Here is a 57671-nt window from a genome sequence, read left to right as displayed (position 1 = left end):
GCCTGCGCAAACGCTTTCTGGACCCGCACGAGCGTAAGCGGATGGCCAAATCGGCGTAGCTGGGGCCAAAAAATCTCTGTTACGAATCGGTTACAATGCCCTCATTTTCGTTTGATTGTGTCTTTGCGGACTACAACTGGAGTGCGTTCGGACCGCAGGAACCGGCATTTAAGATGTCATTTTCTCAAGAGAAAAAGCGAATTGGGGTGAAGCTTTAAGAAATTTGAACCTTGCCCTCATGACAGGTTTAAGTTGAAAGGGTGCAATAAGTTTGACCACAATGTGGCAACCGAAGCTCGCACAAGATTCGGGCGAGTTGGTAAAGCGGTGATAACGGAGTGTAGGTAATGAGTGCGAAGTCGCGGTTTTTGTCCCTGGTGTTGGCGTCCACATCCATGACGCTGATTGCGTCCGGGAGCTACGCCGATGGTGAAAGATGTACCGTTGGCACGGCGCGCCAGTCGGTTTCGACGGAAACCCTTTGCGCCTGTAGCGTCGTTCAGGATCGGATGCTGCGTTATATCCAGCGGCGTTCGGACTTTGACGACATCCTCGAAAGAACCCAAAACGCCTGCCCGCAATTCGCGGCCCTGCTGAGCGACCTTCCGACCGGAACCATTCCTGGGATCGGCAACGAAGGTGGTGACGGCGGTCGCGACGGTCGTGTTGCCAGCGGCGGAAGCGGCGGCGGCAACGGTGGCGGAAGCGGCGGCGGAGATGTTGGCGGCGGAAGCGGCGGTGGCAATGGCGGCGGCAACGGCGGCGGGAACGGCGGCGGCAATGGTGGTGGCAACGGCGGCGGCAACGGCGGCGGCAACGGCGGCGGCAACGGCGGCGGCAACGGCGGCGGCAACGGCGGCGGCAATGGCGGCGGCAATGGCGGCGGCAATGGCGGCGGCAATGGCGGTGGCAACGGCGGCGGCAATGGCGGTGGCAACGGCGGCGGCAATGGCGGCGGCAATGGCGGCGGCAACGGCGGCGGCAACGGCGGCGGCAATGGCGGCGGCAACGGCGGCGGCAACGGCGGCGGAAACGGCGGCGGCAACGGCGGCGGCAACGGCGGCGGCAACGGCGGCGGCAACGGCGGCGGCAACGGCGGCGGCAACGGCGGCGGCAATGGCGGCGGCGGCGGCAACGGTGGTGGCAACGGCGGCGGCGGCAATGGCGGCGGCGGCGGCAACGGCGGTGGCAACGGCGGTGGCAACGGCGGCGGCAATGGCGGTTTCGGCGGCAAGTTCGGCGGCGGTGGCAGCGGCTACGGCGGCAAGTTCGGTGGTGGCCAGGGCAACAACGGCGGCGGCAATGGCAGCGAAGGTGCCAGCCCAGGCCGGGGCCACGGTGCCAATGACGACGAATCCGGCGACGGCGGTCATGGTCGGCACGGGCATGGCGGTAGCCATGGCAGCGGCGGGCACGGTGGCGGCCACGGCGGCGGCGCGAACGGTGCCGGCGAAGGCAGCCCCAACCACTGATTTGCCCGGTCTTTTGGACCGTCAATCAGAAATCAAACAGAAAAAAGCGCGCCTCGAGGCGCGCTTTTTTCTTCGGTCAATCTCGGTCAAAGCTTGTTTGAGACACCCACCCACCGTTTCGGTTGGCGCGGATCCTGCATTCTGAGGAACACGTAACCTGTCTTGCGCCACGGTTTGATCTGGTTGGTCAGGTTGTCGAGAACGAAGTCGCCCTTGCTCGATCGGTAGATGAGAACGGCATGTGCGCTCCGGCTCCGATCCAGTACCGTGGCCAGAAGCAGGCTCCTGGGATCAAGTCCCATATTGACCAGTTCCCGCTTCTTGAGCAGGGCGAAGTCCTCGCAATCGCCGCCCCGAGTGGTGGGCAAGGCCCATTTTTCCTGGGTTCGATACTGACGCTGGTCCGTGATCGAACGCGTGGTGGCATTCACGCGCCGGTTCACGGCGTGGACGAGGCTCATTTCCTGCGCCTCGGAAACGCGCCGGTTCGTCGCCGTGGCACAGGCCCAAGTGTAAGTCTGACAAAGACCCTTGGCGCCGCTGGGCGGCGGGAACGAGGCCGAGATCTTCAAATATGCGCCTTCTGAAGCTGCAGCGCCGTGCCCGAGACCCATCGCAGCGCAAGTGACCAAGGCCATCACGCACGACTTGAATACAAGAAAACGTTCTCTGGCCGGTCGGCGGGTCGAGGCAACGGTCATGGCAGCACCTTTTTTCAGCCCAACGCACGGGCTGCCTCGGAGACACGGATGCAGGAAACACGCCAAACGCGCCCCAGATGGTGTTTCAAAGCAGCCCCGCCTTAGTGGTGCGGCTCAAAAATGGCGGAAATCGGCAATGAAATGTGGCTGATCCAAGAACAATTCTGGCAACAATCTGGTCAAGGGCTCGTGTTTTGTATCGTTCCTCGGACGCTCGCGCAAAAAAAGCCCGGCATTTGCCGGGCCTCGATCACGACGATTCCGAGGGCGATCGGTTCAGTCCGTCGTTTCCACGACCAGCAGCTCCCGTTCGGACGCGCCGCGGGCATGGTCCAGGGCCGCCTGGTATTCAGGAGAGTTGTAGCACTCAACCGCGGCCTCCACCGAGGGGAACCGGGCGACGACGTTCCGCGGCCGGTCCTTGCCTTCGAGCTGGACATAGCGGCCGCCCCGCGCGATGAAACTGCCCCCGTGTTTCGCTATCGCCGGACCGGCCAGTTCGGCATATTTGCCATAGGCTTCTGCGTCGGTCACCGTTACATGTGCGATCCAGAGTGCGCCCATCTCAACCTCCAATCACTTGTTCCGCCGCGGATATCGCCGCAGCCGCATTGGCGGCATCCTTGCCGCCGCCCTGCGCCATGTCGGGCCGGCCACCGCCACCCTTGCCGCCCAGTTCGCTTACCGCCACCTTGACCAGATCGACGGCCGAAAGACGGTCGGTCAGATCGGGCGTGACGCCCGCCGCCACGGCGGCCTTGCCACCGGTGTCGGCGATCAGCAGCACCGCGCCCGACCGAAGGCGATCCTTGTGTTCGTCGATCAGGGACGGCAGATCCTTTCCCGACACGCCGGACAAGACCTGTGCCACGAACCGGATGCCGTTGATTTCGCGCGCTTCCGTCGCGCTGCCCTGGCCGGCTCCACCCGCCAGCGCCAGGTCGCGGCGGAGTTGGGCGACTTCGTTCTGCAACGTCTTCCGTTCGTCCATCAGCGCCTTGACCCGATCGACGACATCCTGCGGCTGCGCCTTCAGCAAACCGGACACTTCCGAAAGCCGTGCCGATTCCCGGGCCAGATGGTCGAGAGCCACCGCCCCGGTCAGCGCCTCGATCCGGCGCACACCCGCCGAGGAGGCGCTGTCGCCCAGCAGGACGAACGTCCCGATGTCGCCGGTCTGGCGCACGTGCGTACCACCGCAAAGCTCGATCGAGTAGGTCTGGCCGTCCTGCCCTTTGCCCGTGTCGGCCCGGCCCATCGAGACCACGCGCACCTCGTCGCCGTATTTCTCGCCAAACAGCGCCTGCGCGCCGATCGCGCGGGCATCGTCCGGCGTCATGATCCGGGTTTCCACCTTGCTGTTCTGGCGGATAAAACTGTTCACCTCGTCCGCGACCCTCGACAGTTCCTCCTCGGTCAGGGCCTTGGAATGGCTGAAATCGAAGCGCAGGCGGTCGGCGGCATTGAGCGATCCGCGCTGCACCACGTGATCGCCCAGCGTTTCGCGCAACGCCTCGTGCAGCAGGTGCGTCGCCGAGTGGTTGGCCCGGATCGCCGTTCGGCGGTCGTGATCGACCTCCAGTTCGACCGCATCCCCCGTCGAGATCGAACCCGCTTCGACCGTCACCAGATGGGCAAAGACCTTGCCGTCGGCAAACTTCTTCGTGTCCGCGACCGTGGCGGCGTGTTCGCGATCCTCGATCCTGCGAATGGTGCCGGAATCGCCGACCTGCCCCCCGGCTTCGGCATAGAATGGCGTCTGATTGGTGACGATCCAGCCCGTCTGCCCGGCCTCGATCCTGTCCACCATTGCGCCGTCCACGACCAGCGCCACCACCTGCCCTTCGGCAATCTCGGTTTCATACCCCAGAAAGTCGGTGGCCCCATGGGCATCGAGTATGTCAAACCAGACCGCGTTGTCCGCCGCCTCGCCCGATCCTGCCCAGGCCGCGCGCGCCTTGGCCTTCTGTTCGGCCATGGCTGCATCGAACCCGTCGGTATCCACGGTCCGGCCCTTTTCGCGCAAGGCGTCCTGCGTCAGATCCAGCGGGAACCCGTATGTGTCATACAGGCGGAAGGCCGCTTCGCCCGGCAGGGGTTCGCCCTCGGGAAGGGTGGCGAGTTCATCGTCCAGCAGCCGCAGGCCCCGATCCAGCGTCTGTTTGAACCGGGTTTCCTCCAGCAGCAGGGTTTCTTCGATCAGCATCTGCGCCCGACCGAGTTCGGGATAATGCCCGCCCATCAACTGCACCAGGGTCGGAACCAGTTGATGCATGACCGGATCCCTGGCGCCAAGCAGATGCGCGTGGCGCATCGCGCGGCGCATGATCCGGCGCAGCACGTAGCCGCGCCCATCGTTTGACGGCATCACCCCGTCCGCGATCAGAAACGAGGTCGAACGCAGGTGATCGGCGATAACCCGGTGATGCACGTTCTGATCGCCGTAGGGCTCGACATTGGTGACATTGGCCGAGGCTTCGATCAGCGTCCGGAACAGGTCGGTGTCGTAATTGTCGTGGCTGCCCTGGAGCAGCGCCCCGATCCGTTCCAGCCCCATGCCGGTGTCGATCGACTGCATGTCCAGTTCGACCATCGACCCGTCTTCGAACTGTTCGTTCTGCATGAAGACGATGTTCCAGATCTCGATGAACCGGTCGCCGTCCTCTTCGGCCGATCCCGGAGGACCGCCCCAGATATGCTCGCCGTGGTCGAAGAATATCTCGGTGCACGGTCCGCATGGGCCAGTGGGGCCCATCTGCCAGAAATTGTCGTTGGTGGCGATGCGCACGATCCGGTCTTCGGGCACGCCGACTTTCCGCCAGATGTCGAATGCCTCGTCATCGGTGTGATAGACCGTGGTCCAAAGCCGGTTCTTGTCGATGTCGAAATCGCGCGTGATCAGTTCCCAAGCAAACGGGATCGCCTCGGCCTTGAAATAGTCTCCGAAGGAAAAGTTGCCGAGCATCTCGAAAAAGGTGTGGTGACGCGCGGTGTAGCCGACATTGTCGAGGTCGTTGTGCTTGCCGCCGGCCCGCACGCATTTCTGGGCGGTGGTGGCGCGTTTGTAGTCACGGGTTTCCACGCCGGTGAACAGGTTCTTGAACTGAACCATGCCGGAATTGGTGAACATCAGAGTCGGGTCGTTGCGCGGAACCAGCGGGCTGGAGGCGACCACTTCGTGCCCCTGCTTGGCAAAGTAGTTCAGAAAGGTCGAGCGGATTTCGTTCAGCGTGGGCATAAGGCTCTCTCAACGCACAGTCGTAAGGTTCCGCGACGGTTTAGCCCCCCGCCCCGGGATAGTCCACAGAATTGGCGTGACCGAACGAAACAAGGCGGCCGGGATGGGCCGCCTTGTTCCGGGTATTCTCGGTTTCCCGCAAGAAACCGGGGGATTTCTGCTGTTCCCTTCAGCGTTCTTCAAGCTTCGAGGATGTCGTCCTCTTCGGACCCGGCGGCCATGTCGAAGTCCAGCCCGTGGGCGGCCCGAATCTTGTCTTCGATCTCCAGCGCCACGGTTGCGTTTTCGCGCAGGTACTGCTTGGCGTTTTCGCGGCCCTGCCCGATCCGTTCGTCGCCATAGCTGAACCAAGAGCCGGATTTCTCGACCACGCCGGCCTTGACGCCAAGATCCAGCAGCTCGCCGGTCTTCGAAATGCCCTCGCCATACATGATGTCGAATTCGACCTGCTTGAACGGCGGTGCAACCTTGTTCTTGACCACTTTGACACGGGTCTGGTTGCCGACCACTTCGTCGCGGTCCTTGATGGAGCCGATGCGGCGGATGTCGAGACGGACCGAACTGTAGAATTTCAGGGCATTGCCGCCCGTGGTGGTTTCGGGGCTGCCGAACATAACGCCGATCTTCATGCGGATCTGGTTGATGAAGATCACCATGCAGTTCGAGCGGCTGATCGAGCCCGTGAGCTTGCGCATGGCCTGGCTCATAAGCCGGGCCTGCACGCCGACGCTGCTGTCGCCCATGTCGCCCTCAAGCTCGGATTTCGGCGTCAGAGCCGCCACCGAGTCCACCACCACCATGTTCACCGCGCCCGAGCGCACCAGCGTATCGGTGATTTCCAGCGCCTGCTCGCCCGTATCGGGTTGCGAAATCAGCAGCTCGTCCAGGTCGACGCCCAGCTTGCGGGCATATTGCGGGTCCAGCGCATGTTCGGCATCGACGAAGGCGCAAACACCGCCGCGTTTCTGCTGTTCTGCAATGCAATGCAGGGTGAGCGTGGTCTTGCCCGAGCTTTCCGGCCCGTAGATTTCCACGATCCGACCCATCGGGAGCCCGCCGATCCCCAATGCGATGTCGAGCCCCAACGACCCCGTCGAACTGGCCTCGATTTCCGGCAGGACATTGTCGCCGCCCAGTTTCATGATCGAACCCTTGCCGAACTGGCGTTCGATCTGGGCCAGCGCGCTGTCGAGCGCCTTTTGCTTGTCCGCGTTCTGCTTGCTGCTCATCGTCAGAAGATCCGCCATTGTCCTGTCGCTTTCCTTTTGTCACACCCTTGGCCGGGCGGCAATCACTGCTTTGTTCGCCTCTTGTTCCTTATGAGACCAAAAAGAGAACATTTCAACTCAAAACTTCCAGACCGGAGTGTTCTGCAATTGAGTTAAGGAGTTCTTTACGGCAGTCTTCGACAGTGCGACTAGTTCAAATCCGGGGCCGAGATGCTTGTTTTCTTTAAGGAACGTCTTGTGATGCTGGCGGTCCCCAAAACCGGATCCACAGCCTATCAGACCGCTTTGCGCAGCCGCGCCGACATTGTGATCGCCGGCCCGCCCGAATTGAAACACGCAACGCTTTATCGCTATGACCGCTTTTTTCGCACCATGTTCTCACGCCTGTTCGATGCCGAGTTCGAAGTCCTGGCGGTGATCCGCGAACCGGTCGATTGGTTGGGCAGTTGGTACCGGTACCGGCAGCGCCCGTATCTGAACGGCAAGCCGACCTCGACACAAGGCATGAATTTCGATGACTTCGTGACCGCCTACATGCAGAAGGAGCCCCCGCCCTTTGCACGGGTCGGCAGCCAGGCCAGGTTTCTGACGCCCCGCCCCGGCGGCGTCCGCGCCACGCATGTGTTCAAATACGAGAACCAGGCCGGGGTTCTGGATTTCCTGCAGGATCGCCTGGGCACGACGATTGAACTGACACAGGAAAACGTCTCGCCCCAGATGCCCCTGTCGCTCTCGCCAGACGTGCAAACCCGCTATCGCGCCGAATGCGCGGCGGAGTTCGCATTGCACGAGGCCGCGCGATAGACCGGCACGGCGCGGCCAACGCGGGGGTCGCTCAGTTGAGCTGTTGGAACACGGTGTCGGTCAGTTGCACCAGGGAAAACGGTTTCGGCAGAAAGACCGAATTCGGAATGGCCGGCTCGGTCTCGCCGAACGCGCCCTCGGCATAGCCGGACACGAAGACGACGCGCACCTGCGGGCGATCGACCAGGGCCTGCCGCACCCAGGTCGGTCCGTCCATCCCCGGCATGACCACATCCGTCACGAACACGTCCACGACCAGATCCCGGTCGGACAGGATGTCCAGGGCCTCCTCACCGGACTCGGCCTCGATCACGGTATAGCCGCGCATCCGGAGCGCGCGGGACGCGAAGGCCCGCACCGATGCTTCATCCTCGACCAGCATGACGACCCCTTCGCCATGCTTCGACAGGGGCGCAGCCGCCGGTGCCTCGGATACCGGGTCGGTTTCGCCCGAGCTTTGCCAGACGGGCAGAAGCAGCGAAAATACCGTACCCTTGCCCTCGGTACTGTCGACGAAGATGAACCCGCCGGTCTGTTTCACGATGCCATAGGCGGTGGACAGGCCGAGCCCCGTGCCCTCTCCTGTCCGCTTTGTCGTGTAGAAGGGCTCGAACACTTTCTGGAGCTTGTCCGGCGCTATTCCGACACCCTCGTCGATCACCCTGACCTGCACGTACTCCCCGGCCGGGACCAGGGCCCGGTCGCGTTTCTGCGGGCTGTCCAGAGCAATGACTTCGGTTTCAATCCGGATTTCGCCCCCGTTGGGCATTGCGTCGCGGGCATTCACCACCAGGTTCATCAGCACCTGCTCCAGTTGCCGCTTGTCGGCCCGCACCGGTTTCAGCACCGGATCGTGACTGAGAACCAGCGTGACCTTCTCCCCGACCAGCCGGTTCAGAAGATGGATGAGATCCGAAAGCGTGTCGCGCAGATCCAGAGTTTCGGGGCGGAGCGTCTGTTTGCGCGAAAAGGCCAGCAGTTGCCCGACCAGCGCGGCGGCCCGATTCGCGTTCTGGTTGATCTGGATGAGATCTGCATAGTCCGGATCCCCCTCGTCATGACGCAACAAAAGCAGATCGCAATGCCCCGAGATCGCGGTCAGGAGGTTGTTGAAATCGTGGGCGACCCCACCGGCGAGTTGGCCGACCGCCTGCATCTTCTGACTTTGAACGAACTGCGCCTCGAGAGTCTTGAGTTCGGTCGCGTCGTTGAGCACGGCAATCAGGTTTTCTTCACCGAACCGCAACGCCCTGCTCAGCGTGACCTGCACGAAGGTTTCCCTGTCGGCGCGCGAGAGCCGCAGGAATTCCGACCGTGGTGCCGCTGTTTCATCCAGCGTTTCGCGCAGCCAGTCGCGGATCGGCCGGCCCAATCCCTGCATGACCTGATCGATTCCGGCATCCGGTGGAGGTTTCCCGCCCAGAAGCTGGTCCGCAAGGCGGTTGGTTTCAAGGATCCTGCCATCGACGGACAGGCGCATCAGCGGGATCGGCAGTTCGGCAAATGTCGGACCTGGCTGGCCCACTTCGTCCGGTTCCAAGGGGAGCAGAGTCAATTCACGAAAAGCCCCCGTTTTCCGCTTTTCCAGCACGATCACCGGCACCGGACCGTTCGCGGTATGCGCGTGCCGGAAGCGGCCGGTCTTGCCCTGCGGATCGGGAAACACTGCATCCAGAGACCGGAGATCGCGTTGAATCAGGTCTTTCGCCGCAGCGTTCATGGACAGAACCTTCTCGGATCGACCGACGATGAGGCTGGGCAAGGCGCATTGGTGCTCTGCATCGGCGGCGCCTTCGTTGACTCCTATTCGCCAGCGCAAAACACCGTGGCCAAGATCATCGACCTGGACCCGAAAACCATCCTTTCGGGTTGCAACCTCTTCGCTGGCGCGCCCCTGTGACGACGCCCGTCTTTGCAGGCGCAACAGGAGTGATTCCGGATTTGGGATCGCCGCGCGCAGCACACGCGAAAGAACTGCGCCAGGTGCGTAGCTGAAACGGTCCCTCGCGGCGGCATTGGCGGAAACCACCGCCCCCTGGCGATCGGTCACGAATACAGGCGCGATGTCGCGTTCGGCCATTTCGGCCAGAAGATCACGCGCCGCCGCCATACGCCAAGCCTCATGCCCGAAGCGAATCCCGACAAAGAGGGCAACCAAAGACAGAGATGCACCGGCGGCCATGATCGCGAACCGGAAACGGTCTGGGATGTCCGCGAACACTGCAGACATCAGCAATAGCGCAATCGGAACGACCAGGATCACGGCACGCAATCGCGGCGTGAGCCACCAGTTTCTTTTCGTGGATGCCGAATTGGCAATTGCAGTCACTGCGAGACTCCGTTCGTCGGCGTTGTCGCACGTATCTCGCGTCACGAAGGTTAAACCGGGCTTAACATTACTCTACCCAAGGTTGCTAAATCTGACGCACTACCTCGTCAAGTGGCAGGTGAAGAAACCATCGGTTCCCTCGGAAACCAACCAGCGATTGCGGATGGATTCGCTCCAATCCGGATTGCGCTCCAAGAATTGTTCGATGACGGCGTCGTTTTCCTCGCGCAGCATCGAGCAGGTGACGTACGCCAGCAAGCCGCGCTCGGCCACCAGATCAGCGGCCTGCGACAGGATCTGCAATTGAAGCGCGCCGAGTTGCGCCAGCCGTTCCGGCGTCAACGTCCATTTTCCGGCCGGCGCCCGCCGCCACGCGCCGCTGCCCGAGCACGGGACATCGGCCAGAACAAGGTCGAACGGAGCCTGAGCGTCCAGTTCGGCGCTGTCCAACAGGGTGATGCGCACGCCGGCCCTGTCCGCCCGCTCCGGCAGATCCTTCATCCGCACGGGCGCAGCATCATGGGCGAAGACTTCGATACTGTCATCTGCGGCCAGGGCGAGGGTCTTGCCGCCGCCTCCGGCGCAATAGTCCAGCACGCGCATGCCCTCCCGCAACGGCAGCAGCGCAACCACCGCCTGGCTGGCCGCGTCCTGCAGCTCCACAAGACCGGTGCGGTAGGCCGTGCTGCGGCCGATCCGCCGGGCGCCGTCCACGACTTCCAACGCGGTATCGCAGGCCGGATGTGGCCGCGTGACGATATCCTCCCGCAGCAACGCCTCGACCGCGCCGGCCCTGTCCGATTTGCGCCGGTTGACCCGCAGATGCACGGGCGCGCGTTTGCGCAGGGCTTGCGCGGCAGCCTGCGCCTTTGCACCGAGGCTGTTCTGGAACCGGTCCCAGATCCAATCGGGAAGGTCATTGGCCTCGCCGCCCGGCTCGGGCTGGCGACCGGCTTCATGATCCTGAACGGGCCGAGGCGCATGGCGTTCGCCGGTAAACAGCGTTGCCGGGTCCGTTCCGGCAGAGCGCAGTGCGCCCAGCATAAGGCCACGCCCGGTCTCGGACCCGCCGAGGGCCGCAAAACTGCGCCTGCACCGCCAGGCGTCGAACACGTGATCGCGGATTGCCGCGCGATCCCCGGACCCTGCAAACCGGCTGCGGCGCGCCCATCCCGTCAGTGCCTTTTCCACCGGTGCGCCGGACAGGATGTCATCCAGTATCTCGATTGCGGCCTGAACGCGGGCGCCCGGCGTCATTGAAATGCCCGTTCTGTTGAGGCTCCAGCATCCCGCCCGGCATCGGCCACATCACAACGCATGATGTCAGCCGGCGCGATAGTTCGGACTTTCGCGGGTGATCTGCACGTCATGCACATGGCTTTCTTTGAGCCCCGCACCGGTGATCCGAACGAAACGGCAGTTGTTGCGCATCTCTTCGATATTGGCGCATCCGGTGTATCCCATCGCCGCCTTCAGACCGCCGACGAGCTGATGGATCACCGCGCTGGCCGACCCCTTGTAGGGCACCTGGCCTTCGATCCCCTCGGGCACCAGCTTGTCGCTTGCGGCATCTTTCTGAAAATACCGATCCGCCGAGCCGCGCGCCATGGCTCCCAGACTGCCCATGCCCCGGTAGGACTTGAAGGACCGCCCCTGATACAGGATCACTTCTCCGGGGCTTTCGTCGGTGCCCGCGATCATCGAACCGACCATGGCACATGACGCACCGGCCGCGATGGCCTTGGCGAAATCGCCCGAGAACTTGATGCCGCCGTCGGCGATGACCGGCACGTCGCCGGCCGCTTCGGCGCAGTCCATGATCGCGGTCAGTTGCGGCACGCCGACCCCGGCCACCATCCGGGTCGTGCAGATGGAGCCCGGCCCGATGCCGACCTTGACCGCATCGGCGCCGGCGTCGATCAGGGCTTTGGTCGCCTCCGCCGTCGCGACATTGCCGGCGATGATCTGTACTTCGTTCGACAGGGTCTTGACCCGTTTGACGGCATCCAGCACACCGGCGGAATGGCCGTGGGCCGTATCGACCACGATGATGTCCACCCCGGAGTCGACCAGAGCTTCGGACCGCTCGAACCCGGAATCCCCGACCGAGGTCGCCGCCGCAACCCGGAGCCGCCCCAGACGGTCTTTGCAGGCCGAGGGGTTCAGCACCGCCTGTTCGGTGTCCTTGAGCGTCAGCAGACCGGTCAGCTTGCCGCCGCCATCGACCACCAGAAGTTTCTCGATCCGGCGGGCCTTCATCAGGCTCTTGGCCTCTTCCAGGTCCGCAGGTTCCTTCAGCATCGCAAGGTTGTCCGAGGTCATCATGACCCGGATGGGCGTGTCGTCCGAGGTCGCAAAGCGCATGTCGCGATTGGTGACGATGCCCACCACCCGGCCGCCATCGTCAACCACCGGAAACCCGGTGAAGTTGTACCGCTGGACCAGCGCCTTGGCGTCGGCCAGCGTCTGGTCGGGGCGCAGAGTGACGGGGTTGTAGACGATCCCCGATTCGAAACGCTTGACCCGCCGGACCTCGCGCGCCTGATCCTCGACGCTCAGGTTCTTGTGGATCACGCCCATGCCCCCCGCCTGCGCCATGGCGATCGCCATGCGCGATTCGGTCACCGTATCCATGGCCGAGCTGAGCAAAGGGATGTTCATGCTGATTTCGCGCGTGACCCGCGTCACCGTGTTTGCGGTGGACGGCAGCACCGACGAAGCCGCCGGAACCAGTAGAACGTCGTCAAAGGTGAGAGCCTCACGAATCTGCATTTCTCATTCCCATGCAAAACCCCGTTTGGCGGTGACCCTATGGCATGGTTTCCGGCCGAGGGAAAGCCCCCTGCCCGGTTTCCGCGTCGACGGACCGACCCGGTGCGGAGAACCGATCCGATCCGCGACGTTCGGCTTGGCGGTGCAAAAACGACGCAACAGGTTCAAAACCTGCCGTTCAACGCCCTTTCCCTTTTCCCACAAACCCATATCTTGCGCGGCAGACGCGCGAACACCAAAGGCAGACACTCCATGACCACCGATCCACTTGTCGTCTTTACTCCATCAGGCAAACGCGGCCGTTTTCCGGTCGGCACCCCGATCCTGACCGCCGCGCGCCAGCTCGGCGTGGATCTGGACTCGGTCTGCGGCGGGCGCGGGATCTGCTCCAAATGCCAGATCACGCCCTCCTATGGCGAGTTTCCCAAGCATGGCGTGACCGTCAAGACGGACGCGCTCAGCGCGTGGAACGCGGTCGAGCAGCGGTATGACGACAAGCGCGGGCTGAAACCGGGGCGGCGGCTGGGGTGCCAAGCGACGGTCCAGGGCGATGTGGTGATCGACGTGCCCCCCGAAAGCCAGGTGCACAGACAGGTGGTCCGCAAGGCGGCGACGGCGCGCGCGATCACCATGGATCCGGCCACCCGCCTGTACTTCGTGGTCGTGGAAGAGCCCGACATGCACTCGCCCACCGGCGACCTGGAGCGGCTGGAGCGCGCCTTGCGCCAGCAATGGGGTATTGAGGCGGTGACTGCGGACCTGCCGCTTCTGGCCAAACTCCAGCCGGTTCTGCGCAAGGGCAAGTGGGAAGTCACCGTCGCCCTGCACAAAGGGCACAAGGACACGACCGCCCGAATCGTCGAAATCTGGCCCGGGCTGCACGAAGGCGGCCTTTTCGGCCTGGCCATCGACCTGGGTTCGACGACGATCGCCGCCCATCTGACGGACCTGGATACCGGCGAGGTCAAGGCATCCTCGGGGCTGATGAACCCGCAGATCCGCTTTGGCGAGGATCTGATGAGCCGCGTGTCCTACGCGATGATGAACCCCGGCGGCGACCGGGAAATGACCGCCGCGGTGCGCGAGGCCATCAACGATCTGACGCAAGCCATCGCGGACGAGGCAGGCATCGCCCCCGACCTGATCGTCGAGACCGTGTTTGTGTGCAATCCGGTGATGCACCACCTGCTCCTCGGACTCGATCCCGTCGAACTGGGTCAGGCGCCATTTGCTCTGGCCACCTCCGAAAGCCTGTCCCTGCCCGCCCGCGAGTTGGGTTTGACCGCCATGAACGCCCGAGCGCAGGTCTATGTCCTGCCCTGCATCGCCGGTCATGTCGGCGCCGATTGCGCGGCGGTGGCCCTGTCCGAAGAGCCCGGCAAATCCGAAGATCTCGTGCTGATCGTCGATGTGGGCACGAACGCGGAAATCCTGCTTGGCAACAAGAGCCGGGTGCTTGCCTGCTCGTCGCCGACCGGCCCCGCCTTCGAAGGGGCCCAGATCAGCTCGGGCCAACGCGCGGCGCCCGGAGCCATCGAGCGGATCGAGATCGACCCCGTGACCAAGGAACCCCGGTTCCGGGTCATCGGCTCGGACAAATGGTCGGACGAAGACGGGTTCGAGGCGGAAATCGCCACCACCGGCATCACCGGCATCTGCGGTTCGGGCATCATCGAGGCCGTCGCGGAAATGCGCCTGGCCGGTTTGCTGGACGAAAGCGGCCTCATTGGCTCGGCCGAGCAGACCGGCAGCGCCCGCTGCATCCCCGAGGGGCGCACCCATGCCTACCTGATTCACGACGCCACCGCAGACGGTGGGCCGCGCATCACCGTGACCCAGGGCGACATCCGCGCCATACAGCTGGCAAAATCCGCACTTTATGCGGGCGCACGTTTGCTGATGGACGAGATGAACGTGGACAAGGTTGATCGCATCGTATTGGCCGGGGCGTTCGGCGCGCATATCTCGACCAAACACGCGATGGTGCTGGGCATGATTCCCGACGCCCCGCTCGAGAAGGTCACGAGTGCCGGAAACGCCGCCGGCACTGGCGCGCGCATCGCCCTTTGCAACATTGCCGCGCGGGCCGAGATCGAGCGGGTGGTCCGCGAAATCACCAAGGTCGAGACCGCGATCGAACCCAAGTTCCAGGAACATTTCGTCGCCGCCAACGCGATCCCGCACAAATCAGACCCGTTCCCGGAACTGGCCAAGGTCGTCTCGCTTCCGGCCCCGTCCTTCAACACCGGTGGCGGCGACGAAGACAAGTCTGGCCGCCGCCGTCGTCGGCGGGCATAGTCGGCCCCCGAGAGGGGGACGATCATGCACAAGGACAATCTGGAACAAGCGGAGTACTGGGGTCGATCGGCGTCCGGGGCGAAATGGCTGACCTACGAAGACCGGATCGACGCGGCCTTTGCCCCGGTTCTCGATCTGCTGTTCGGTCGGGCGGGTCTGGCCGCAGGCATGCGGGTGTTGGACATCGGATGCGGTACGGGTGACAGTACGCTGCGGGCCGCACGTCTGGTCGGTCCGGGCGGCCATGTCCAAGGCGTGGACATATCGGAACCCTTTCTGGAGCGTGCGCGTGTGCGGGCAAGGGATGCTGGCGCAGAAAACGCCTCCTTCCGGCTTGCGGATGCCCAGACCGACGCCTTTCCACCCGGCGGTTGGGACGCCGCGATCTCGCGCTTTGGCGTCATGTTCTTCAGCGACACGGCCGCGGCATTCCGGAACATGGCGCGCGCTTTGAAACCCGGCGGCCAGATGACCTTTGCCGCCTGGGGGGAACTGTCGGGGAACCCCTGGTTCCGCATCCCGCATGTCGCCGCCACCTCGCGCCTTGGCCATCCGCCCAAAGTCGATCGCAACGCCCCCGGCCCGCTTGCCTTCCATGACCGCAACAGGGTCGTCAGCCTGATGAGCGATGCCGGTCTGGCCGACATTCGTGCCGAAGCTTTCCACATCCATCTGACACCGCCCGGAACCCTCGACGATGCCGCGGCGCTCTGTACACGGCTCGGGCCGGCCGCGCGGGTCATCGCGCATTTCGAAGGGACCGAAGCCGACATGCTGGCCATTCAGGACGACGTTCGAGAGGCACTGGAACCCTGCGACACCGGGCAAGGCGTCCGGATTCCCGCCACCATCAACCTGTTTCAGGCCCGCCGCGACGCTTGACGCAACCGGGGCGATTGCGTATTCGGATGCTCCGGAGCGCGGGTATGGTGAAAAGGTATCACGCGAGCTTCCCAAGCTTAAGTTACGGGTTCGATTCCCGTTACCCGCTCCAGAGACCCAGGCCGCGCAACAAGTCGTCCGGTCATGCGGCCTGACGGCTGGAAATACGCAGATCGTTCAACGAAACCGACCGGATTTGCGGCGCCCTCTCAGCCTTCCTCGGTCAGAATGTCCGAGAACTGCTCGCGCAGGGTTCGCTTCAACACTTTGCCGGTGGCATTCAGTGGCAGCGCATCGACAAAAACCGCCCGGTCCGGAATCTGCCAATGCGCGATCTTGCCCTCGAAATAGTCCAGAAGCTCCTGTTCCGACGGTTCCTCGCCCTCGGCCTTGACGGCGATCAGCAACGGGCGCTCGTCCCATTTGGGATGTTTCACCCCGACGACCGCGGCGGTTGCCAGTTTCGGGTGGGCCACCGCGATGTTTTCCAGTTCGACCGAACTGATCCACTCGCCCCCGGACTTGATGATGTCCTTGGACCGATCGCGGATGGTCATGTAGCCATCCGGATCCAGCGTCGCGACATCCCCGGTGGCGAACCAGCCATCCTGCAAAAGCCCCTGATCCTGCATCCGGAAATAACTGTCGAGCACCCAATGGCCGCGCACCATCAGGTCGCCCTGCGTCACGCCGTCATGCGGCAGATCTTTGCCATCGTCGTCCACGATCTTCAGCTCCACTCCGAAGGGCGGGCGCCCCTGGTTTTCACGCAGCCTGTATTGATCCTCGAGCGGCAGATCGCGGTGCTTGGCCAGGAAATGGTTGGCGGTGCCCAGCGGACTCATCTCGGACATGCCCCAGGCGTGAACGGTGTCCACGCCATAGGTGTCTCGGAAGGTGGCGATCATCGAGGGCGGGCACGCCGACCCGCCGATGATGGTGCGCTGCAGCGACTCCAGCTTGCTCCCCGACTTCGCGGCTGCCGCCAGAAGACCCTGCCAGATCGTCGGAACGCCCAGCGAGGTGGTGACGCCATACCGGTCGATCAGATCGACCAGCGCCTCGCCCGTCAGGTTCGGCCCCGGCAGCACCATGCGCGACCCCGACATCGCGCAGGCATAGGGCGAGCCCCAGGCGTTGACGTGGAACATCGGTACCACCGGCAGCACGGTATCCATCGCCGAATAGCCGATCACGTCCCGCGTGTTCGAGGCAAAGCTGTGAAGAACGGTGGAACGGTGGGAATACAACACGCCCTTGGGATGGCCCGTGGTGCCGGACGTATAGCAAAGGCTCGACGCGGTGTTTTCGTCGAATGTGGGCCATTCGAACGCGGTATCGCCGGTCTCGATCAACTCGTCGTAGAACAGAAGCCCCGGAATCTGCTCGGCCGCCGTGTCATCGCGCGGCCCCATCAGAACATAGTGGCGCACTTCGGTCAGCTTGTCCCGCAATCCGGCGATCAGGGGCACGAACGTGGCGTCGAAGAACACCACGCGGTCTTCGGCATGGTTGATGATGTAGATCAGCTGTTCGGGAAAGAGGCGCGGATTGATCGTGTGACACACGAAACCAGCACCGGACACCGCATAGTAGATTTCCAGATGTCGGCGGTTGTTCCAGGCGATCGTGGCGACGCGATCCTGCGGGTCGAGTCCCAGCTTCGTCAGCGCCGATCCCAGTCGGCGCGCGTTGACCGCCACATCGGCCCACGTGGTCTCGGTGACGCCGCCTGCGGTCTCCACCGACCAGATCTCGGTCCTGCCGTGATAACGTTCCGCGTGATCAATCAGCGATGAAATCAGCAACGGCTGCGACATCATCTGTCCGAACATGCGCCATCCTCCCCTTTGGCCCACCGGGCAGTTCGCCTGCCCTCAGTTGTCATGTCTCTCGCCGCCCCCATGCAAGGGGGCGCGAAACACCCATTGCAACGACCCTGCCAATCTATGCGGTCAAAGACAACAATCCTCGCATCCGGTGCCGCTACGGCAGGTCCGAGGAAAGGAGCCAGGGCTCACTGGCGGTGGCGCAAGGCATAGGCGACAAGTTCGGCCGTCGATCCGTCCTTGCCCTCGGCACTTGCCTCGCCGTCCACGATCGGCCCCAGCGCAGTGGCCAGTTCCTTGCCAAGTTCCACGCCCCACTGGTCAAAGGAGTTGATGCCCAACAAAACCCCTTCGACAAAGACGCGGTGTTCGTAGAGCGCGATGATCTGGCCCAGCGTGTAGGGGGTGAGTTTGGGGTAGATCAGCGTCGTCGAGGGCCGGTTGCCAGGGAAAACCCGATGCCGCGCCTGTCGCTCCAAATCGTCCCCGTCGTACCCAGTTTCGGCCAGACGGGCGCGCGCTTCGTCCAGCGAGCGGCCGCGCATCAACGCCTCGGACTGCGCCAGGCAATTGGCCAGAAGCAGCCGGTGGTGGTGGGCGAGTTCGGGCTCGTGCCCCTCGGCGGCTACCATGAATTCGCAGGGAACCACGTCGGTGCCCTGATGGATCAGCTGATAGAACGCGTGCTGCCCGTTGGTGCCCGGCTCACCCCAGACGACGGGACCGGACGGGTATGGCAGGGGCGATCCGTCCATGGCGACGGACTTGCCGTTCGATTCCATCTCCAATTGCTGCAGATAAGCCGGCAGACGCAACAGGCGTTGATCATAGGGCAGGACCGCACGGCTGGCATAACCCAGACCCTGACGGTGCCAGATGCCGACCAGCGCCAGCATCACCGGCACGTTCTCGATCCAGTCCGCCGCCCGAAAATGCAGGTCCATCGCCTGCCCGCCGCGCAGGAAGGCGTCAAACGCCTGCGACCCGACGGCGATCATCACCGGCAATCCGATCGGCCCCCAGACCGAATACCGTCCGCCGACCCAATCCGCGAAACCGAATACCCGGTCGGACGGGATGCCGAAGGCTTCGGTCCGATCCAATGCCGAGGACACGGCGGCAAATTGCAGGGCCGGGTCTCCGCCACCCTCCTGCATCCACGCCCGAGCGGTGCGGGCATTCGTCATGGTTTCGATGGTGCCAAATGTCTTGGATGCGACGATGACCAAAGTCCGGCGCGGATCGAGCGGACGCAACGTATCTGCGATATGCGCGCCATCGACATTGGAAACGTAGTGAAGGCGCGGCCCGTCGTGATACGGCGCCAGCGCCAAAGTCGCCATGACCGGCCCGAGATCGGAGCCGCCGATCCCGATGTTCACGACATCCGTGAAGCCGCCGCCGGCCCCCTTGAGGGCGCCGCCGCGCACCTCCTCGGAAAACAGGCGCATCCGCTGCAGCGTGTCGAGCACGCCTGGCATCACATCCTTGCCGTCAACCGCAACCGGACCGCCATCGAGGTTGCGCAGGGCGGTGTGCAGAACCGCCCGGTCTTCGGTCTCGTTGATCTTTTGACCCGCGAACATCGCGGCACGCCGCGCCGCCAGACCGGCGGTCTCGCACAACCGCAGCAGCGCATCGCGAACCTCGTCATCGACCAGGGTCTTGGAATAGTCGAAAAGCAGATCGCCAGCCTGCGCTGAAAACCGCTCCGCCCGCCGGGGGTCGGATTGAAAAAGGTCCAAAATCCGGCAATCGGCGCGTTCCGCCGCGAGGGCCTTCAAGTCATCAAAACCCACGTCCGCCCCCTATTCCGCCCAGTGCACCGTCATACCGCTCATCACCGCGGCGATCGGGGCTTCTTCGGGCGGCAAAGACATCGCGCGCTCCAATGCGTCGCGTTTGCGTTTGCCGTAAATGATGAGGTGCTTGGACAAGGCTCCGTCGAGCACCGGCGCCGTCAACGTGATCCGGGCTTCCGGTTCGGTTTCCGGGCGCGCGACCACCAGGATCGGTGCGTCGTCCTCCAGCGCCGCCATCAGGCCCGGCATCCCCGGAAACAACGAGGCCGTGTGCATGTCCGCACCCATGCCCAGAACAAGCACCGACAAGGGCAGTTCCGGCGCCAGCACCGCCTCGATCTCGGCCAACCCGTCTTCGGGTTCCCGCCCCGGCAGATAGAGCGGCAGAAAGCGTGCGGACGAAGCCCGGTTGACCAGCAGCCGCTCGAGGATCAGACGCGCATTGGACCGCTCGTGATCCTGCGGTACGCAACGCTCGTCGGTGGGCAGGATGCGCACACGGTCCCATTCCAGATCGGCGGCGCACAGGCTGTCAAAGATCGGACCCGGCGTCGTTCCTCCCGGAACGGCGAATGAGGCGGTTTCCTCGTGCAGCAAGACGCCCTCGATCTCGCCGGCCAGCTTGTTTGCCACGTCCATGGCCAGCAGGTCGCGATCCGCGTATTCCAGAAGGTTCATGGCTTGATCCCTTGCCAGTGGCGACCGTCGCGTTTCATCAGCAGCTCGGCGTCGCCGGGGCCGGTGCTGCCGCAGTCGTACGGTTTGGGCACGTCGCCGCGCGCTTCCCAACCCGCGATGATCGGGTCGGTCCAGGCCCAGGCGGCCTCGACCTCGTCGCCGCGCATGAACAGGGTCTGGTTGCCGCGCACCACATCCATGATCAGCCGCTCGTAGGCATCCGGTGGATCGTGGCTCTCCGGACCCAGCGCCTCGGCAAAGCTCATGTCCAGCGGCACATCCACCAGCCGCATGCCGCCCTGCCCCGGCTCCTTGATCGTCACCTTCAGCGTGATGCCCTCGTTCGGCTGCAACCGGATCGACAGGACATTCGCGTGACGCCCCGCATCCGCCCCGAAAATCGAATGCGGCGCGTCCTTGAACATCACGTTGATGACCGAGGACCGGGCGACCAGCCGCTTGCCGGTGCGCAGATAGAACGGCGTCCCCGCCCACCGCCAGTTGCTGATATGGGTGCGCAGCGCGATGTAGCTTTCGGTCGTGGACCGAGGCTTGCCCACCACGTCGCGATAGCCCGGCAGACCGCCTGCGGCCACGAATTGCCCCCTCACGATGTGGTGCGGCTGGACCGGGTCGAGGGCGCGGATCACCTTGAGCTTCTCGTCCCGAACCGCGTCGGGGTCGAACTTTGCGGGGGGCTCCATGGCGATCAGGCACAAGAGCTGCATCAGGTGGTTCTGCATCATGTCCCGCATGGCGCCGGACCTGTCGTAGTAGTCTTCGCGCCCGTCCACACCGACGGTTTCCGCCACCGTGATCTGGATATGATCCACGTACTGGCTGTTCCACAAAGGCTCGAACAGCATGTTGCCGAACCGGACCGCCATCAGGTTTTGGACGGTTTCCTTGCCGAGATAGTGATCGATCCGATAGATCTGCCTTTCCTCGAAATGCCGGGCCAACGTCGAGTTGAGCGCACGGGCGCTGTCCAGGTCATGACCAAAGGGCTTCTCCACCACGATGCGCGTCCGGTCCGTGATCATTCCATGCGCTTCGATTCGTTCGGCGAGACTGCTGAACAGGCTTGGCCCGACCGAAAAGTAGAAGGCGCGGGTCCGATCCGGATGCAGGCGTTGCGCCAGTTCCCGCCAACCGTCCACGCCCTGAGCGTCCATCCGCACGAATCCGACGCGCGCAAGAAACCCGTCGAGCGCCTTTCGGTCTTTTGCCTTGTCGCAGGCGTGTTCGCGCAAATATCCCGCAACCAGCGTCCGATACCCCGGATCGTCGATGTCGCCCCGCGCGGCGCCCAGGATCAACACATCATTGGGCAACTGGCCTGCGCAGTATCGCCGAAACAGCGCCGGAAGGATCTTGCGCCGCGCGAGATCGCCGGTGCCGCCGAAAATGACGAGGTCGAAAGGATCGACGGGGATGACGCGAGAAACCATGTCCTGTCCTTACCGCCGATAGGATTCCATGTCCAATGTTAGCGCAATCATTACAATCATCCCGGATCATCAATTCTCTGTCAGGCCGCGTCGCATCGACTTTAACTTGTGACACGCGTTGGGCTAGATCAACCGAGCAGATTCAACAGCCGGAAGCGGGAATGAGAGACGACGCCCCCCAACGTGCCAATATCGGGAAATTTCAGGACAAATTCGTGACAGCCGATGGTCAGGCGCGCGCTTCCGTCCGCCTGAGCGATCCAAAAACACTGTGGTTCAACACCGGAACCCTCTGCAACATCGAATGCCTGAACTGCTATATCGAAAGCAGCCCTTCGAACGACGAATTGGTTTACATCACGGCGGCCGAGGTGTCTGACTTCCTCGACCAGATCGAGGACCGCAAATGGCCGGTTCGGGAAATCGGGTTCACTGGCGGCGAGCCGTTCATGAACCCTCAGATGATCGAAATGGCGCGGAACGCGTTGGCGCGCGGCCATGACGTGCTGATCCTGACCAACGCAATGCAACCGATGATGCGGCGAACGGTGCGCCAGGGTCTGCTTGCACTGAACGCTTCCTTCGGCGCGCGGCTCACGCTGCGTGTGTCCCTGGACCATTATCACGCCGAGTTCCACGACACCGAACGCGGCAAGGGAAGCTACGCCAAGACCCTCGAAGGCATGGCCTGGCTGCGGGATCACGGGTTCCGCATGACCGTCGCAGGCCGGACCCTGTGGGACGAGACCGAATCGCAAAGCCGCGCGGGATTTGCGCGGCTGTTTGCCGAGCACGGTTTCGACATCGACGCTGACGACCCGGCCCAAACCGTACTGTTCCCGGAAATGGACGAAACCGCCGAGGTTCCCGAGATCACGACCGCGTGCTGGGGCATTCTGAACAAGTCGCCCGCGGATGTGATGTGCGCCAGTTCGCGGATGGTCGTGAAACACAAGGGCGCCGCGAAACCGGCGGTGCTGGCCTGTACGCTCCTGCCCTATGCCCCGGAATTCGAACTTGGATCGACTCTTGCGGAGGCCGAAACCGACGTTCATCTCAACCATCCGCATTGCGCCAAGTTCTGCGTCCTCGGCGGGGCCAGCTGTTCGGCCTGATCCTCAGTTGAGTTCGGGAGACTTCCAGTATTTCGTGCCCGACGCACTGGCGGCAACGCGCCAGCCCGTCTTGCCGAGCACAAAGAACGAGCGGCCGTCGGTAAATCTGACGGTTTCCTCGGATTTCTCGTCGCCATACATGGCGCCGGTTTCCGCTGTGGCGTCATAGCCGTCGGTCACGAATTTCAGGAAATCGCCTTCGGTTTCGAACAGGATCACGAATTGCGTTTCGAACCCGCCAATTCCCAACGCCGCCCCAACGCCGCCTGTTCCCATGTTCATGTAGGTTCGGCTGCCGTCCAGTTTGGAAACGGCGACACCGCGCCCGTAGCCCGCGGAGACCGGAAAGACGGTGATCTTTCGCGTGTCGAACGCCGCGTAGCCGGCGCTGAGGTCATACAGCCGCGCAGCCTCGGGGTTTTCCGCCAGCAGCCGCCGTAGGATGTCATCCGCCATGGCATCGAGCTTTGCGCGGGTTTCTTCCGGCGTGGCTTCGTTTGTGACGAGTTCCGTGGTGGAGTCGATGGTCTCACCCAGTTTGTCGGCCCCTTTGCCGATCGTATCGCCGACTTTCTCGGCACCGCGCCCAACTGCGTCGGCGGTGTTTTCGGCGCCCTTCTTGACCTTGTCCAGCAATCCTTGCCCGGACACGGGACCACACAGGACGACTGCGGTCATCGCCGCCAGAATGTTCTTGATCATGGGCCCTCGCAATCCCTCACACCTGCATCTGGTCGCGAGTTTAGCGCGGTCAGGTCCAAATCACACGCACGGGTTTTCGTGCGGCCGGAAGGATTAACGCGCTGGCACCATCCGTGGTGGCCAAGGCTGTTGGCATTTCCCTTCAGCACCTTCCGTTCAGGCCCTGCGAAAGGCCAAAACGGACAGGGCGAAACAGGTTCAGTTCAGCCTGAACTCACCCACGACGTTTCGCCATTCACCGGATGACAGCATCTTGCGGTGGGTGAAGCGGACGGAGTGAAGCGGGCCCTCGATTTCGCGCTGCCAGAATTCGATGAACCCGAACAATTTCGGGTGGTCGGGCGCAATGTCGTAATCCTGCCAAATGAACGTGTTGAGCACATGAATATAGTCGGGCATTCGGTAAAAAATCTCTGCCGTCGTCAGCCCGTACCCCTTGAGCATCAGTTCGGTCTCGGTTGTTTTCATGGAGCCTCCGGTTGTTGCCTCGGTCTCTCTACGATAGCACGGAATCCGCCGATCGCGCACGAAAACAATGCGTTACCGCGCCGTCAAACGGCGGCGCGCGGTTTCGGGTGCCGCTTGCTTGCACCTTATGTGCCAAGTCTGATAAGGTGCATCCACAAGATATAGACCCTGCACAAAGAACGGGCAGCTAAGTGAGCGATACGCCAGAAACTCCTGAAAACATGGACGAAATGCCGCCGGAACGCCCCACATATGACGGGCCGACGGTTTCGATCGAATCCGAGATGCGCAACTCGTATCTCGACTACGCGATGTCGGTCATCGTCAGCCGCGCGATTCCGGATCTGCGGGACGGTCTGAAACCCGTACATCGGCGCATCCTCTATGCCATGCACGAGACCGGAAACACCCATGACAAGCCCTATCGCAAGTCGGCCCGCCCGGTCGGCGACGTGATGGGTAAGTACCACCCGCACGGGGATTCGGCGATCTACGACGCTCTGGTGCGGATGGCGCAGGATTTTTCGATGTCGCTGCCCCTGCTCGACGGCCAGGGCAACTTCGGCTCGATGGACGGCGACAATCCCGCCGCCATGCGCTACACCGAGGTTCGGATGGACAAACCCGCCTCGGCCCTGCTGGCGGATATCGAGAAAGACACGGTCGATTTTCAGGACAACTACGACGGCAAGGACAAGGAACCCACCGTCCTGCCCGCCCGGTTTCCCAACATGCTGGTCAACGGCGCCGGCGGCATCGCGGTCGGCATGGCCACCAACATCCCGCCGCACAACCTTGGCGAGGTGATCGATGCCACACTGGCGCTGATCGACGACCCGGATCTGACCAGCGAGCAGTTGATCGACTACGTTCCCGGCCCCGATTTTCCGACCGGCGGTCTGATGCTGGGGCGCTCGGGCGCGCGCAAGGCGTATCTCGAAGGCCGCGGCAGCGTGATCATCCGCGCCAAGACCCGCGTCGAGGAACTGCGCAAGGACCGCTTTGCCATCGTCGTGGACGAGATCCCCTATCAGGTGAACAAGGCCGCCATGATCGAAAAGATCGCCGAAGCGGTCCGCGAAAAGCGCATCGAGGGTGTCAGCCACGTCCAGGACGAATCCGACCGTTCCGGCGTGCGCGTGGTGGTCGAGCTGAAACGCGACGCGACGCCCGAAGTGGTGCTGAACCAGCTGTACCGCTTCACGCCCATGCAGACCTCGTTCGGCTGCAACATGCTGGCGCTGAACGGGGGGCGCCCCGAGCAGCTGACCCTGCGCCGGTTCCTGACCTGCTTCATCGACTTCCGCGAAGATGTCGTTGCACGGCGCACCGCCTTTGACCTGCGCAAGGCGCGGGAACGCAGTCATGTCCTGTGTGGACTGGCCGTCGCGGTGTCGAACGTGGACGAGGTGGTTGCCACCATCCGGTCGTCGGCCGATGCCGCGGAGGCGCGCGAAAAGCTGATGACGCGCCGATGGCCCGCCGCCGACATCGCGGACTACATTCGCCTGATCGACGATCCTACCCATACCATGAATGAGGACGGCACCTACAACCTGTCTGAAACGCAGGCCCGCGCGATCCTCGATCTGCGGCTTCAGCGGCTGACGCAGTTGGGGGTCAAGGAAGTCACCGACGAACTGGAAGACCTGGCAGGCAAGATCAAGGAATACCTGGAGATCCTCGGCTCGCGCGAACGCATCATGGGTATCATCGCCGACGAGCTGCGCGAAGTGAAAGAGAGCTTCGCCGTCCCGCGCCGCACCGAGATCGTCGATTGGTCCGGCGACATGGAGGACGAAGACCTGATCGAGCGCGAGGACATGGTCGTGACCGTGACCTCGGGCGGCTACATCAAGCGCACCCCGCTGGCCGAGTTCCGCGCCCAGAAACGCGGCGGCAAGGGCCTGTCGGGCATGCAGACCAAGGAAGAGGACGTGGTCACGACCCTCTTCGTGGCCAACACCCATACGCAGCTGCTGTTCTTCACCACCGATGGCATGGTCTACAAGCTCAAGACCTGGCGGCTTCCGCAAAGCGGGCGAACCGGCAAGGGCAAGGCCATCGTCAACATCCTGCCGATCCCCAACGGTGTCTCGATTGCCGCTGTCATGCCGGTGGACGTGCCGGACGAGGAATGGGAAAACCTGCAGATCGTCTTCGCCACCAGTGCCGGCGACGTGCGCCGCAACGCGCTGAGCGATTTCACCAACGTCAAGCGCAACGGCAAGATCGCCATGGACCTGCCCGACGGCGTGGAACTGGTGAACGCGCGCATCTGTTCGGAAGATGACGACGTGATGCTGGTCACGAATTCCGGCCGCGCCATCCGGTTCCCCACCACGGATGTGCGCGTCTTCAAGGGTCGCAAATCCACCGGCGTGCGCGGTATCCGCCTGACCAATGGCGACCGTGTGGTGTCGATGTCGGTGATCCGCCATTTCGAGGCCACCCCCGATGAACGCGCCGCCTATCTCAAGATGCGCCGGCTCATGGCCGGCATCACGGACGACACGGACGTTGACGAGGACGAGGGCAATGCCGACAGCATCCTGCCGCAGGAACGCTACGCCGAAATGTCGGCGGCCGAAAACCTGATCCTGACGATCACGGCCGGCGGTTCGGGCAAGCTCAGTTCGTCGCACGACTATCCGGTGCGCGGCCGTGGCGGGATGGGCGTTGCAGCCATGGACAAGGCCATGCGGGGCGGCGCGGTCGTGGCCTCGTTCCCCGTCGAGATCGACGATCAGATCATGCTGATCACGTCCACCGGGCAATCCATCCGTGTGCCGGTCGAGGGCATTTCATTCCGGTCCAGATCCGCAGGCGGCGTCCGCGTGTTCAAGACCGGCCCGGAAGAAGAGGTCGCGAGCGTTGCCTGGATTGCGGATCAGGGTGAGGACGGCGTGGACGCATAGCGGAAGAGCGAGTCGCCCGCCGGGCTGCGCGCGGAGGCGGGCTATATCCCGTACAGCTGGCCGAACTTGTTCTCCAGATACTTCAGCAGTGGTTCCGGACCCGGCTTTTGCCCGCTGGCGCGCTCGATGATCTCGCGCGGGGCATAGAGCCCGCCAAACCGTTGCAGGTTCTCCCGCAGCCACCCGGTCGCACCTGTGGTGTCGCCCCGCGCCAGATCCGCATCCAGGGTCGGGGCGGCGGCACGCAGCGCCTCGTACAAGCACCCCGCATAGACGTTGCCCAATGCGTAGGTAGGGAAATAGCCGAACAGCCCCACCGACCAGTGCACGTCCTGAAGACATCCGTTCGAGGGTTTGTCTACCGGATAACCGAAATCCGCCGCGAACCTGTCGTTCCAGGCGGCTTCCAGATCGGACACTTCGAGATCACCCGCCATCAGCGCGCGCTCAAGATCAAAGCGCAGCATGATGTGAAGGTTGTACTGCACCTCATCGGCCTCGGTCCGGATATAGCCGTTGTGGACCCGATTGACCGCCGCATAGAACGCGTCTTCACCGTCGATTCCGAAATCTCCGAACATGTCGGTCATCTGCCCGAACAGCCAGCCGGTGAATGCACGCGAACGTCCCAGCTGGTTCTCGTAGATCCGGCTCTGGCTTTCGTGCACACCCATCGACACGCCCCGGCCCAGCGGCGTCAGCGCATAGGCAGGATCGATGCCCTGTTCATAGGCCGCGTGGCCAACCTCGTGAATGGTGGAATAAAAGCAGTTGAACGGATCGGTCTCGGAGGTGCGCGTGGTGATCCTGACATCCGCCCCACTGCCCGAGCTGAATGGATGCACGGCCTTGTCCACCCTGCCCCGGCTCAGATCATAGCCGAAGGTCACGGCCAGCTTGTGCGACAGTTGCATCTGTTTCAGCTCGTCGAAGGTACCGGACAGGCCGTTCGGCATCGGCCGCTCCAACAGCGCGGCCCGCAGCGCCACCAATCGCGGACGCATGGCATTGAAGATCGCGGCGATCTGGTCGCCGGTGGTGTAGGGTTCGTAATCCTCGACCAACGCATCATAGACGTTGCCGCCCCGGGCCAGCGCGGCGCCCTCTTCGCGTTTCAGGGCAACGACTTCCCGGAGCACCGGCAGGAATGCCCGAACGTCCTCGTCGGCCCGGGCCCGCGCCCAGATGCCCTGTGCCCGCGAGGTCAGCCGGGCGATCGCCTTGGCCAGATCCGCCGGCACCTTGCACGCGCGGTCATAGGCGCGGCGGATTTCCCGCAGCTGCGCGTCGCTGACCTCACAGGTCGCCTCGGCCCGCTCCAACCAGTCGCCCACGCGCGGGTCCGAGCGGCGCGCGTGAAGCACCGCCTCGATCACGGCCATCTCCTCGCTCCGCTGTTCGGCCGCGCCGCGCGGCATCACGGTTTCCTGATCCCAGCCGAGCCGGCCGGCGATCTGGCTCAGGGCCGAGGTTTCGCGCTGAAACGCCATCAGTTCGTCATAGGCAGTCATGAGGTTCACGCTCCGCGCAGCGAGGTTGCGATTGGGTAGGCCGAAAGGAACCGCGCCCGCAGGATCAGGGTCCAGAGGACGACGGCAAGAAGCTGATGCAAAATGGCGATCTGCCACGGCGCGCCATAAAGAATGGTCAGGACGCCAACGACCACCTGTAGGGTCAGAACGGCGAACATGGCGTTGAACGCAAACCGGGTTCGGGGATGCGCGCTGGTGCCGCCGCGGAGCCAGACAAAGACGCCAAAAGCCCAGAGCAGATACCCGACGCAGCGGTGAATGAACTGCACGAGGCCGGGGCTCTCGAAGTAGTTGCGCCACAGCGGTTCCAACACCGTCGCGTCCGGCGGCAGCCATTGCCCGCCGATCAAAGGCCAGTCGGTAAAGGACCGGCCCGCATCGATCCCTGCAACCAGGGCGCCGATCAGGATCTGCAGGAAGGCAAAATGCAAAAGCCCGGTCGAAAGGGAAAAGAGCCTTGCCTCCTTCACACGCCGGGCCTGCATCAGGTCGCGTTCCTCACGCCCCAACAGGAATATGTACCAGGCCAGAAACCCGAGGATGACGAAGGCCAGACCGAGATGCACGGCGAGACGGTAGCTCGCAACCGAGGTCATCCCCTCGCCTTGAGTCACGCCGGACGCGACCATCCACCATCCGACCGCGCCCTGTACGCCGCCCAGCACACCGGGGAGCAGCAGCCGGCCGGTCCAGCCAGCCGGGATTTTTCGCGCCGACAGAAAGCCCAGGAAACCAACCGCCCAGACCAGACCGACCACCCGGCCGAGCTGCCGGTGCCCCCATTCCCACCAGTAGATGGTCTTGAAGTCGTCCAGTTCCATCCACTGATTCTGGATGCGCCATTGGTCGATCTGCTTGTACTTGTCGAATTCCGACTGCCAGTCGGCTGCGTTCATCGGCGGGATGGCCCCCGTGATCGGACGCCATTCGGTGATGGACAGGCCGCTGTCGGTCAGACGTGTCAGACCGCCCACCACGATCATGGCGACAACCAGCGCGAACAGGATCGTCAGCCACAGCCGGATGCCGCGCCGTGCGCCGCCGCGTCCGCGGTCGATCATGCCGGGCTGCGCCGTTCCCTGCTTGTCGTCGCCCCTGACTTCTTCGAATATGCTGCGCTTGCCGCTCATGCCGTTCTCTCGTCCTGAATTTCAACGCAAGCTAGGGCCGGCCGGGCGCGAGGTCCAGTGTCAGCCCTTTTCCTTCCACCGGACCATCTGCCGCATGATCCCGTGCAGCATTTGGACATCCGCGCGGGTCATCCGCATCCGCGACCACAGGTTCCTGAGATTGATCTTCATTCCCTCGGCCTTTTCCGGGGGAAAGAAGAAGCCGGCTTGCTCCAACCGCTCTTCGTAGTGTTCGACAAGTTTTTCGACTTCGACTCCTGTGGCCCAGTCACCCTTGCCGAGGTCGGTCGTCTCATGCACGACCTCGCCGGTCTGACGCATCCATTCATAGGCCGTCAGCAACACGCATTGCGCAAGGTTGAGCGACGCGTATTCCGGATTGACCGGGACCGAGATGATCGCATTCGCCCGCGCGATGTCCTCGTTATCCAACCCGGCCCGCTCGGGTCCGAACAAGACCGCCACCTGTTCACCCGCCGCGACCTTTTCCGCCGCGATCCGCATGGCGCGTTCGGGGCTGTAGACCGGTTTGGTCAGTCCGCGCTGCCGGGCGGTGGTGGCGAAGACATAGGTGCGGTCCGCCAATGCGGTGCCAAGGTCGTCGAAGAGTTGCGCTTCGTCCAGCAAGCGCCCGGCGCCGCTGGACATGGCGACAGCCTTTGGGTTCGGCCAGCCGTCGCGTGGCGCAACGACCCGCATCCGGTCCAGACCGAAGTTCCACATCGCCCGCGCTGCGGCGCCGATGTTCTCGCCCAATTGCGGGCGCACGAGCACGAAAGAAGGTTGGGCCTTGTCGATGGGCATGTCCTACTCCAGAAATCCCGCCTGCTCTAATGCGCCAGCCAGGACAGGGCAAGCGGCTGCGGGCACACCTGTTGCACATCCTTGCCGTGGCGGCATAAAAGATTGCTTCCCGCGCGCATTCCGCTAAACCGCGCGCAGGTCAAAACCAAGGAACACCGATGCAACCGCCCGAGCAGCCGCAGATCTACCTCATCACCCCTCCGGCCTTCGACCTGGATACCTTCCCGGACCGTCTGGCGCGCGTTCTGGACGGGGTCGAGATCGCGTGTCTGCGACTCGCCCTGGCCGGAAAGGACGAGGACGCGATCGCCCGCGCCGCCGATACCTGCCGCGAAGTGGCCCATGCCCGCGACGTTGCCTTGGTGATTTCGAACCATGTCCTGCTGGCCCAGCGGCTGGGTCTGGACGGCGTGCATCTGGACGACGCCGCGCGTTCGGTACGGGCGGCGCGCAAGGAACTGGGCGCCGATGCCATCGTGGGCAGTTTTTGCGGAGCATCGCGCCATGACGGCATGACCGCAGGCGAGGCCGGAGCCGACTACGTGGCGTTTGGCCCGGTGCGGGCATCGACGTTGGGCGACGGCTCGGTTGCCGAGGCCGAGCTTTTCCAGTGGTGGTCGGAGATGATCGAGGTTCCGGTCGTGGCAGAAGGCGGCCTGAACCGCGAACTCGTTCGCGCATTGGCGCCCCACACCGATTTCTTCGGCATCGGCGAAGAAATCTGGAACGGCGAAGATCCGCTGGAAGACCTCAAGGAACTGATGGCGGCAATGGTTTAGACCAGCACGCCTCTCTGCATTATACTGTAACCGGCGGCTGCTGCGACCAGAAACGACAGCGGAATCGCGATCCGGCCGCGATACCAGGTCTTGCGACCAAAACTGATCCCGAGGATCAGGAACAGCGCCACCACGACCGCAATGACCCCAGTTTCGACACCGACCAGAAAGCCGGCAAGCGCGGCAATATACTGCGCCGGCGGCAGGCCGAGGTCATGCAGGCCATCGGCAAGCGCCAGACCATGCGCCACGCCGAACGCCAGGATGACGAGCAGTCGCCACAGGCGCAGACGCTGCGCCAGAATGTTTTCCGCCGCGATGGCAAGGATAGACACCATGATCAGCGCATCCACGGTGGGACGCGGCAGATACAGAAACCCCGTCGCTGCGCCAGCGACCGAGAGCCAGATTGCCAGCGAGAACGCCGCGACCTGCCAAAACACCGGGCGCAAACGGGGAGACAACAGAAAGATCGCCACGAGGAACGCGATCTGGGCGCGCCCGCCGGGCAGAATCCGATCGAACCCCGTAGGTACGTAGGCAAGAAGATATTCCTTGGGCGCCGCGGTCGCACCCCCTGCAAGCGGTATTTTCGGCCCGCGCTCGCCGCCCCGCAAAAGGCCCGTGTAGGGATCCTCGACCCGCTGTTGTCGGAGCACCAGCCGGCCGCTTCCCTCGGGCCACGCAAACTGCACGTTTCGCACTTGCGCCGGCAAGTCCGCGGTCAGGATGATCGTCGAGACGCGCGGCTCGTCCGGATCGCCGACGACGGGAATCCGCGTGCCCTCGTAGTTCAGTTCCAGTGGCTCGCCGGCTTCCACCCGCAGGCGGGTCATCCAGGGGCGGAGGAATTCGCGCACCATCGGCTCGAACTCGGCCGAACTCAGCCGGCGCAGCTGGTCGTAGCGCCGCGAAACCGTTGCATCGGACGTGTCCTTGACGCTGTCCATGTCGATTTCGGCAACCAACGCCTCGGCATTGGTGTGGATCTCCAGATACAATGTGCCGTCCTGAACCCAGAAATCGCACACGGTCGGCCGGATTTCCTGCGCCGCCGACCGCAGCGGAAACGCACAAAGAAAAAAGACACCCAGAACACCGGCAATGGCCCGCGCTGCCACCTTTGCTTTGTGGATTTTCAACATGTCTTTTCCGAATGCAGAGTCGTGAAAGAGGGCCGAAAACGTGTCACTTCGCAGCTTTGATCCGATCCATCCCCTGTGCAAGGGGCAAGCGGACCGGTCGCCGCGGATCCGGTGCCCGGTCCTTCGCACTTGCGCCCGCTTCGGCGCTGCGGCATGACGGCCGAATGACGCAGACCACCGACATCCTGTGCATCGGGTCCGTCCTCTGGGACGTCATCGGCCGTTCGGCCAGCCATATGCGGCAGGGCTCGGACGTGCCCGGTCGGATCACGCGGCTTCCCGGCGGCGTGGCCATGAACATTGCAATGACGCTGGTCCGGTTCGGAATGACGCCGACCTTGTTGACCGCCATCGGGCGCGATCCCGAGGGCGACGATCTGGTTGCCTCCTGCGCGCGTCTCGGGATGAACACGCAACACATCTATCGCTCCGACGACCTTCCCACCGACCGCTACATGGCCGTCGAGGGCGCCAACGGCCTGATCGCGGCCATCGCGGATGCGCATTCGCTCGAAGCGGCGGGGGCCAAGATCCTGCACCCCCTGACGAAAGGCCCCCTGGGAAGCGCCGATGCACCGTTCGAAGGGCCGATTGCGCTCGACGGAAACCTGACCCTCGACCTTCTCGAGGACATCGCCCGCAGCCCAGCTTTCGACCGCGCCGACCTGCGGGTTGCACCGGCGTCGCCCGGCAAGGCCGAACGCCTTCTGCCTTTTCTGCAGCGTGCGCGCGCGACGCTCTATGTGAACCTGGAAGAGGCGGGTCTGCTCTGCCAGCGCACGTTCGCGGATTCCGCCAGCGCAGCGCAGGGATTGCTGGATCGCGGCGCGCTCAGAGCCCTTGTCACCGATGGCGGCAATAGCGCCACCGACGCCAGCGCCGACGGCGTAATCACCCAAACCCCGCCGAAGGTTCTGGTCACGCGCGTGACCGGCGCGGGCGACACGTTCATGGCGGCCCACATCGCCGCCGAATCGACCGGTGCAAGCCGTGACGAGGCCCTGGCCCGTGCGTTGAACGCCGCCGCAACCTATGTCTCCGGAGAAACGCCCCTGTGATCGACATCCAGTACTCCCACGAAGTTCGCGCCGCCAAAGAGGCGGGCCAGCCGATCGTCGCCCTCGAAAGCACGATCATCACCCATGGGATGCCTCACCCGCAGAACATCGAAGTCGCGGCGCAGGTCGAGCAGGACATCCGCGATGCCGGGGCCGTTCCAGCCACGATTGCAGTGATCGAGGGCAAGCTGCATGTGGGGCTGGAACAGGATCAACTGACCGCGCTCGGCCAAGCCCAAGGCGTGGCAAAGATCTCGCGTGCAGACATGGCGGTTTGCATGTCCACCGGCGGAACCGGCGCCACCACCGTGGCCGCCACGATGATCGCCGCGCGGATTGCGGGACTCGAGGTGTTTGCCACCGGCGGGATCGGAGGCGTGCATCAGGGGGCCGAGACCAGCTTCGACATTTCCGCCGACCTGCACGAACTGGCACAGACACCCGTCACGGTCGTGGCCGCCGGAGCCAAGGCGATTCTCGACCTGGCCAAGACGCTGGAGGTTCTGGAAACGCTGGGCGTTCCTGTCATCGCCCACGGACAGGATGCGTTTCCCGCCTTCTGGTCAGCGCAATCTCCGTTCAAGGCCCCGCTGCGAATGGACCGGCCCGAGGACATCGCCCGTGCCCACGCCACACGCCGGGCTCTCGGGCTGCCCGGCGGCCAGCTGGTCGCCAACCCGATCCCCGAGGCAGACCAGATTCCGGCCCAAGAGCTTGCCCCGATCATAGCCGCCGCGCAATCGGATGCCGAAACGCATCGGATCACGGGCAAGGGCGTCACGCCCTATCTCCTGCAGCGCATCTTCGAACAAACCGACGGCCGTTCGCTGACCGCCAACATCGCGCTGGTGCGCAACAACGCGCGGCTGGCCGCCAAAATCGCAATCGCGCTGAACACGCTCAACACAGGCTGAGGGAATTTGCATCGCAAGCTATTGTGCCGCTGCGGCAAACTGCCTAACTAGATCGGCGGACGACCCGAGACTGCGATGAACACACCCTTCGACGAAGAACCCAACCCCCGGCCCGGTCTTTTTGCCGGGTTGCGGGCCTCGTTCCTGACCGGGATCGTGGTCATCGCACCGGTCTGGCTCACGGCCTGGCTGATTCTGTCCGTCGTCGGCTGGATCGACAGCGCGGTCCTGCCGCTGATCCCGCAACAGTTCCGCCCCGAACAGTACATCGGCATCAACCTGCGTGGTGTCGGGGTCATCATCTTCCTGATCTTCACGGTGATCGTCGGCTGGATCGCAAAAGGCATTCTCGGCCGGTCGCTGATCCATTTCGCCGAAAGCCTGGTGGCGCGGATGCCGGTCGTGCGATCGGTCTATTCCGGCATCAAGCAGATCTCCGAGACCGTCTTTGCACAAACGGAGCGGTCCTTCGAGAAGGCGTGCCTGATCGAATACCCGCGCCGGGGCATCTGGGCGATCGGGTTCGTCTCGACCACGGCCAAAGGTGAAATCTCGAAAAAGACGGCTGACGGCGAGGAGTTGCTGAGCGTCTTCGTCCCGACCACGCCCAACCCGACCTCGGGGTTTCTTCTGTTCTTTCCGGCCTCGGACGTGATCATCCTCGACATGACCATCGAGGACGCCGCCAAGCTGGTGATCTCGGCAGGGCTTGTCTATCCCAACTCGAAAGACCCGAGCCAACCACCCGAGTGATCAGCCGAACATCGTGGGCAGGTCCACAGTGCTGCGCGCGCCCAGATCGGACTTGTGATCGCTCAGAAAACGGTCGGCAGCCGCGCGGCCAGCTTGCTTCAATCGGTTCAAGACGACGGGTGTCGGAACCAGCTTGGTAGCAACCGACAGGCTGTTCATCAGGTCGTCATCGGCGATCATGTGAACATGAACCCGTTTCATTTCGCCGGCCTTCAGTTTGCCATCCTGCAACAAACGCTGCACGAAATTGATGGCCCGCAACTCACGCAGGAGCGAGGAGTTGAAACTGATCTCGTTGATGCGGTTCTGGATCTGCTGCGGCGTGCGCGGGATCGCATCCCGTTCCAGGGGATTGATGTTCACGACGATCACATCCCCCGGCAATTCATCGACGAACAACGGAAACAGCGCGGGATTGCCGGTAAAGCCGCCGTCCCAATAGGCTTCCATCCGTTCCGACTTGGGATCATGGATTTCCACTGCCTGAAACAGGTTCGGCAAGCAGGCCGAGGCCAAGATGGCGTCGGTCGAAATCTCTTCCCGCGTAAAGACCCGGATCTTGCCGCTGCGCACGCAGGTCGCGCAGATGAACAGGTCCGGCCCCTCATCGGCGCATACGTTGTCATAGTCGAACCGGTCCACGACCGCGGCGAGCGGATTCACGTAGAACGGCCCATAGGCATAGGGCGACACCATCCGCGACCAGGTATCGGCAAAGGAAAACGGCACCGAATACTCAATGGCCTGGGCCAGATGGGCCACGTCGAGTTCCCGCATCCAGTTCGCGATGCGCAGGTCGCCCACCGCGCCCATGCTCTTCCAAAGATCGTTCAGCGTTTCGCGCGCGCCGTCGCGCCCGCCCTTGACCATCCCGGCCTTGAAGGCCGCACCGTTCAATGCACCCGCGGACGTTCCGGTGATCGCCGCCACCTCGACATCCTCTTGGTCAAGGAACCGGTCCAGAACGCCCCAGGTGAATGCCCCGTGTGCACCGCCGCCCTGCAAGGCCAGATTGACACGTTTCATCGGTTTCACCCCTTTGCTGGTGCGGTCTCGGGCCGTTCCGGCGCCGTCAGAGCGCCGTCCAACCGCCATCGACCGAGATCGTGGTTCCGGTGATCTGTGCGGCAGCATCGGAACACAGGAAGACCACCGTACCGCCCAGTTGCTCGACCGTTGCGAACTCCTTGGATGGTTGCCGCTGGAGCATGACGTTCTTGATCACGTCCTCGCGGCTCATGTTGTATTCCTTCATCGTGTCGGGAATCTGCGCCTCGACCAACGGAGTCAGGACGTATCCGGGACAGATCGCATTGCAGGTGATCGGCTCCTGCGCGGTCTCCAGCGCCACGGTCTTGGTCATTCCGACGACGCCGTGCTTGGCCGACACATAGGCCGCCTTGAAGGGCGAGGCGGTCAGGCCATGGGCCGAGGCGATGTTGACCACCCTGCCCCAGCCCGCCGCCCGCATCATCGGCAACGCCGCCGCGGTCGTGTGAAAGACCGAGTTCATGTTGATCGCGATGATCGCGTCCCATTTGTCCACCGGAAAGCTGTCGATTGGCGAGACATGCTGGATGCCGGCATTGTTGACTAGAATGTCGCAAGCCCCAGCCTGTTCGATCAGCGCGCGGCACTCGTCGCCTTTGGACATGTCGGCCTTGATGTAGCGCGCGTTCACGCCGGTGTCCTGAGCGATTTCGGCGGCCAAGGCGTGGTCTTCGTCGCGGTCGGTGAAGGAGTTCAGCACGACATCCGCACCGGCCTTGGCCAACTCTTTCGCTATGCCCAATCCGATCCCGGAATTCGAACCGGTGATGATGGCTGTCTTTCCCGACAATGACATGATGACTCTCCCGTTGTGCTGAAACGATTGTCCGCGAGATTGCCATGCTGCACCTGCAAAGAAAACGGGGAAACTTTGCGGAAACCGGCCATGTCGGGTTTCGCGCCTTGGGCTGGGCTTTCTCATGCACACGCTGGATATTGCCGACACAAAAAAAACGCCCGCACGAAGCGGGCGTTAAGTTATTGAGGCAGGTTTCATACAGGCAAGAAACCTATCGAGCAGTAAGACCTTTATACGCAATTCCGTCGCGGCATCCAAGCTAAAAGTTTGAAAATATGGAAAACCATGGCTACGGTGAATCCTAACAAAATAAGGCCAGAGCAGGATTGTTGCCAAAGTGCGACCAGTTTTTTTTCGTCTGATCGGCCCGCTGATCGCGGGATTCACTGCGCTTTTACCGCATTCGACCGCTTCTGCAGAATCGGCTCATGGCATAGCTATGTATGGTGAGCCGGCCCTGCCACCGGATTTTGTGTCCCTGCCCTATGCCAACCCGGATGCGCCCAAAGGCGGCCGTGTCGTGTTCGGAAACACTGGCGGCTTCGACAGCCTCAACCCCTTCGTGCAGAAAGGCACGGTACCCTGGCAGATCCGGTTCTGGTCCTACGAGGGATTGATGGGCCGGTCCTGGGACGAACCGTTCACTCTCTACGGCCTGCTGGCCGAATCAGTCGAAACGCCGCCGGATCGGTCCTGGGTCGAATTCACCCTTCGGGACGAGGCCCGATTCTCGGACGGCAGCCCGGTCACGGTCGAGGACGTGATCTGGTCCTACGAGACACTCGGGACCGAGGGGCATCTGCGCTATCGCGGGCTCTGGTCCAAGATCACCAGCATCGAACAGACCGGGCCGCGATCGGTGCGGATCACCTTTTCCGAGGCCGACAGGGAGCTGGCCCTGATTGCCGGGATGCGCCCGATCCTGAAAAAGGCGCAGTGGGAGGGCAAGGACTTTGCCAATTCCGCGTTGCAGGACATTCCGCTCGGGACCGGTCCGTATGTCGTCACCGACTATGAGGCCGGGCGTTTCGTGACGCTGAAACGCAATCCCGATTACTGGGGCAAAGACCTGCCGTTCCGGCGCGGCACGATGAATTTCGACGAGCTGCGGATCGAATTCTACGGAGACGAGACCGTGCTGTTCGAAGCGTTCAAGGCCGGAGAACTGACCGCGGTGCGCGAGTTCAACGCCGAGAAATGGGAAAATCAGTACGACTTTCCGGCCATTCGCCGCGGCGATGTGGTCAAGACCGAGATCCCGCATGGCAAGCCGTCAGGCATCACCGGGCTGGTCATGAACACGCGCAAGGCGCCGTTCGATGACTGGAGGGTGCGCGAAGCGCTGTTGCTGGCCTTCAACTTCGAATACATCAACGACACTCTGACCGGCGGCGCGCAGCCGCGTATCACGTCCTATTTCTCGGGCTCCGATCTGGCGATGCAGCCGGGACCGGCCCAAGGCCGGGTTCGGGCGCTGCTGGAGCCCTATTCCGAGGTGCTTTTGCCCGGCGCGTTGGAAGGCTATGCGCTGCCGCAAGGCGACGGGTCCGCCCGGAATCGCGGCAATCTGCGCAAGGCGACGGAGCTGCTGAGCGAGGCGGGGTGGACGGTCAGGGACGGCGTTCTGAGGAACGCGCAGGACGAGCCGTTGGAGTTTTCCATTCTCATTCGCCAGGGAGACTCGGACATGCAGACCGTGATCGAGATCTTTGCCCGTGCCTTGGAACGGCTGGGGATTCGCGCCATGGCCGAGAAAGTGGACAATGCTCAATATGCTGGCCGTGTCGCGGATCTCGATTTCGACATGACGCCGTTTCGGCGGGACTTGTCCTTGTCTCCCGGCAACGAGCAGCGGCTTTATTGGGGCAGCGAAGGGGCAAACACGCCGGGAACCCGAAACCTGATGGGTATGGCCTCATCGGCGGCCGATGCCATGATCGACGCCATGCTGGCCGCCGAGACGCGCGAGGACTTCGTGGCCGCCGCCCGCGCGCTCGACCGGGTGTTGACCTCGGGCCGGTATGTGATCCCGATCTGGAACTTCGACGTGGGTCGCATCGCCCATGCCGAGGAACTGAAGTTTCCCGATCATGTGCCGATCTACGGCGACGGTCCGCAATACATGCCGGACGTGTGGTGGTTCGAGGATTGACGCGCCGAAATTATTTCCCTAATTCATGAATTATGGAAATAATGCTGCACGAAAAGCTGGGCGCGCTCGCGCACCCCAAACGGCTTGACCTGTTCCGCCTGCTGATGCGCCGGTATCCCGATGCCGTGCCCGCCGGTCATATCGCCGAGGCGCTGGACCTCAGGCCCAATACCACCTCGACCTATCTCAACGCGCTCAAGGCCGCCGGCCTCGTCGATCAGACACGCGATGGAACGTCCATCCTGTACACGGCGAACCTTGCCAACGTCCGGGGCTTGTTTTCCGGATTGCTGGGCGAGTGTTGCCAGAACCGGCCCGACCTCTGCCTGGCCCCTTCGGCAGAACCGGTGATGACCAACAAGACCCGTGTCATGAACATCCTGTTCATCTGCACCGGCAATTCCGCTCGCTCCATCATGGCCGAAGCGATCCTGCGCCAGGAAGGTGCGGGCAAATTCAATGCGTTTTCCGCCGGCACGGCCCCCGCCGCGCAGCCGCATCCCGAAGTTCTGAACCTGCTCCAAAACAAGGGATACGATATCTCGACGCTGCGCTCGAAACCCTTGGAGGATTTCGCGGAAAGCGATGCGCCCAGGATGGATTTCGTCTTTACCGTTTGCGACCAGGCCGCCAATGAACCATGCCCGACATGGCCCGGACAGCCGATGAGCGCCCATTGGGGGCTGGAGGATCCGGTCAAGGCCCAAGGAACGGATGCTCAGAAACGGCTTGCGTTCCAACAGGCTTACGGGCTGCTGCGCAATCGGATCACCGCTTTCGTCAACCTGCCATTCGAAACGCTCGACCGTATCTCGCTGCAGCACAAGGTCGATGATATTGGCCGGATCGCCACCTGAGCGTTCTGTTTCATACCTGTACGCGGTGCCCGCAAACCCATGGGCGGCCGCTTTGGGCGCAGCTCGAATTTCCGACCGAAGCCTCAGTCCGCCAAGAGCGATCCCCAAGACACAACGGAGAAACGCCATGATGTCCCGCAAGCTTTTTGCCGAATTTCTTGGCACCGCGTTCCTGCTGATCAGTGTCGTCGGCTCCGGAATCATGGCCGATGCGCTCTCGGGCGGCAATGTGGGTCTGGCGCTGCTGGCCAATGCCATTGCGACCGGATGCATGCTCTATGCCATCATCACCACACTGGGGCCGGTTTCCGGCGCGCATTTCAACCCGGCCGTCACCTTGGCCTTCGCCTTGCGCGGCGAGCACCGTTGGGCTGAGGCAGCGCCTTACATCCTCAGCCAGATTGCCGGCGCGATCGTCGGTGTCTGGATGGCGCACTTCATGTTCGATCTGCCGATCCTGCAAAGCTCGCATACGATGCATCGCACCGGCCCGCATCAATGGTTTTCCGAGATCATCGCCACCCTGGGCCTGCTATTCGTGATTTTCGGCGGAATCCGGCACAAGCCGGATGCGGTTCCGCCGCTTGTCGGGCTCTACATTACGGGCGCTTACTGGTTCACCTCATCCACGAGCTTTGCAAATCCGGCCGTCACGATCGCGAGGGGCTTTACGGATACCTTCGCGGGAATCTATCCTCACCATGTCGTTATGTTTGTTGCAGCGCAGTTAGCCGCTGTATTCATTGGACATTTTGTGCTGAATTGGCTATTTGCCGAAAAGATTTAGCGGACCGGCCGCCACTCACTCCAAAGTCAGGTCCGCCTGCCCGTTGCGGATTTCCCGCAACGGGCGAATTTTTTTTGGCAGCCACAACCCCTGCCCATGCGACATTTTGTCCAGTCTTCATCAAACCGCCATATTCCTTACGCTGGCTGCGGAAGGGGAGCGTTCCGTCAACCACTCATAAGGAAAGCTCGCACATGATGACCTGGACGGACCTGACGCAAGATTGGGCGAGCGCCTGCACCCGCGCGAAGGTGCGATTTCCGAACCTGCGCGATCAGGACATGGCGCTACTTCGCAAAGACAGAAGGCGCTTCGAAGTCTGCCTGGCCGAACGGCACCACCTGACGGTGACGGAGGCCCGCGAGGAACTTGAGGACTTTCTGTTCACCGAGGCGCTCTGCCGCGAACTCGACAGCTGATCAGGCCAGCGACGTGACCCAAAGGATCGTTGCGTCCTCGTCGCTGAGCGATATCACGTTGTGCCCCATGGTGCCGTCATAGTAGGCACTGTCGCCCCGGCGCATCTCGACCGGTTCGTAAAACTCCGTGTAGAGCCGGATGATCCCGGTCAGGACGTACAGGAACTCCTCGCCGTCGTGGCGCACCCAGCCGTCGAATTCCTCCATTGAACGCGCGCGAACCCGGGCGCGGTACGGCAGCATCTGTTTCTTGGTCAGGGTTTCGGCCAGCAATTCATGCTCGTAGGTTGCGGTGGCGTGGCCGGTTCCGGCCCCGGATTTCGTCACCGCCATGCGGCCGATGACCTGATCGCGCTGCGGCGGCGTGAACAGTTGCGGCACCGAGATCTGCAATCCCACCGCCAGCTTCTTCAGGGCGTCATAGGTCGGCGACATCTGACCGTTTTCGATCTTGCTGAGCGTCGAGCGGGCCAATCCGGCCTGGCTGGCCGCCTGCTCCAGCGTCCAGTTGCGCGCCTTGCGCAATTCCCGGACGCGCGCGCCCAGATCGAGCGGTTCGACCTCGGTCTCGCCGCCATTGTTTCGAGCAATGCGGATCAGGGATTTTGGATCACTGCTTTTCATGGACATTTCTATAGGGCCGAGGTTGGCCGCTTGCAACGCGCAGGTGCAAACGATAGCCAAGTCGCATGTTGTCCGTCTTTGACCAGGGGCCGCCGCCGCCCTGCCCCGCGCCGTTCAACCTGGCTGCGCATGTGATGCGCAAGGCGCGCGCCCGGCCCGGCAAGACCGCGCTGTCGGTCCTGCGGGGACAGGAGCGCGAGGACTGGAGCTACGGTCAACTCGAAGCCGCAATTCTGGGCACCGCCACCGGCCTGTTGCAGGCGGGGATAAGGCCGGGCGATCTGATCCTCATACGGCTCGGCAACACTGTCGCTTTTCCAATCGCCTATCTCGGCGCGATTTCCGCCGGAATCGTGCCGGTGCCGACCTCGTCGCAGCTGACCGAACCCGAGACCGCAAAGATGATTGCCGAGCTTGCCCCGGTGGCGATCCTGCGCGATCCGGATGTGGCCTGTGCCGACCATCCCCGACAGATCCCGCTTCGGGAACTTTCGGACATGCGGGCGCTCCCACCCGCCGAATACGACCAGGGCGATCCCGAACGTCTGGCCTATGTGGTCTACACCTCGGGCACCTCGGGCAACCCCCGCGCCGTGGCGCATGCGCATCGCGCGATCTGGGCACGGCAGATGATGGTGGACGGCTGGTATGGGCTCACCGCAGAGGACCGTCTGTGCCATGCCGGCGCCTTCAACTGGACCTACACGCTCGGGACCGGTCTGATGGATCCCTGGACCATCGGGGCGACTGCGCTGATCCCCGCACCGGGCATCGATCCGGCGGAGTTGCCGGACCTGTTGAAAGCACACCAAGCGACGATTTTCGCTGCGGCCCCAGGCGTTTACAGAAAGATCCTGCAGTCGAACGCCCGTCTGGACCTGCCGCACCTGCGCCACGGATTGTGCGCAGGTGAGAAACTGCCCCGTTCGCTGCACGAGCAATGGACTCGCACCTCGGGCACGGAACTCTACGAAGCCTACGGCATGTCCGAATGTTCGACCTTCATCTCCGCCAGCCCGGCGAAACCTGCCCGCGGCGACGCGTTAGGGCACCCGCAGCCCGGACGGCGCGTGGCGATCCTCGGGCCGGACGGTCCGGTGCCGCGTGGTCAGGAGGGCACCATTGCCGTGCACCGCTCGGACCCCGGCCTGATGCTGACCTACCTCAACGCACGGGACGAGGCCGAGGCGCGGATGCAAGGCGACTGGTTCCTGACCGGAGATCTCGGCGCCATGGCCATAGACGGCCAGATCACCTATCTGGGGCGCAACGACGACATGATGAATGCCGGCGGCTACCGCGTGTCCCCGGTCGAGGTCGAAGCCGTGCTCTCGCGCTTTCCCGGCATTGCGCAGGTAGGGGCCGCCGCGGTCGAAGTGAAACAGGACACGTTCGTGATCGCGGCCTTCTACACCGGGCCGGAAAAACTGGACGAGGCCGCCTTGCGGGCCTATGTCGAGGCCAACCTGGCGCGGTACAAGCAACCGCGCGTCTTCATCCACTTGCCCGCCCTGCCCTTGGGCGGCAATGGCAAACTCCTGCGCCGCGCCCTGCCGGCCTATTTCAAGGCACAATCCGTATGACCCAGACCGTCAAGCTCGACATCCTGTCCGATCCGATCTGCCCGTGGTGCTACATCGGCAAGACCCACCTGGACAAGGCGCTGGCGGCCGTGCCCGATCATCCCTTCGTCATCGAATGGCATCCGTTCCAGCTCAATCCCGACATGCCCGACGACGGCATGGACCGCCGGGAATACCTGGAGCGCAAGTTCGGCGGCAAGGAAGGCGCGGTACGGGCCTATGCACCCGTTGTCGAGCACGCGGAAAAGGCGGGGCTGAGCATCAATTTCGAAGGGATTCGACGCACGCCCAACACGCTCGACGCGCACCGGCTGATCCATTGGGCCGGGATCGAAGGCAAGCAGAACGAAGCGGTGGATGCCCTGTTCAATGCCTATTTCGTCGATGCGCGCGACATCGGCGATCACGAGGTTCTGGCCGACATCGCCGACAGCATCGGCATGGATGCCGCCGTGGTCCTCCGTCTTCTGAAATCCGACGCGGATCGCGAAGACATCCGCAAGCGTGAAGCCCACTCCCGCGAAATGGGGATCAGTTCGGTTCCCACCTTCATCGTCGCCAACCAGCACGCGGTTCCGGGGGCGCAGCCACCGGAATTGTGGGAAAAGGTGATCGGTGAAATCATGTCTCAGACCGAGACATCCTCTGCAGATTAGCACAGGACTCTGTGCGGAATTCCGCTCTGGCTCTGTGTTTGCGCGCGTGCTAGCGCGGGTGGACAAGGAGTCATACATGGCCGACCGCATGTCCAAGGCAGAGTTCATCGCGTTGATCGCGATGATGTTTGCCACGATCGCATTCTCGATCGACTCGATGCTGCCCGCGCTGCCCGAGATCGGAGCGCAGCTCAGCCCAGATGACGTAAACAAGGCACAGCTGATCCTGACATCCTTCGTTCTGGGCATGGGCATCGGCACGTTTTTCACCGGCCCCCTGTCGGATGCGTTCGGGCGCAAGCCGGTCATCCTTGCAGGCGCTGGTCTTTACATCGCCGCATCCGCAGTGGCTTGGGCCAGTTCTTCGCTGGAAACCGTGCTGGCCGCCCGGATCCTCCAGGGCCTTGGGGCCGCAGGTCCGCGGGTCGTGGCGATGGCCATCGTGCGCGACCTCTATTCCGGGCGGGAAATGGCGCGGATCGTCTCCATCGCCATGATGATCTTCACACTCGTCCCGGCGGTCGCACCGATGCTTGGGGCCGGGGTGATCGCAATAGCCGGATGGCGCGGCATTTTCGTCTCGTTCATTCTGTTTTCGCTGGTCACGATCCTGTGGATGGGCGTCCGGTTGCCGGAATCCCTGGCGCCCGAAAACCGTCGACCGTTCCGACTGCCTCTGATGATAAGCGCGGCCACCGAGATGGTGACGCACCCCACGGTACGCCTGTCCATCCTGGTTCAGACGCTGTGCATGGGTACGCTGTTTACCATGCTGACCATGGTGCAGCCGGTCTATGACGTGATTCACGACCGGGCCGAGAGCTTTCCGTTCTGGTTCGCCTTCGTGGCGCTAATGTCAGGTTCCGCCAGCCTGCTTAACGCAGCGGTGGTGGTACGTCTCGGCATGCGGCGCATCGTGACCTGGACGCTGGGCGCGCAGATCGTCCTCACCTCGCTGGTGATCGCGTTGAACGGGCTCGATCTGCCGGGTGACGTTGCATTCGCGGTCTTCGTCGCCTGGCAAACCTCGATCTTCTTCATGGCCGGCACGACGCTGGGCAATCTGAACGCCATTGCGATGGAACCGATGGGCCATATCGCCGGCATGGCGGCCTCGGTCATCGGGGCGATCTCGACCGTGTGCGCCGCCGCCATCGCCGCGCCCGTGGGCTTGTTGTTCGACGGGTCCATGGCGCCGCTCACCTACGGGATTCTGATCATGTGCATTCTGGCCTTCGGGCTGATGCTGCACATGGGACGGGTCGAGGCGCGCCTGCCCGCCTGATCTGTCCAGCGGCAGCCAAGTCGGTTAGTGTTCCCCCGCAGACAGGGGGAGCAGCTTTTCATGACCGACTACTATGACCTCGGCACGCATACCTGCCCGATCACAACAAGGTCGGACGAGGCGCAACTCTGGTTTGACCGGGGGCTCGTCTGGACCTACGGGTACAATCACGACGAAGCGGTCGCCTGCTTTCAACGCGCCGCCGAACATGACCCCGATTGCGCCATGGCGTATTGGGGAATCGCCTACGCCGCCGGACCCAACTACAACCTTCCGTGGGAATTGCGGGACGAACAGGGCCGCGCCAGGGCATTGGCGACGGCCTTTGACGCCACGCAAAAGGCGCTGACCCTTGCCGAAGGCTGTACACCCGCCGAAAGGGCGCTGATCGAAGCCCTGCCCGCCCGCTATCCGCAGCGCGACCCGGTCGATGACATGCATGCCTGGGATCGAGACTTCGCTGATGCGATGCGCGCGGCGTTCGCCAAGGTGCCGGACCATCTGGATCTGCGCACCATCCATGTCGAGGCGCTGCTGAACCTCACGCCCTGGAAGATGTGGGATCTCAGAACCGGCGCCCCGGCCGATGGCGCGGCCACGCTCGAGGCGCAGAAGGTTCTGGAATCCGCGATGGCAAACGACCCGGCGGCGATGGCCCATCCGGGCCTGTTGCATCTCTATGTCCACCTGATGGAAATGTCGCCCACCCCTGAAAAAGCGCTCAAGGCCGGAGACATCCTGCGCACACTGGTTCCCGATGCCGGGCATCTGGTCCACATGCCGACCCATATCGACGTTCAGTGCGGCCACTACCACAACGTCGTGTACTGGAACGAAAAGGCGGTCGAAGCGGATCTGAAGTATTTCGAGCGTGAGGGCGCGTTCAACATCTATACCGGCTACCGCCAGCACAACTACCATTTCGTCATCTACGGCGCACTGTTTCTGGGCCAGATCGAGCCTGCTCTGCGCGCCAACCAGGGCATCTGGGACACGACGCCCGAGGACATGCTGCGGATGGAGAGCCCGCCAATGGCGGATTACTTCGAAAGCTACATGGCGATGGGGCCGCATATCCTGATCCGCTTCGGCCGATGGCAGGAGGCGATGGCGCTGCAGATGCCCGAAGACCCCGACCTGTTCCGAACCCTTGCCGCCAACACGCGCTATGCCCGCGCCATCGCTTTTGCGGCGACCGGGCATATTGATCGGGCCGAAGCCGAGGAAACCCTCTTTCTTGAGGCCAAGGCTCGGGTTCCGGAAACCCGGCTGCTGCACAACAACCGCGTCGTTGACCTGCTCGAAATCGCGCAAGCGATGCTGCGGGGCGAGATCGAATATCGCAAGGGCAATTACGACGAAGCCTTCACGCATCTCCGCCGTGCGGTCGCGCTGGACGATGCGCTGCCCTATGACGAGCCCTGGGGCTGGATGCAGCCCGCGCGCCACGCGCTGGGCGCGTTGCTGTTCGAACAGGGCCATGTGGCCGAAGCCGAAGCCGTCTATCGCGAAGACCTCGGCCTTGGCGGAAACCTCAGCCGGGCGTCGATCCACCCCGACAACGTCTGGAGCCTCAAGGGTCTCCACGATTGCTTGAAGAAGCGCGGGGAAGACATTGAAATCGTACAAGTCGGGCAACGTTTCGACCTGGCGCTGGCGCGGGCCGACCGGGCGGTCGGCGCGTCCTGTTTCTGTGCGCAGGCCGCCATGGAGGCCGCCGAGTGAAGTGGGTTCTGGCATTGGCGACCGCTGCCTTGGCAAGCCCGGTCTTGGCGGACCGGCAGAGCTTTCCCCCGGTGGACGAGGCTGGCAGAGATCCGACCCTGGTTGCGGTCCGCGAGGCGCTGCGCGCCGCGGTCGCGGCACGCGATGTCGAAGCCGTGGTTGCGGCAGCCTGCCCGGACATCTACCTGAGCCACGACGGCACCGGCGGCCCGGACGAATTTCGCCTCAACCTGACACTTCCACCGGAAACGTTGTCCGAGGCGTTTCGCGACGAAGCGGACGTCTTGCGCGAAGAATACTGGTCGGCCCTGGAAACGACCCTGGCAGCGTCCGGCTACTTCGACGACGAGGGCGAGTTCTGGATGCCGTACCAGTGGCAGATCCGGCTGCCCGCTTCGGTGGATCCCTTCGACGCCTATTTCGTGACCGGCACACGGGTCATCTTGCGGGCCGGTGCCAGCCCCGAAGCGGAAGCTCTGGATCTGATCAGCCACGAGATCGTGTTCGCGCCGGACTTCGACCCGGACAGTGAGTATCAGCAGGTCCGGTTGACCGATGGCGCCGAGGGCTTTCTGCATCGCGACTATCTTTGGTCGATGGTGGGCTATCGCGCCGCGTTTGCCAAATCGTCAGGCGGCGACTGGCAGCTTTGCACCTTTGTCACCGGGGATTGAGCCGCCCCGCTTCCGGTTCAGGCCCGGACCTGTTTGCGCGCGCCCGTGGCCTTTTCGGCCAGATCACGGGCGATAGCGAACGCGCCCTTGATCTTGTCGCTGTCCTTCTTCCAATCCCGGCGCACGACAATGCGGTTGTCCTTGACCTTGGCCAGACCACCCTGGTTCTGGATGAACTCCACCAGCCCCTCGGGCGAGGCGAACTTGTCGTTGTGGAACTGGATCGTCGCCCCCTTGGGACCGCCGTCCAGTTTGGCGATGCCCGCGCGTTTGCACATCGCCTTGATCCGCACGACGAGCAGCAGCGTGTTCACTTCCTTTGGCAGCTTGCCAAATCGGTCGATCAGTTCGGCCGCGAACCCTTCCAGTTCGACCTTGGTCGAAAGCGAGGACAAACGGCGATAGAGTCCCAGTCTTACGTCAAGATCGGGTACGTATTCCTCGGGGATCAGAACCGGAACGCCCAGATTGATCTGCGGCGCCCATTGGTCGTCGGCATCCGACAACCCCTCCAGCTCTCCGGCCTTGATCTTGGCAATCGCCTCTTCCAGCATGGATTGATAGAGTTCGTAGCCCACGTCGCGCATCTGGCCGGACTGTTCTTCGCCCAGCAGGTTGCCCGCACCGCGAATGTCCAGATCCTGGCTGGCCAGCGTGAACCCCGCCCCCAGCGTATCCAGAGACCCCAGAACGCGCAGGCGCTTTTCGGCCGCGGGCGTCAGGCGCGCGCGCGGCTTGGTCGTCAGATAGGCATAGGCCCGTGTCTTGGACCGGCCCACCCGCCCGCGGATCTGATACAACTGGGCCAGGCCGAACATGTCCGCGCGGTGCACCACCATCGTGTTCGCGCTGGGAATATCGAGCCCGCTTTCCACGATCGTGGTGGCCAGCAGAACGTCGTACTTGCCGTCGTAGAAGGCGTTCATGCGGTCGTCGAGTTCCCCGGCCGCCATCTGGCCATGCGCGATCACATAGGTCAATTCGGGCAGTTGTTCCTTCAGAAAGGCTTCGATGTCGGGCAGGTCCGAGATCCGCGGCACGACATAGAAGCTCTGCCCACCCCGGTAGTGTTCGCGCAACAGCGCCTCGCGGATCGTGACCGCGTCGAATTCGCTGACATAGGTGCGGATGGCAAGGCGGTCGATCGGGGGTGTGCCGATGATCGAGAGATCGCGCACACCGGTCAGCGACAATTGCAGCGTCCGGGGAATCGGCGTTGCAGTCAAAGTCAGCACGTGAACGTCCGAGCGCAGCTGTTTGAGCCTTTCCTTGTGCGCGACGCCAAAGTGCTGTTCTTCGTCGATGATCAGCAGGCCGAGGTTCTGAAACCGGATCCCCTTGGCCAGCAGCGCATGGGTGCCGATCACGATATCGACCGTCCCGTTCGCCAACCCCTCGCGGGTCCGTTGCGCCTCGCCGGACGAAACGAACCGCGACAGTTGCCGCACCTGCAGCGGAAACCCGCGGAACCTGTCCTTGAACGAGGCCGCATGTTGCCGCGCCAACAGCGTCGTAGGCGCGATGACCGCCACCTGCAAACCGGACATGGCCGCGACAAAGGCCGCGCGCATGGCGACTTCGGTCTTGCCGAATCCGACATCGCCGCAGATCAGCCGATCCATCGGCACGCCCGAGTGCAGATCCTCCATCACATCGGCAATCGCACGCAGCTGATCCTCGGTCTCCTGATAGGGAAAGCGGGCACAGAATTCTTCCCAGGCATGCGGCGGCGGGTCTATGACCGGCGCCTTGCGCAGGGCGCGTTCGGCGGCGATGCGGATCAGCCGGTCGGCCATCTCGCGGATGCGCTCCTTGAGTTTGGCCTTCTTGGCCTGCCAGGCGCCCCCGCCCAACCGGTCGAGCAATCCTTCCTCATGCCCGTATTTTGACAGGAGCTCGATATTCTCGACCGGCAGATAAAGTTTCGCCTGATCCACGTATTCCAGCAGCAGGCATTCATGCGCGGCGCCGGCGGCGGTGATCACTTCCATGCCGCCATAGCGCCCGATCCCGTGATCGACATGAACCACCAGATCGCCGGGACTGAGCGATTGCGCCTCGGTCAGAAAGTTCTCGGCCTTGCGGCGTTTCTTGGGCTGCCGGATCAGGCGGTCGCCCAGAACGTCCTGTTCCGATATCACCGTCAGGTCCGGTGTCTCGAATCCGTGTTCCAGCGCCCAGACCGACAGATGCAGACCGCGTCTGCCGATCCGGGTGCCGTCCCGGACCGGTATCGCCTCGGCCAGACCTTCATCCTCGATCAGGCCGGTCAGACGCTCCCGCGCGCCTTCGGAATAGGACGCGATCAGAACCGGTCCCTTTTCGAGTTTCGCCGAGACATGCGCGGCCAGTGCGCCAAACAGGCTGACGTTTTCCTGTTGCCGTTCCGGCGCGAAGTTGCGGCCGATCCGCCCGCCTGCGTCGATCACGCCGGGACCGGTCGATTGCGGCAAAGGGTGAAACTGCATGACCCGGCGATCCGACACCGCATCGGTCCAGGCGGCATCGTCGAGATACAGCAAGGCGGGCGGCGCGGGTTTGTAGACCGTGTCCATCCGCGAACGGCTCTCCAAGGCAAGACGGCGGGTCTCGTATTGATCGGCAATGCTCTCCCACCGCGCCAGACGCGCCGGAGTCACCTGATCGTCCAACGTGACCGTCGCCCCCGGCAGATAGTCGAACAGGGTCTCCAGCCGCTCATGGAAAAATGGCAGCCAATGTTCCATCCCCTGATGCTTGCGCCCGGCGCTGACCGCCTCGTACAGCGGATCGTCGGTTCCGGCGGCTCCGAACTCGATTCGATAGTTCTGCCGGAACCGGGTGATCGCGGCATCATCGAGAATGACTTCGGACACCGGCGCCAGTTCGACGGTCTCAAGCTTTTCGGTGGTGCGCTGGGTGGCCGGATCGAACCGGCGCGCACCGTCCAGCACGTCGCCGAACAAGTCCAGCCGCACCGGCCCGCCGTCGCCCGGCGGAAAGATGTCGATGATGCCGCCGCGGATCGCGTAATCTCCCGGCTCCATGACGGTCGGGCTCTGGCTGAACCCCATGCGGACCAGAAAGCCGCGCAGGGCGTCTTCGTCGATCCTGTGACCGACCCGTGCCGTGAATGCGGCCTCGCGCATCACATCGCGCGCCGGAACGCGCTGGGTCGCCGCGTTGAGCGTGGTCAGCAGAACGAACCGCGCCGGCATCTGATGCACCAGCGCGGCCAGGGCCGCGACCCGCGCCGCCGCGATTTCCGGGTTGGGTGACACCCGGTCGTACGGCAGACAGTCCCAGCCGGGAAAGACGAACACCGGCATGTCGGGCGCAAAAAAGGCCAGCGCAGCGCGCATCGCCTCCATCCGCTTGTCGTCGCGCGCCACATGACAGACCGGCCCGTCCGAACGGGCGATCTCGTTCAGGATCAGTTGCGCATCAAACCCCTCCGGGGCGCCGCCGACTGTCACGTGGTTCGGAGCCTTCATGTCCTGACCTTTCTGCGATTCCACTAGCCGAGCACACCGATCGAGAGGTTCTGATACATGCCCCACAACGAGGTTACAAAGATCGACACCATCCCAAGCAACTGGGTGTAGAGGCGGCAGCGCAGAAACAGCTTCGCCACCGTCTCCAGTTCCGGTTGCGACGCCCGCACCCGCCTGGCCAGCGCAAGGTTCAAAAGCGCCACCAGCGACATCGGAAAGGCCAGCAGAAACACCGCCTGCGCGAACTCGACCCCATAATAGAACCCCAGTGTCGCGAGCATCGTCAGCAGAAAGCAAATGATCGCCAAAAGCCAGACCCCCGACAATTCGACGATATAGAGCATCCGATTCACGTTGATCCGAACGATGTCGAGAAAATCCGTTTCCGCCTGCCCGCGCATGCGCCGCGCCCTTTGGATCATGTCGTATGGCACTCCGAGGATCCAGTGACTGGCCGATGACCAGACGACCGCCAGAACGATCCAGAACCACAGATTCGAGAAACTCCGCATATCTATGAGTTCGAAGATCGAGGAATACCAGTCCAACGCGTAACCCTTTTCCTGTCTGTCCCGTTGGCGTTCTATCGAGGCCGCGCGGCCTTTGGTACCCTTGAGACCGGGGAGAATTCATGCCACTCAATGCCAGATTGTGCAAGGAGAGCACGCCATGAAACCCACCGTCGCCCCCTTTCCCAGCGCCCGCCTGCGCCGTGCCCGACAATCCGAGGCGATACGCAGCCTGGTGCGGGAGAACACCCTGTCTCCAAGTGATTTCATCTGGCCGGTCTTCGTGCGCGACGGCGAAGGCGTGGAAGAGCCGGTGCCCTCCATGCCCGGCGTCTTTCGCCGGTCGGTCGATCTGATCGCCAAGGCCGCGGTCGAGGCGCGGGCGCTCGGCATTCCGGCCATCTGCCTGTTTCCCTACACCGATCAGGCCCTCAAGACCGAAGACTGCGCCGAGGCGTGGAATCCGGACAACCTGTCCAATCGGGCCATCCGCGCGATCAAGGACGCCGTTCCCGAAATCGCGGTGATGACAGACGTGGCGCTGGACCCGTACAACATCAACGGTCATGACGGCTATGTGGTCGATGGCGAGATCGTGAACGACGCCACGGTGGAGGCGCTGGTCAAGATGACCCTGGCCCAGGCCGACGCCGGGGCCGACATCATCGGCCCGTCGGACATGATGGACGGCCGCATCGGCGCCATGCGGCAGGCCCTGGAGTCCGCCGGCCACCACAACGTGATGATCCTCAGCTACGCCGCAAAATATGCCAGCGCCTTCTACGGACCGTTCCGCGATGCCGTGGGGGCGTCCGGCGCGCTGACCGGCGACAAGAAGACCTATCAGATGGATCCGGCCAATTCGAACGAGGCGCTGCGGTTGATCGAACGCGACCTCTCCGAAGGCGCCGACATGGTGATGATCAAGCCGGGAATGCCGTATCTCGACATCTGCCGGCGCGTCAAGGACAGCTTTGGTGCTCCCACCTATGCCTATCAGGTCTCGGGCGAATACGCGATGATCCAGGCGGCGGCGCAGAACGGCTGGATCGACGGCGAAAAGGTCATGCTGGAAAGCCTGCTGGCCTTCAAACGCGCGGGATGCGACGGCATCCTGACCTATTTCGCCCCGGCGGCGGCGCGGCTTCTGAACGGATAAGGGGTCCGTTCCCCGCGACAATTCGCCGATGGCCGGGCAAAATCCGCCAGCTTTCCCGTGACAGCCCGCGACAATCGGCGTATTCTTGCCCCAAGAGCGGGACAACCCGGCTTTTTCAGGCACGAATACAGAGAAAAGAGACATGAGCAGTTCCAACACCCCCCGACTGACCCGTCGCGGCTTTGCGCTTGGCATGGCCGGATTGACCCTGACCGCGGCCTGTGGAAACGGTGTCGGCAACAGCAACGCGGCGACGATCGACGCCCGCGTGGACGCGACGCTGAACGAGATGTTCGCGCGTTACCCCAACACGGTCGAAATCGCCGAAAAGTCCACCGGCATGCTGGTCATGCCGCTTGTCACCGAAGCAGGGTTCATGTTCGGCGGCGGCTACGGTCGTGGCGCCCTGCGGATCAACGGCGCCACGGTCGACTATTACTCCGCCATCAAGGGCAGCGCCGGGTTCCAGATCGGGGCGCAGCAATATGCGCATGTTCTGTTCTTCATGACGCAGGACGCGCTGAACGACTTTCGCCGGTCCAGCGGTTGGACCGCCGGCGCCGATATCGGCTATGTCGTCAGCGATCAGGGCGAGACCCTTGCCGCGGACACCAACACGCTGCTGTCGCCTGTCCTCGCCGCGATCTTCGGGCAGGCGGGGCTGCAGATCGGCGCATCGCTGGAAGGCACCAAATACACCCGCATCATTCCGTGACGAACCTGCCGGGAGGCTGCCTGTGCCGCGGCCCCTGATCGCCGGATCAAGGGCCGCCGACGCGCAGGTGAAGCAATCTTCAGATCCACTCCCCTTCCGGTTCCGGCGCGCTTCCACTAATCTCCGCGCGGGTCGCAACCTCAGGAACTGGACGGTAGGCATATGGGGCTTCTCTTTCGCTGGCTGATGCGCATCGCGGCGGGACTGATCCTGCTCGTGCTGTCCGCTGTGGTTCTGGTCTATTTCCTCGCCAGCCAGTCGCTGCCCGACTACAGCCAGACCGTCGAGGTCGAGGGGCTGAGCGCACCGGTCGAGATCGTTCGCGATCACGCGAATGTGCCGCACATCTTCGGTGCCGACGACCCGGATGTATTCTTTGGCCTGGGCTATGCCCATGCGCAGGACCGGTTGTGGCAGATGACCATGCTACGGCGGACCGCGCAGGGGCGGCTATCCGAAATTTTCGGCCCGCGTACAGTCGCGATTGACAAGCTGTTGCGACGGTTGGACCTCTATCGCGCGGCGCAACAGTCGGTCGAGGTTCAGGACGACTACACCAAGGCAGCGCTCACGGCCTATGCCGACGGTGTCAACGCCCGGCTTGCGGAAATCAATGACGAGGCACTGGGGCGTGGCGCGCCTGAAATGTTTCTGTTCAACGTGCCGGTCGCGCCGTGGCGGCCCGGCGACAGCCTGGCCATCATCAAGCTGATGGGTCTGCAATTGTCCGGGCATCTGGAAGAAGAAGTTCTGCGCGCCCGCGTCTCGCTGATGCTCGACGACCCTGCCCGATTGGCCGACATTCTGCCCGATGTTCCCGGTCCCGGAACGGCGGCGCTGCCGGAATACGCGGCGATGTTCCCCGGACTTCCCCGTTTTGCGGACAGCGATCCGATGCCCGGCGATCCGCTGTCGCCTTTTCCGAAACGCGGTCTCGCCGGCGCCTCCAACGCCTGGACCGCCGCGCCCAACCGGTCCGCGAGCGGCGGGACTTTGCTGGCCAACGATCCGCATCTGGGATTCACGGCGCCCGCGATCTGGTATCTGGCCCGGCTTGAACTGGCCAGCGGCGGGGTGATCGGAGGGTCGATCCCCGGCGTGCCCGCCATAATGGTGGGGCGCAGCGACCGGCTGGGCTGGGGCCTGACATCGGCCTATCTGGACGATCAGGATCTTTATGTCGAAAAGCTCAACCCCGACAATCCCGAAGAGTACCTGACACCGGAGGGCTACAAGCCCTTCGAGTCGCGCCCCTCGATCATCGAGATCAAGGACGCGCCGCCGATCACGCTGACCTTGCGTTGGACCGAGAACGGCCCCGTCCTGCCCGGCAGCCATTACGGGCTGGAAACCATCACCCCGCCCGGGCACGTGATCTCACTGGCCTGGACGGTGCTCAGCCCGCGCGACACCTCGATGACCGCATCGATGGCGTTGATGAGGTCCGGAAACGTGCGCGAGGCGATCAGGGCTGCCGAATCCTTCATCGCGCCGGCGCAGAACCTGTCTCTGGCGGACCGGGAAACCATCGCCATGAAGATGATCGGCGCGATGCCCCAGCGCGATCCCAGGCACCAGAGCCAGGGGCGCCTGCCCAGCCAGGGTTGGCGCGCGGAAAACCGCTGGCAGGGGCGGATGCCGTATGACAAGAACCCGGAATTCGTCTCCCCGCCTGGCGGCCTGCTTGGCAATACCAACAACAAGATCGTGGACCGTCCGTTTCCCGATCATGTGTCGTTTGTCTGGGGTGACACGCAGCGCGTGCATCGATGGGAAAAGCTGATGCAGGACCGCGAGGTGCACACCCGCGACAGTTTCATCGAGGCGCAACTGGATCCGGTGAGTTTCACCGCGCGATCCCTACTGCCTCTGATCGGCGCCGACCTTTGGTTTACCGGCGAGTCCGCCCCCGAAGGCACCCCCGAACGCCAGCGCCAGATCGCACTGGCCCTGCTGGCGGAGTGGAACGGCGAAATGAACGAGCATCTGCCCGAACCCCTGATCTATGCCGCCTGGATCCGGGCCTTGCAGAAACGGCTGATCGCGGATGAGCTGGGTCCGCTGGCGGATGAATTCAAGCATGTCGAACCGCTGTTCATCGAACGTGTCTATCGGGACATCGACGGCGCGTCGGTCTGGTGCGATGTCCGGCAGAGTGCACCGGTCGAGACCTGCACCGACATGGCCCGGCTGGCGCTGGATGATGCATTGATCTGGATTGCCGAGAATTACGGCGGATCACTGGAATCCCTTCGCTGGGGCGATGCCCACCAGGCGACCCATGACCACCCCGTGCTGGGTTCGGTGCCGGTGTTGCGGTATTTCGTCAATATCCGCCAATCCACCAGCGGCGGCGACAACACCCTGCAACGCGGCCGGACATCGGGCGAAGACCCCGATCCGTTTCAGAATGTCCATGGCGCCGGGTATCGCGGCGTCTACGACTTTGCCGATCCCGACAGTTCCGTTTTCATCACGTCCACCGGTCAATCCGGCCATTTCCTGTCGCGGCACTACGACGACCTGGCCCAACTCTGGCGGCGCGGCGAATACATCCCGATGTCGCTGGACGGCGATCTGGCCCGTGCCGCCGCCGTCGGCGTAACCCAGCTTCAACCGCGCTGACCGATGGAGGTCGATCCGGTCGCCCTGATCGTCCTCGGCCTGCTTTTTCTGGCCGGGCTGGCCGTCGATCACGTGGGGCGGCGCACCCGCCTACCCCGCGTGACCCTGCTGCTTTTGTGCGGCGTGATCACGGGCACTGCCGGGGCGGATCTGATCCCCAAAGCGGTGCAGGATCTGTATCCGGTCGTTTCCGTCCTGGCTCTGGGCATGGTCGCCTTTCTGCTTGGCAGCGAGTTGTCGCTGGCCAACCTGCGAAAGCATGGCCGGGCCATCCTCGTGATTTCCCTGTCGGTCGTCCTTGCAACTTTTCTGATCGTTTCAGGTGGCCTTTGGGCCATGGGCTTGTCCGCCAGTGCGGCGCTGCTGATCGGAGCGATCGCCACGGCGACGGATCCGGCGGCGACCTATGACGTTCTGCAACAGGAAGATGCCGACAGCGGGTTCGGTCATACGCTCAAAGGCATCGTGGCCATCGACGACGCTTGGGGCGTCATCCTGTTCGCTCTGGTCGTGGTTCTGGTGCGCGGGCTGGACGGCGGTACCCAAGGCGCCCACACCCTGCTTGCCGGTGTGGCCGAGGTCGCGGGCTCGATCCTGCTGGGCCTCGCCATCGGTCTGCCCGCCGCCCTTCTGACCGGGCGCCTGTCGGACGGCGAGCCGCTCAGGATCGAGGCATTGGGACTGGTCTTTCTTACCACCGGTCTCGCCCTGTGGCTCGACTTGTCCTATCTGATTACCGGCATCACCGTGGGCGCTGTCATCGTGAACGTCGCCCGCCACCACACCAAGGCCTTCCGCGAGATCGAGCATCTGGAATGGCCCTTCCTCGTCATCTTCTTCATCCTCGCAGGCGCGAGCCTTGACCCCGTCGCTCTGGTTTCCGTGGGACCGCTGATCGTTGCCTACGTGCTGCTGCGGGTTCTGGCGCGGGTGCTGGGCGGCTGGATCGGCGGTGTCCTGTCCCGCACTCCAAGGACCGAGCGTCCATGGTTCGGCCCCGCCCTTCTCCCGCAGGCCGGCGTCGCCATCGGCATGGCCCTGATCGCATCCGAGCTGTTTCCCGATCACGGCGCGACGCTCATGGCGCTTGCGGTTTCCGCGACCGTGGTGTTCGAGGTCATCGGCCCGCTCCTGGCGGCATTGGCAATTCGCCGCGCGGGAAAGAGGGTGACATAGACGGAGCGACCTCTGTTCGCGTACCTTGTGCAGGGGCGACGCATATGAGGAGGGAAAGCACATGGGGAGTGCTCAGGACGTTCTGCAAAATCTTGCGCGGGACTATGCGATTGCCTGGAGTTCGGGCGATCCGGAGGCGGTAGCCGGCTTTTTTGCCACCGACGGCGAATCCTGCACGAACGGCGGCGCGCAACTCAAGGGGCACGCCGCAATCAAGGAGCATGCGCGCGGCATGTTTGCTCAGTTCCCGAACCTGGAGTTCCGCTGCGACATGATGCGAAAGGCAGGCCATCACGCGATCTTTGTCTGGACGATGGAAGGCCGTCATGCCGAGACCGGAAATGCCGTCGTGACACGGGGTTGGGAGGAATGGGATCTTGATGGGGACTACAAGGTCGTGTCGTCCAGGGGCTGGTTCGATGCCGAAGAGCTTCAGCGCCAGATCGACGGGGCGTGAAGGCTAGAGCGCCGAAAAGGCAGCTTCCTGTCTGGGTGTCCAGAGCACCGTGATTTCAAAACCATCGTCGGTCTGTTTCTCGCACTGCACGACATCGTGCTCGAAGAGCCATGCGCGCTTGCGTCCATCCGCAAAGCTCAGAT

Annotated in this window: 47 protein-coding genes, 1 tRNA gene and 1 pseudogene (1 of these 49 running past the window's edge); 26 read left to right on the top strand and 23 right to left on the bottom strand. The window is 63.3% G+C overall.

The window, feature by feature from the left end:
* Positions 1 to 59, top strand: the 3' end of a protein-coding gene (gene typA / locus AC2FNJ_RS06255; protein ID WP_496763288.1) for a translational GTPase TypA. 1759 nt of this gene lie to the left of the window's left edge; 59 of the gene's 1818 nt are visible here — the last part of the coding sequence; its start codon lies beyond the left edge, outside the window; it ends in the stop codon at positions 57 to 59.
* A gap of 336 nt (positions 60 to 395) precedes the next feature.
* A complete protein-coding gene (locus AC2FNJ_RS06250) occupies positions 396 to 1472 on the top strand; it encodes a hypothetical protein (protein WP_496763286.1) in 1077 nt (358 codons plus the stop codon).
* Between the two features lie 86 nt (positions 1473 to 1558).
* On the opposite strand, the gene AC2FNJ_RS06245 is transcribed toward AC2FNJ_RS06250, so the two are convergent.
* The 4 genes from AC2FNJ_RS06245 to recA form a co-directional block, all read right to left on the bottom strand.
* On the bottom strand, positions 1559 to 2173 hold the full coding sequence (locus AC2FNJ_RS06245; protein ID WP_496763284.1) for a transglutaminase-like cysteine peptidase: 615 nt from the start codon (positions 2171 to 2173) through the stop codon (positions 1559 to 1561).
* 276 nt (positions 2174 to 2449) lie between these two features.
* Complete coding sequence (locus AC2FNJ_RS06240; RefSeq protein ID WP_496763282.1) at positions 2450 to 2737, bottom strand: DUF1330 domain-containing protein; 288 nt, start codon at positions 2735 to 2737, stop codon at positions 2450 to 2452.
* Between the two features lies 1 nt (position 2738).
* On the bottom strand, positions 2739 to 5411 hold the full coding sequence (gene alaS, locus AC2FNJ_RS06235) for an alanine--tRNA ligase (RefSeq protein WP_496763280.1): 2673 nt from the start codon (positions 5409 to 5411) through the stop codon (positions 2739 to 2741).
* Between the two features lie 179 nt (positions 5412 to 5590).
* Entirely contained in the window at positions 5591 to 6658 is a 1068-nt protein-coding gene (gene recA, locus AC2FNJ_RS06230; protein ID WP_496763279.1) for a recombinase RecA, read from the bottom strand.
* A 192-nt stretch (positions 6659 to 6850) separates the two neighbouring features.
* On the opposite strand from recA, the gene AC2FNJ_RS06225 reads away from it, so the two are divergent.
* Positions 6851 to 7444 carry a gamma-glutamyl kinase gene (locus tag AC2FNJ_RS06225; protein WP_496763278.1) on the top strand — a complete coding sequence of 198 codons (594 nt, stop codon included), beginning with the start codon at positions 6851 to 6853 and terminating at the stop codon, positions 7442 to 7444.
* A 31-nt stretch (positions 7445 to 7475) separates the two neighbouring features.
* On the opposite strand, the gene AC2FNJ_RS06220 is transcribed toward AC2FNJ_RS06225, so the two are convergent.
* The 3 genes from AC2FNJ_RS06220 to guaB all read right to left on the bottom strand — a co-directional run bounded on the left by AC2FNJ_RS06220 (position 7476) and on the right by guaB (position 12545).
* Positions 7476 to 9674, bottom strand: coding sequence for an ATP-binding protein (locus tag AC2FNJ_RS06220; protein ID WP_496763362.1), 2199 nt, complete (start codon positions 9672 to 9674; stop codon positions 7476 to 7478).
* A gap of 198 nt (positions 9675 to 9872) precedes the next feature.
* Positions 9873 to 11030: an RsmB/NOP family class I SAM-dependent RNA methyltransferase gene (locus AC2FNJ_RS06215; protein WP_496763276.1), complete on the bottom strand. Its 1158-nt coding sequence runs from the start codon at positions 11028 to 11030 to the stop codon at positions 9873 to 9875.
* A gap of 66 nt (positions 11031 to 11096) precedes the next feature.
* The gene (gene guaB, locus AC2FNJ_RS06210; protein ID WP_496763274.1) at positions 11097 to 12545 is read right to left on the bottom strand and encodes an IMP dehydrogenase; all 1449 of its coding nucleotides are present in this window, start codon (positions 12543 to 12545) and stop codon (positions 11097 to 11099) included.
* Positions 12546 to 12797: 252 nt separating this feature from the next.
* Here guaB and AC2FNJ_RS06205 point away from each other — a divergent pair, with 252 nt between their 5' ends.
* From AC2FNJ_RS06205 to AC2FNJ_RS06195, 3 genes are all read left to right on the top strand, one after another.
* The gene (locus AC2FNJ_RS06205) at positions 12798 to 14843 is read left to right on the top strand and encodes an ASKHA domain-containing protein (protein ID WP_496763273.1); all 2046 of its coding nucleotides are present in this window, start codon (positions 12798 to 12800) and stop codon (positions 14841 to 14843) included.
* A 24-nt stretch (positions 14844 to 14867) separates the two neighbouring features.
* Positions 14868 to 15725 carry a class I SAM-dependent methyltransferase gene (locus tag AC2FNJ_RS06200; protein ID WP_496763271.1) on the top strand — a complete coding sequence of 286 codons (858 nt, stop codon included), beginning with the start codon at positions 14868 to 14870 and terminating at the stop codon, positions 15723 to 15725.
* Between the two features lie 38 nt (positions 15726 to 15763).
* A tRNA-Gly gene (locus tag AC2FNJ_RS06195) sits at positions 15764 to 15837 on the top strand.
* A 97-nt stretch (positions 15838 to 15934) separates the two neighbouring features.
* On the opposite strand, the gene AC2FNJ_RS06190 is transcribed toward AC2FNJ_RS06195, so the two are convergent.
* The 4 genes from AC2FNJ_RS06190 to zwf form a co-directional block, all read right to left on the bottom strand.
* Positions 15935 to 17560, bottom strand: a complete 1626-nt coding sequence (locus tag AC2FNJ_RS06190) for a long-chain-fatty-acid--CoA ligase (RefSeq protein ID WP_496763270.1) — start codon at positions 17558 to 17560, stop codon at positions 15935 to 15937.
* Between the two features lie 182 nt (positions 17561 to 17742).
* Positions 17743 to 19353: a glucose-6-phosphate isomerase gene (gene pgi, locus AC2FNJ_RS06185; RefSeq protein WP_496763269.1), complete on the bottom strand. Its 1611-nt coding sequence runs from the start codon at positions 19351 to 19353 to the stop codon at positions 17743 to 17745.
* A gap of 9 nt (positions 19354 to 19362) precedes the next feature.
* On the bottom strand, positions 19363 to 20034 hold the full coding sequence (pgl, locus tag AC2FNJ_RS06180; protein ID WP_496763268.1) for a 6-phosphogluconolactonase: 672 nt from the start codon (positions 20032 to 20034) through the stop codon (positions 19363 to 19365).
* Positions 20031 to 21485, bottom strand: a complete 1455-nt coding sequence (gene zwf, locus AC2FNJ_RS06175) for a glucose-6-phosphate dehydrogenase (protein WP_496763266.1) — start codon at positions 21483 to 21485, stop codon at positions 20031 to 20033. Before zwf ends, pgl begins: the two co-directional genes overlap by 4 nt.
* Before the next feature lie 161 nt (positions 21486 to 21646).
* Here zwf and AC2FNJ_RS06170 point away from each other — a divergent pair, with 161 nt between their 5' ends.
* A complete protein-coding gene (locus AC2FNJ_RS06170) occupies positions 21647 to 22600 on the top strand; it encodes a radical SAM protein (RefSeq protein ID WP_496763265.1) in 954 nt (317 codons plus the stop codon).
* Positions 22601 to 22603: 3 nt separating this feature from the next.
* Here AC2FNJ_RS06170 and AC2FNJ_RS06165 read toward each other — a convergent pair whose 3' ends face one another.
* Positions 22604 to 23302, bottom strand: a complete 699-nt coding sequence (locus AC2FNJ_RS06165; protein WP_496763264.1) for a lipid-binding SYLF domain-containing protein — start codon at positions 23300 to 23302, stop codon at positions 22604 to 22606.
* 198 nt (positions 23303 to 23500) lie between these two features.
* On the bottom strand, positions 23501 to 23770 hold the full coding sequence (locus tag AC2FNJ_RS06160) for an usg protein (protein ID WP_496763263.1): 270 nt from the start codon (positions 23768 to 23770) through the stop codon (positions 23501 to 23503).
* Positions 23771 to 23991: 221 nt separating this feature from the next.
* Here AC2FNJ_RS06160 and gyrA point away from each other — a divergent pair, with 221 nt between their 5' ends.
* Positions 23992 to 26688: a DNA gyrase subunit A gene (gene gyrA / locus AC2FNJ_RS06155; protein WP_496763360.1), complete on the top strand. Its 2697-nt coding sequence runs from the start codon at positions 23992 to 23994 to the stop codon at positions 26686 to 26688.
* Positions 26689 to 26729: 41 nt separating this feature from the next.
* Here gyrA and AC2FNJ_RS06150 read toward each other — a convergent pair whose 3' ends face one another.
* The 3 genes from AC2FNJ_RS06150 to AC2FNJ_RS06140 are packed head-to-tail and all read right to left on the bottom strand — an operon-like array spanning position 26730 to position 30154.
* Positions 26730 to 28199, bottom strand: coding sequence for a carboxypeptidase M32 (locus tag AC2FNJ_RS06150; protein WP_496763262.1), 1470 nt, complete (start codon positions 28197 to 28199; stop codon positions 26730 to 26732).
* A gap of 5 nt (positions 28200 to 28204) precedes the next feature.
* Positions 28205 to 29350, bottom strand: coding sequence for a heme A synthase (gene ctaA, locus AC2FNJ_RS06145; protein WP_496763261.1), 1146 nt, complete (start codon positions 29348 to 29350; stop codon positions 28205 to 28207).
* A gap of 60 nt (positions 29351 to 29410) precedes the next feature.
* A complete protein-coding gene (locus tag AC2FNJ_RS06140; RefSeq protein WP_496763260.1) occupies positions 29411 to 30154 on the bottom strand; it encodes an RNA methyltransferase in 744 nt (247 codons plus the stop codon).
* Positions 30155 to 30312: 158 nt separating this feature from the next.
* Here AC2FNJ_RS06140 and AC2FNJ_RS06135 point away from each other — a divergent pair, with 158 nt between their 5' ends.
* Positions 30313 to 30933, top strand: coding sequence for a thiamine phosphate synthase (locus AC2FNJ_RS06135; protein WP_496763259.1), 621 nt, complete (start codon positions 30313 to 30315; stop codon positions 30931 to 30933).
* On the opposite strand, the gene AC2FNJ_RS06130 is transcribed toward AC2FNJ_RS06135, so the two are convergent.
* On the bottom strand, positions 30930 to 32078 hold the full coding sequence (locus AC2FNJ_RS06130) for a HupE/UreJ family protein (protein WP_496763257.1): 1149 nt from the start codon (positions 32076 to 32078) through the stop codon (positions 30930 to 30932). The genes AC2FNJ_RS06135 and AC2FNJ_RS06130 overlap by 4 nt on opposite strands.
* 164 nt (positions 32079 to 32242) lie before the next feature.
* Between AC2FNJ_RS06130 and AC2FNJ_RS06125 the strand changes: the two genes are divergently transcribed.
* The 3 genes from AC2FNJ_RS06125 (at position 32243) to AC2FNJ_RS06115 (ending at position 34803) form a co-directional block, all read left to right on the top strand.
* A complete protein-coding gene (locus AC2FNJ_RS06125; protein ID WP_496763256.1) occupies positions 32243 to 33136 on the top strand; it encodes a PfkB family carbohydrate kinase in 894 nt (297 codons plus the stop codon).
* A complete protein-coding gene (locus AC2FNJ_RS06120) occupies positions 33133 to 34050 on the top strand; it encodes a pseudouridine-5'-phosphate glycosidase (RefSeq protein ID WP_496763255.1) in 918 nt (305 codons plus the stop codon). Before AC2FNJ_RS06125 ends, AC2FNJ_RS06120 begins: the two co-directional genes overlap by 4 nt.
* A gap of 75 nt (positions 34051 to 34125) precedes the next feature.
* Positions 34126 to 34803 carry a DUF502 domain-containing protein gene (locus AC2FNJ_RS06115; protein WP_496763254.1) on the top strand — a complete coding sequence of 226 codons (678 nt, stop codon included), beginning with the start codon at positions 34126 to 34128 and terminating at the stop codon, positions 34801 to 34803.
* On the opposite strand, the gene AC2FNJ_RS06110 is transcribed toward AC2FNJ_RS06115, so the two are convergent.
* Together AC2FNJ_RS06110 and AC2FNJ_RS06105 are read right to left on the bottom strand one after the other, a co-directional pair.
* Positions 34804 to 35829 carry a patatin-like phospholipase family protein gene (locus tag AC2FNJ_RS06110; RefSeq protein WP_496763253.1) on the bottom strand — a complete coding sequence of 342 codons (1026 nt, stop codon included), beginning with the start codon at positions 35827 to 35829 and terminating at the stop codon, positions 34804 to 34806. It lies immediately after the preceding gene.
* Positions 35830 to 35875: 46 nt separating this feature from the next.
* Positions 35876 to 36649, bottom strand: a complete 774-nt coding sequence (locus tag AC2FNJ_RS06105) for a 3-hydroxybutyrate dehydrogenase (RefSeq protein ID WP_496763252.1) — start codon at positions 36647 to 36649, stop codon at positions 35876 to 35878.
* A gap of 340 nt (positions 36650 to 36989) precedes the next feature.
* Here AC2FNJ_RS06105 and AC2FNJ_RS06100 point away from each other — a divergent pair, with 340 nt between their 5' ends.
* The 4 genes from AC2FNJ_RS06100 (at position 36990) to AC2FNJ_RS06085 (ending at position 40867) form a co-directional block, all read left to right on the top strand.
* A complete protein-coding gene (locus AC2FNJ_RS06100) occupies positions 36990 to 38804 on the top strand; it encodes an extracellular solute-binding protein (protein WP_496763251.1) in 1815 nt (604 codons plus the stop codon).
* A 32-nt stretch (positions 38805 to 38836) separates the two neighbouring features.
* A complete protein-coding gene (locus tag AC2FNJ_RS06095; protein ID WP_496763250.1) occupies positions 38837 to 39661 on the top strand; it encodes an arsenate reductase/protein-tyrosine-phosphatase family protein in 825 nt (274 codons plus the stop codon).
* A gap of 127 nt (positions 39662 to 39788) precedes the next feature.
* Complete coding sequence (locus AC2FNJ_RS06090; RefSeq protein WP_496763248.1) at positions 39789 to 40448, top strand: MIP/aquaporin family protein; 660 nt, start codon at positions 39789 to 39791, stop codon at positions 40446 to 40448.
* Positions 40449 to 40642: 194 nt separating this feature from the next.
* On the top strand, positions 40643 to 40867 hold the full coding sequence (locus AC2FNJ_RS06085; protein ID WP_496763247.1) for a hypothetical protein: 225 nt from the start codon (positions 40643 to 40645) through the stop codon (positions 40865 to 40867).
* Here AC2FNJ_RS06085 and AC2FNJ_RS06080 read toward each other — a convergent pair whose 3' ends face one another.
* Positions 40868 to 41491 carry a helix-turn-helix domain-containing protein gene (locus AC2FNJ_RS06080; protein ID WP_496763246.1) on the bottom strand — a complete coding sequence of 208 codons (624 nt, stop codon included), beginning with the start codon at positions 41489 to 41491 and terminating at the stop codon, positions 40868 to 40870. It abuts the gene before it with no gap.
* A gap of 65 nt (positions 41492 to 41556) precedes the next feature.
* On the opposite strand from AC2FNJ_RS06080, the gene AC2FNJ_RS06075 reads away from it, so the two are divergent.
* The 5 genes from AC2FNJ_RS06075 (at position 41557) to AC2FNJ_RS06055 (ending at position 47414) form a co-directional block, all read left to right on the top strand.
* Positions 41557 to 43074: a class I adenylate-forming enzyme family protein gene (locus AC2FNJ_RS06075; protein ID WP_496763245.1), complete on the top strand. Its 1518-nt coding sequence runs from the start codon at positions 41557 to 41559 to the stop codon at positions 43072 to 43074.
* On the top strand, positions 43071 to 43730 hold the full coding sequence (locus AC2FNJ_RS06070) for a DsbA family oxidoreductase (RefSeq protein ID WP_496763243.1): 660 nt from the start codon (positions 43071 to 43073) through the stop codon (positions 43728 to 43730). Before AC2FNJ_RS06075 ends, AC2FNJ_RS06070 begins: the two co-directional genes overlap by 4 nt.
* A 76-nt stretch (positions 43731 to 43806) precedes the next feature.
* Positions 43807 to 45015 carry a multidrug effflux MFS transporter gene (locus AC2FNJ_RS06065; RefSeq protein WP_496763241.1) on the top strand — a complete coding sequence of 403 codons (1209 nt, stop codon included), beginning with the start codon at positions 43807 to 43809 and terminating at the stop codon, positions 45013 to 45015.
* Positions 45016 to 45075: 60 nt separating this feature from the next.
* Positions 45076 to 46740, top strand: coding sequence for a hypothetical protein (locus AC2FNJ_RS06060; RefSeq protein WP_496763239.1), 1665 nt, complete (start codon positions 45076 to 45078; stop codon positions 46738 to 46740).
* A complete protein-coding gene (locus AC2FNJ_RS06055; protein ID WP_496763237.1) occupies positions 46737 to 47414 on the top strand; it encodes an SH3 domain-containing protein in 678 nt (225 codons plus the stop codon). Before AC2FNJ_RS06060 ends, AC2FNJ_RS06055 begins: the two co-directional genes overlap by 4 nt.
* A 17-nt stretch (positions 47415 to 47431) precedes the next feature.
* On the opposite strand, the gene mfd is transcribed toward AC2FNJ_RS06055, so the two are convergent.
* Together mfd and AC2FNJ_RS06045 are read right to left on the bottom strand one after the other, a co-directional pair.
* On the bottom strand, positions 47432 to 50887 hold the full coding sequence (mfd, locus tag AC2FNJ_RS06050) for a transcription-repair coupling factor (RefSeq protein WP_496763236.1): 3456 nt from the start codon (positions 50885 to 50887) through the stop codon (positions 47432 to 47434).
* A 23-nt stretch (positions 50888 to 50910) separates the two neighbouring features.
* Positions 50911 to 51435: a component of SufBCD complex gene (locus AC2FNJ_RS06045; RefSeq protein ID WP_496763235.1), complete on the bottom strand. Its 525-nt coding sequence runs from the start codon at positions 51433 to 51435 to the stop codon at positions 50911 to 50913.
* A gap of 121 nt (positions 51436 to 51556) precedes the next feature.
* On the opposite strand from AC2FNJ_RS06045, the gene hemB reads away from it, so the two are divergent.
* The 5 genes from hemB to AC2FNJ_RS06020 all read left to right on the top strand — a co-directional run bounded on the left by hemB (position 51557) and on the right by AC2FNJ_RS06020 (position 57528).
* Entirely contained in the window at positions 51557 to 52555 is a 999-nt protein-coding gene (gene hemB, locus AC2FNJ_RS06040; RefSeq protein ID WP_496763234.1) for a porphobilinogen synthase, read from the top strand.
* 142 nt (positions 52556 to 52697) lie between these two features.
* Positions 52698 to 53270 carry a lipid-binding SYLF domain-containing protein gene (locus AC2FNJ_RS06035; protein ID WP_496763231.1) on the top strand — a complete coding sequence of 191 codons (573 nt, stop codon included), beginning with the start codon at positions 52698 to 52700 and terminating at the stop codon, positions 53268 to 53270.
* Between the two features lie 162 nt (positions 53271 to 53432).
* Positions 53433 to 55895, top strand: a complete 2463-nt coding sequence (locus AC2FNJ_RS06030) for a penicillin acylase family protein (protein ID WP_496763229.1) — start codon at positions 53433 to 53435, stop codon at positions 55893 to 55895.
* A gap of 3 nt (positions 55896 to 55898) precedes the next feature.
* The gene (locus tag AC2FNJ_RS06025) at positions 55899 to 57071 is read left to right on the top strand and encodes a cation:proton antiporter (protein WP_496763228.1); all 1173 of its coding nucleotides are present in this window, start codon (positions 55899 to 55901) and stop codon (positions 57069 to 57071) included.
* A gap of 61 nt (positions 57072 to 57132) precedes the next feature.
* Complete coding sequence (locus tag AC2FNJ_RS06020; RefSeq protein WP_496763226.1) at positions 57133 to 57528, top strand: SgcJ/EcaC family oxidoreductase; 396 nt, start codon at positions 57133 to 57135, stop codon at positions 57526 to 57528.
* Between the two features lie 3 nt (positions 57529 to 57531).
* Here the strand turns inward: AC2FNJ_RS06020 and AC2FNJ_RS06015 are convergent.
* A pseudogene (locus AC2FNJ_RS06015) lies at positions 57532 to 57671 on the bottom strand (GTPase HflX); the annotation flags it as partial.

The sequence above is a fragment of the Ruegeria sp. BHSB196 genome (assembly GCF_059613135.1).
Note: the sequence above shows the minus strand (reverse complement) of the source record. Positions and strands in the feature narration are given on the sequence as shown.

Excerpts from the sequence above, each read along its gene's own strand:
- AC2FNJ_RS06190 (WP_496763270.1), bottom strand. The coding sequence starts at position 17,560 with ATGTTCGGACAGATGATGTCGCAGCCGTTGCTGATTTCATCGCTGATT.
- AC2FNJ_RS06035 (WP_496763231.1), top strand. The coding sequence starts at position 52,698 with ATGAGCAGTTCCAACACCCCCCGACTGACCCGTCGCGGCTTTGCGCTT.
- AC2FNJ_RS06160 (WP_496763263.1), bottom strand. The coding sequence starts at position 23,770 with ATGAAAACAACCGAGACCGAACTGATGCTCAAGGGGTACGGGCTGACG.
- AC2FNJ_RS06225 (WP_496763278.1), top strand. The coding sequence starts at position 6,851 with ATGCTTGTTTTCTTTAAGGAACGTCTTGTGATGCTGGCGGTCCCCAAA.
- AC2FNJ_RS06090 (WP_496763248.1), top strand. The coding sequence starts at position 39,789 with ATGATGTCCCGCAAGCTTTTTGCCGAATTTCTTGGCACCGCGTTCCTG.
- AC2FNJ_RS06245 (WP_496763284.1), bottom strand. The coding sequence starts at position 2,173 with ATGACCGTTGCCTCGACCCGCCGACCGGCCAGAGAACGTTTTCTTGTA.
- AC2FNJ_RS06110 (WP_496763253.1), bottom strand. The coding sequence starts at position 35,829 with ATGAAACGTGTCAATCTGGCCTTGCAGGGCGGCGGTGCACACGGGGCA.
- ctaA (WP_496763261.1), bottom strand. The coding sequence starts at position 29,350 with ATGAGCGGCAAGCGCAGCATATTCGAAGAAGTCAGGGGCGACGACAAG.
- mfd (WP_496763236.1), bottom strand. The coding sequence starts at position 50,887 with ATGAAGGCTCCGAACCACGTGACAGTCGGCGGCGCCCCGGAGGGGTTT.
- AC2FNJ_RS06085 (WP_496763247.1), top strand. The coding sequence starts at position 40,643 with ATGATGACCTGGACGGACCTGACGCAAGATTGGGCGAGCGCCTGCACC.
- guaB (WP_496763274.1), bottom strand. The coding sequence starts at position 12,545 with ATGCAGATTCGTGAGGCTCTCACCTTTGACGACGTTCTACTGGTTCCG.
- AC2FNJ_RS06075 (WP_496763245.1), top strand. The coding sequence starts at position 41,557 with ATGTTGTCCGTCTTTGACCAGGGGCCGCCGCCGCCCTGCCCCGCGCCG.
- AC2FNJ_RS06030 (WP_496763229.1), top strand. The coding sequence starts at position 53,433 with ATGGGGCTTCTCTTTCGCTGGCTGATGCGCATCGCGGCGGGACTGATC.
- AC2FNJ_RS06025 (WP_496763228.1), top strand. The coding sequence starts at position 55,899 with ATGGAGGTCGATCCGGTCGCCCTGATCGTCCTCGGCCTGCTTTTTCTG.
- AC2FNJ_RS06115 (WP_496763254.1), top strand. The coding sequence starts at position 34,126 with ATGAACACACCCTTCGACGAAGAACCCAACCCCCGGCCCGGTCTTTTT.
- recA (WP_496763279.1), bottom strand. The coding sequence starts at position 6,658 with ATGGCGGATCTTCTGACGATGAGCAGCAAGCAGAACGCGGACAAGCAA.
- zwf (WP_496763266.1), bottom strand. The coding sequence starts at position 21,485 with ATGGTTTCTCGCGTCATCCCCGTCGATCCTTTCGACCTCGTCATTTTC.
- AC2FNJ_RS06220 (WP_496763362.1), bottom strand. The coding sequence starts at position 9,674 with ATGTCTGCAGTGTTCGCGGACATCCCAGACCGTTTCCGGTTCGCGATC.
- AC2FNJ_RS06020 (WP_496763226.1), top strand. The coding sequence starts at position 57,133 with ATGGGGAGTGCTCAGGACGTTCTGCAAAATCTTGCGCGGGACTATGCG.
- gyrA (WP_496763360.1), top strand. The coding sequence starts at position 23,992 with ATGGACGAAATGCCGCCGGAACGCCCCACATATGACGGGCCGACGGTT.
- AC2FNJ_RS06165 (WP_496763264.1), bottom strand. The coding sequence starts at position 23,302 with ATGATCAAGAACATTCTGGCGGCGATGACCGCAGTCGTCCTGTGTGGT.
- AC2FNJ_RS06130 (WP_496763257.1), bottom strand. The coding sequence starts at position 32,078 with ATGTTGAAAATCCACAAAGCAAAGGTGGCAGCGCGGGCCATTGCCGGT.
- pgl (WP_496763268.1), bottom strand. The coding sequence starts at position 20,034 with ATGAACCTTCTGGAATACGCGGATCGCGACCTGCTGGCCATGGACGTG.
- AC2FNJ_RS06080 (WP_496763246.1), bottom strand. The coding sequence starts at position 41,491 with ATGAAAAGCAGTGATCCAAAATCCCTGATCCGCATTGCTCGAAACAAT.
- AC2FNJ_RS06060 (WP_496763239.1), top strand. The coding sequence starts at position 45,076 with ATGACCGACTACTATGACCTCGGCACGCATACCTGCCCGATCACAACA.
- AC2FNJ_RS06215 (WP_496763276.1), bottom strand. The coding sequence starts at position 11,030 with ATGACGCCGGGCGCCCGCGTTCAGGCCGCAATCGAGATACTGGATGAC.
- AC2FNJ_RS06095 (WP_496763250.1), top strand. The coding sequence starts at position 38,837 with ATGGAAATAATGCTGCACGAAAAGCTGGGCGCGCTCGCGCACCCCAAA.
- AC2FNJ_RS06105 (WP_496763252.1), bottom strand. The coding sequence starts at position 36,649 with ATGTCATTGTCGGGAAAGACAGCCATCATCACCGGTTCGAATTCCGGG.
- alaS (WP_496763280.1), bottom strand. The coding sequence starts at position 5,411 with ATGCCCACGCTGAACGAAATCCGCTCGACCTTTCTGAACTACTTTGCC.
- AC2FNJ_RS06240 (WP_496763282.1), bottom strand. The coding sequence starts at position 2,737 with ATGGGCGCACTCTGGATCGCACATGTAACGGTGACCGACGCAGAAGCC.
- hemB (WP_496763234.1), top strand. The coding sequence starts at position 51,557 with ATGAAACCCACCGTCGCCCCCTTTCCCAGCGCCCGCCTGCGCCGTGCC.
- AC2FNJ_RS06205 (WP_496763273.1), top strand. The coding sequence starts at position 12,798 with ATGACCACCGATCCACTTGTCGTCTTTACTCCATCAGGCAAACGCGGC.
- AC2FNJ_RS06140 (WP_496763260.1), bottom strand. The coding sequence starts at position 30,154 with ATGCCCATCGACAAGGCCCAACCTTCTTTCGTGCTCGTGCGCCCGCAA.
- AC2FNJ_RS06125 (WP_496763256.1), top strand. The coding sequence starts at position 32,243 with ATGACGCAGACCACCGACATCCTGTGCATCGGGTCCGTCCTCTGGGAC.
- AC2FNJ_RS06150 (WP_496763262.1), bottom strand. The coding sequence starts at position 28,199 with ATGACTGCCTATGACGAACTGATGGCGTTTCAGCGCGAAACCTCGGCC.
- AC2FNJ_RS06250 (WP_496763286.1), top strand. The coding sequence starts at position 396 with ATGACGCTGATTGCGTCCGGGAGCTACGCCGATGGTGAAAGATGTACC.
- AC2FNJ_RS06200 (WP_496763271.1), top strand. The coding sequence starts at position 14,868 with ATGCACAAGGACAATCTGGAACAAGCGGAGTACTGGGGTCGATCGGCG.
- AC2FNJ_RS06070 (WP_496763243.1), top strand. The coding sequence starts at position 43,071 with ATGACCCAGACCGTCAAGCTCGACATCCTGTCCGATCCGATCTGCCCG.
- AC2FNJ_RS06135 (WP_496763259.1), top strand. The coding sequence starts at position 30,313 with ATGCAACCGCCCGAGCAGCCGCAGATCTACCTCATCACCCCTCCGGCC.
- AC2FNJ_RS06065 (WP_496763241.1), top strand. The coding sequence starts at position 43,807 with ATGGCCGACCGCATGTCCAAGGCAGAGTTCATCGCGTTGATCGCGATG.
- AC2FNJ_RS06170 (WP_496763265.1), top strand. The coding sequence starts at position 21,647 with ATGAGAGACGACGCCCCCCAACGTGCCAATATCGGGAAATTTCAGGAC.